Annotated in this window: 48 protein-coding genes, 4 tRNA genes and 1 pseudogene (2 of these 53 cut by a window edge); 25 read left to right on the forward strand and 28 right to left on the reverse strand. The window is 43.0% G+C overall.

Translation table 11 applies throughout. The features are described from left to right. Positions 1 to 481 carry the 3' portion of an NUDIX hydrolase gene (locus LKO26_RS08025; protein WP_227587340.1) on the forward strand. 128 nt of this gene lie to the left of the window's left edge, so 481 of the gene's 609 nt are visible here — the last part of the coding sequence; its start codon lies beyond the left edge, outside the window; the stop codon is at positions 479 to 481. An 8-nt stretch (positions 482 to 489) separates the two neighbouring features. Here LKO26_RS08025 and LKO26_RS08030 read toward each other — a convergent pair whose 3' ends face one another. Both LKO26_RS08030 and gldJ read right to left on the reverse strand, forming a co-directional pair. Further along, positions 490 to 1,767, reverse strand: a complete 1,278-nt coding sequence (locus LKO26_RS08030; protein WP_227587341.1) for a UDP-N-acetylmuramoyl-tripeptide--D-alanyl-D-alanine ligase — start codon at positions 1,765 to 1,767, stop codon at positions 490 to 492. 63 nt (positions 1,768 to 1,830) lie between these two features. After that, entirely contained in the window at positions 1,831 to 3,438 is a 1,608-nt protein-coding gene (gene gldJ, locus LKO26_RS08035; RefSeq protein WP_227587342.1) for a gliding motility lipoprotein GldJ, read from the reverse strand. A 166-nt stretch (positions 3,439 to 3,604) separates the two neighbouring features. Between gldJ and porU the strand changes: the two genes are divergently transcribed. From porU to LKO26_RS08050, 3 genes are all read left to right on the forward strand, one after another. Continuing rightward, entirely contained in the window at positions 3,605 to 7,480 is a 3,876-nt protein-coding gene (gene porU, locus LKO26_RS08040; protein ID WP_227587343.1) for a type IX secretion system sortase PorU, read from the forward strand. A 45-nt stretch (positions 7,481 to 7,525) separates the two neighbouring features. Further along, positions 7,526 to 8,695 (forward strand): type IX secretion system outer membrane channel protein PorV, encoded by a 1,170-nt coding sequence (gene porV, locus LKO26_RS08045; protein WP_227587344.1) that lies wholly within the window; start codon positions 7,526 to 7,528, stop codon positions 8,693 to 8,695. Positions 8,696 to 8,769: 74 nt separating this feature from the next. Then, positions 8,770 to 11,046, forward strand: coding sequence for an FUSC family protein (locus tag LKO26_RS08050; RefSeq protein WP_227587345.1), 2,277 nt, complete (start codon positions 8,770 to 8,772; stop codon positions 11,044 to 11,046). A gap of 55 nt (positions 11,047 to 11,101) precedes the next feature. On the opposite strand, the gene LKO26_RS08055 is transcribed toward LKO26_RS08050, so the two are convergent. Both LKO26_RS08055 and LKO26_RS08060 read right to left on the reverse strand, forming a co-directional pair. Further along, complete coding sequence (locus LKO26_RS08055; protein WP_227587346.1) at positions 11,102 to 11,761, reverse strand: 4'-phosphopantetheinyl transferase family protein; 660 nt, start codon at positions 11,759 to 11,761, stop codon at positions 11,102 to 11,104. A gap of 10 nt (positions 11,762 to 11,771) precedes the next feature. Next, positions 11,772 to 12,167: a helix-turn-helix domain-containing protein gene (locus LKO26_RS08060; RefSeq protein WP_227587347.1), complete on the reverse strand. Its 396-nt coding sequence runs from the start codon at positions 12,165 to 12,167 to the stop codon at positions 11,772 to 11,774. Between the two features lie 161 nt (positions 12,168 to 12,328). Here LKO26_RS08060 and LKO26_RS08065 point away from each other — a divergent pair, with 161 nt between their 5' ends. Continuing rightward, positions 12,329 to 14,305, forward strand: coding sequence for a hypothetical protein (locus tag LKO26_RS08065; RefSeq protein WP_227587348.1), 1,977 nt, complete (start codon positions 12,329 to 12,331; stop codon positions 14,303 to 14,305). Between the two features lie 409 nt (positions 14,306 to 14,714). Continuing rightward, positions 14,715 to 15,149: a hypothetical protein gene (locus LKO26_RS08070; RefSeq protein ID WP_227587349.1), complete on the forward strand. Its 435-nt coding sequence runs from the start codon at positions 14,715 to 14,717 to the stop codon at positions 15,147 to 15,149. Between the two features lie 79 nt (positions 15,150 to 15,228). On the opposite strand, the gene LKO26_RS08075 is transcribed toward LKO26_RS08070, so the two are convergent. Further along, positions 15,229 to 15,582: an integrase core domain-containing protein gene (locus tag LKO26_RS08075; protein ID WP_227587350.1), complete on the reverse strand. Its 354-nt coding sequence runs from the start codon at positions 15,580 to 15,582 to the stop codon at positions 15,229 to 15,231. 102 nt (positions 15,583 to 15,684) lie between these two features. Here LKO26_RS08075 and LKO26_RS12735 point away from each other — a divergent pair. From LKO26_RS12735 to LKO26_RS08110, 8 genes and pseudogenes are all read left to right on the forward strand, one after another. Further along, positions 15,685 to 15,834, forward strand: a pseudogene (locus LKO26_RS12735) (IS3 family transposase); the annotation flags it as partial. Positions 15,835 to 15,860: 26 nt separating this feature from the next. Then, positions 15,861 to 16,754: an IS3 family transposase gene (locus LKO26_RS08080; protein ID WP_317206376.1), complete on the forward strand. Its 894-nt coding sequence runs from the start codon at positions 15,861 to 15,863 to the stop codon at positions 16,752 to 16,754. Next, a complete protein-coding gene (locus tag LKO26_RS08085; protein WP_227587352.1) occupies positions 16,741 to 17,199 on the forward strand; it encodes a hypothetical protein in 459 nt (152 codons plus the stop codon). The genes LKO26_RS08080 and LKO26_RS08085 overlap by 14 nt, the downstream gene beginning before the upstream one ends. 33 nt (positions 17,200 to 17,232) lie before the next feature. Then, on the forward strand, positions 17,233 to 17,649 hold the full coding sequence (locus LKO26_RS08090) for a hypothetical protein (RefSeq protein ID WP_227587353.1): 417 nt from the start codon (positions 17,233 to 17,235) through the stop codon (positions 17,647 to 17,649). 210 nt (positions 17,650 to 17,859) lie between these two features. Next, positions 17,860 to 19,173: an adenosylhomocysteinase gene (gene ahcY / locus LKO26_RS08095; protein WP_227587354.1), complete on the forward strand. Its 1,314-nt coding sequence runs from the start codon at positions 17,860 to 17,862 to the stop codon at positions 19,171 to 19,173. A gap of 123 nt (positions 19,174 to 19,296) precedes the next feature. Further along, a complete protein-coding gene (locus tag LKO26_RS08100; protein ID WP_227587355.1) occupies positions 19,297 to 19,848 on the forward strand; it encodes a hypothetical protein in 552 nt (183 codons plus the stop codon). Positions 19,849 to 19,890: 42 nt separating this feature from the next. Then, entirely contained in the window at positions 19,891 to 21,222 is a 1,332-nt protein-coding gene (locus LKO26_RS08105) for a PDZ domain-containing protein (RefSeq protein WP_227587356.1), read from the forward strand. Between the two features lie 2 nt (positions 21,223 to 21,224). Continuing rightward, positions 21,225 to 21,743, forward strand: a complete 519-nt coding sequence (locus tag LKO26_RS08110; protein WP_227587357.1) for a hypothetical protein — start codon at positions 21,225 to 21,227, stop codon at positions 21,741 to 21,743. On the opposite strand, the gene LKO26_RS08115 is transcribed toward LKO26_RS08110, so the two are convergent. Then, positions 21,740 to 22,726: a L,D-transpeptidase gene (locus LKO26_RS08115; RefSeq protein WP_227587358.1), complete on the reverse strand. Its 987-nt coding sequence runs from the start codon at positions 22,724 to 22,726 to the stop codon at positions 21,740 to 21,742. The genes LKO26_RS08110 and LKO26_RS08115 overlap by 4 nt on opposite strands. A gap of 169 nt (positions 22,727 to 22,895) precedes the next feature. Here LKO26_RS08115 and LKO26_RS08120 point away from each other — a divergent pair, with 169 nt between their 5' ends. Beyond that, positions 22,896 to 23,912 carry an asparaginase gene (locus LKO26_RS08120; protein WP_227587359.1) on the forward strand — a complete coding sequence of 339 codons (1,017 nt, stop codon included), beginning with the start codon at positions 22,896 to 22,898 and terminating at the stop codon, positions 23,910 to 23,912. A 53-nt stretch (positions 23,913 to 23,965) separates the two neighbouring features. Here the strand turns inward: LKO26_RS08120 and LKO26_RS08125 are convergent. From LKO26_RS08125 to LKO26_RS08165, 9 genes are all read right to left on the reverse strand, one after another. After that, a tRNA-Ser gene (locus LKO26_RS08125) sits at positions 23,966 to 24,052 on the reverse strand. Positions 24,053 to 24,095: 43 nt separating this feature from the next. Beyond that, positions 24,096 to 25,130 carry an NAD(P)/FAD-dependent oxidoreductase gene (locus LKO26_RS08130; RefSeq protein ID WP_227587360.1) on the reverse strand — a complete coding sequence of 345 codons (1,035 nt, stop codon included), beginning with the start codon at positions 25,128 to 25,130 and terminating at the stop codon, positions 24,096 to 24,098. A 60-nt stretch (positions 25,131 to 25,190) separates the two neighbouring features. Further along, the gene (gldN, locus tag LKO26_RS08135; protein ID WP_227587361.1) at positions 25,191 to 26,126 is read right to left on the reverse strand and encodes a gliding motility protein GldN; all 936 of its coding nucleotides are present in this window, start codon (positions 26,124 to 26,126) and stop codon (positions 25,191 to 25,193) included. Positions 26,127 to 26,154: 28 nt separating this feature from the next. After that, positions 26,155 to 27,744 (reverse strand): gliding motility protein GldM, encoded by a 1,590-nt coding sequence (gldM, locus tag LKO26_RS08140; protein WP_227587362.1) that lies wholly within the window; start codon positions 27,742 to 27,744, stop codon positions 26,155 to 26,157. Between the two features lie 44 nt (positions 27,745 to 27,788). Continuing rightward, positions 27,789 to 28,493 carry a gliding motility protein GldL gene (gene gldL / locus LKO26_RS08145; RefSeq protein ID WP_227587363.1) on the reverse strand — a complete coding sequence of 235 codons (705 nt, stop codon included), beginning with the start codon at positions 28,491 to 28,493 and terminating at the stop codon, positions 27,789 to 27,791. 39 nt (positions 28,494 to 28,532) lie between these two features. Then, the gene (gene gldK, locus LKO26_RS08150) at positions 28,533 to 29,951 is read right to left on the reverse strand and encodes a gliding motility lipoprotein GldK (protein ID WP_227587364.1); all 1,419 of its coding nucleotides are present in this window, start codon (positions 29,949 to 29,951) and stop codon (positions 28,533 to 28,535) included. A 106-nt stretch (positions 29,952 to 30,057) separates the two neighbouring features. Then, complete coding sequence (gene glmS, locus LKO26_RS08155; RefSeq protein ID WP_227587365.1) at positions 30,058 to 31,908, reverse strand: glutamine--fructose-6-phosphate transaminase (isomerizing); 1,851 nt, start codon at positions 31,906 to 31,908, stop codon at positions 30,058 to 30,060. A 13-nt stretch (positions 31,909 to 31,921) separates the two neighbouring features. Then, positions 31,922 to 33,433, reverse strand: coding sequence for a DUF4270 family protein (locus tag LKO26_RS08160; RefSeq protein ID WP_227587366.1), 1,512 nt, complete (start codon positions 33,431 to 33,433; stop codon positions 31,922 to 31,924). Positions 33,434 to 33,446: 13 nt separating this feature from the next. After that, positions 33,447 to 34,217, reverse strand: coding sequence for a glycogen/starch synthase (locus LKO26_RS08165; RefSeq protein ID WP_227587367.1), 771 nt, complete (start codon positions 34,215 to 34,217; stop codon positions 33,447 to 33,449). A gap of 196 nt (positions 34,218 to 34,413) precedes the next feature. Between LKO26_RS08165 and panC the strand changes: the two genes are divergently transcribed. After that, complete coding sequence (panC, locus tag LKO26_RS08170; RefSeq protein WP_227587368.1) at positions 34,414 to 35,259, forward strand: pantoate--beta-alanine ligase; 846 nt, start codon at positions 34,414 to 34,416, stop codon at positions 35,257 to 35,259. Between the two features lie 100 nt (positions 35,260 to 35,359). Here panC and LKO26_RS08175 read toward each other — a convergent pair. The 3 genes from LKO26_RS08175 to LKO26_RS08185 form a co-directional block, all read right to left on the reverse strand. Then, positions 35,360 to 35,432: transfer RNA gene (locus LKO26_RS08175), tRNA-Lys, on the reverse strand. Between the two features lie 16 nt (positions 35,433 to 35,448). Further along, a tRNA-Leu gene (locus LKO26_RS08180) sits at positions 35,449 to 35,530 on the reverse strand. A 41-nt stretch (positions 35,531 to 35,571) separates the two neighbouring features. Next, positions 35,572 to 35,644: transfer RNA gene (locus LKO26_RS08185), tRNA-Lys, on the reverse strand. Between the two features lie 99 nt (positions 35,645 to 35,743). On the opposite strand from LKO26_RS08185, the gene LKO26_RS08190 reads away from it, so the two are divergent. After that, entirely contained in the window at positions 35,744 to 36,259 is a 516-nt protein-coding gene (locus tag LKO26_RS08190) for a shikimate kinase (protein ID WP_227587369.1), read from the forward strand. Here LKO26_RS08190 and LKO26_RS08195 read toward each other — a convergent pair. Next, the gene (locus LKO26_RS08195; RefSeq protein ID WP_227587370.1) at positions 36,256 to 36,690 is read right to left on the reverse strand and encodes an RNA-binding S4 domain-containing protein; all 435 of its coding nucleotides are present in this window, start codon (positions 36,688 to 36,690) and stop codon (positions 36,256 to 36,258) included. The two genes, LKO26_RS08190 and LKO26_RS08195, sit on opposite strands and share 4 nt — an antisense overlap. Positions 36,691 to 36,746: 56 nt before the next feature. Between LKO26_RS08195 and LKO26_RS08200 the strand changes: the two genes are divergently transcribed. Next, positions 36,747 to 37,472: a hypothetical protein gene (locus LKO26_RS08200; RefSeq protein ID WP_227587371.1), complete on the forward strand. Its 726-nt coding sequence runs from the start codon at positions 36,747 to 36,749 to the stop codon at positions 37,470 to 37,472. A gap of 117 nt (positions 37,473 to 37,589) precedes the next feature. On the opposite strand, the gene LKO26_RS08205 is transcribed toward LKO26_RS08200, so the two are convergent. The 4 genes from LKO26_RS08205 to LKO26_RS08220 form a co-directional block, all read right to left on the reverse strand. Then, complete coding sequence (locus LKO26_RS08205) at positions 37,590 to 39,101, reverse strand: FMN-binding glutamate synthase family protein (protein WP_227587372.1); 1,512 nt, start codon at positions 39,099 to 39,101, stop codon at positions 37,590 to 37,592. 141 nt (positions 39,102 to 39,242) lie between these two features. Then, a complete protein-coding gene (mtaB, locus tag LKO26_RS08210; RefSeq protein ID WP_227587373.1) occupies positions 39,243 to 40,586 on the reverse strand; it encodes a tRNA (N(6)-L-threonylcarbamoyladenosine(37)-C(2))-methylthiotransferase MtaB in 1,344 nt (447 codons plus the stop codon). Positions 40,587 to 40,674: 88 nt separating this feature from the next. Next, positions 40,675 to 41,271: a DUF1572 family protein gene (locus LKO26_RS08215; protein ID WP_227587374.1), complete on the reverse strand. Its 597-nt coding sequence runs from the start codon at positions 41,269 to 41,271 to the stop codon at positions 40,675 to 40,677. Between the two features lie 68 nt (positions 41,272 to 41,339). After that, a complete protein-coding gene (locus LKO26_RS08220) occupies positions 41,340 to 42,137 on the reverse strand; it encodes a hypothetical protein (protein WP_227587375.1) in 798 nt (265 codons plus the stop codon). Between the two features lie 252 nt (positions 42,138 to 42,389). Here LKO26_RS08220 and glgP point away from each other — a divergent pair, with 252 nt between their 5' ends. Next, positions 42,390 to 44,057: an alpha-glucan family phosphorylase gene (gene glgP, locus LKO26_RS08225; RefSeq protein ID WP_227587376.1), complete on the forward strand. Its 1,668-nt coding sequence runs from the start codon at positions 42,390 to 42,392 to the stop codon at positions 44,055 to 44,057. Between the two features lie 74 nt (positions 44,058 to 44,131). Here the strand turns inward: glgP and LKO26_RS08230 are convergent, their stop codons facing one another. Continuing rightward, the gene (locus tag LKO26_RS08230; RefSeq protein ID WP_227587377.1) at positions 44,132 to 44,593 is read right to left on the reverse strand and encodes a hypothetical protein; all 462 of its coding nucleotides are present in this window, start codon (positions 44,591 to 44,593) and stop codon (positions 44,132 to 44,134) included. A 122-nt stretch (positions 44,594 to 44,715) separates the two neighbouring features. Between LKO26_RS08230 and LKO26_RS08235 the strand changes: the two genes are divergently transcribed. From LKO26_RS08235 to recG, 6 genes are all read left to right on the forward strand, one after another. Then, the gene (locus LKO26_RS08235) at positions 44,716 to 46,842 is read left to right on the forward strand and encodes a S9 family peptidase (protein ID WP_227587378.1); all 2,127 of its coding nucleotides are present in this window, start codon (positions 44,716 to 44,718) and stop codon (positions 46,840 to 46,842) included. Between the two features lie 16 nt (positions 46,843 to 46,858). Then, positions 46,859 to 48,538, forward strand: coding sequence for a peptide MFS transporter (locus LKO26_RS08240; RefSeq protein ID WP_227587379.1), 1,680 nt, complete (start codon positions 46,859 to 46,861; stop codon positions 48,536 to 48,538). Between the two features lie 124 nt (positions 48,539 to 48,662). After that, positions 48,663 to 50,159: a peptide MFS transporter gene (locus LKO26_RS08245; RefSeq protein ID WP_227587380.1), complete on the forward strand. Its 1,497-nt coding sequence runs from the start codon at positions 48,663 to 48,665 to the stop codon at positions 50,157 to 50,159. An 82-nt stretch (positions 50,160 to 50,241) separates the two neighbouring features. Next, on the forward strand, positions 50,242 to 51,753 hold the full coding sequence (locus tag LKO26_RS08250) for a peptide MFS transporter (protein ID WP_227587381.1): 1,512 nt from the start codon (positions 50,242 to 50,244) through the stop codon (positions 51,751 to 51,753). 39 nt (positions 51,754 to 51,792) lie between these two features. Further along, positions 51,793 to 52,326: a thioredoxin family protein gene (locus tag LKO26_RS08255; protein ID WP_227587382.1), complete on the forward strand. Its 534-nt coding sequence runs from the start codon at positions 51,793 to 51,795 to the stop codon at positions 52,324 to 52,326. 103 nt (positions 52,327 to 52,429) lie between these two features. Beyond that, positions 52,430 to 54,514, forward strand: a complete 2,085-nt coding sequence (gene recG / locus LKO26_RS08260; RefSeq protein WP_227587383.1) for an ATP-dependent DNA helicase RecG — start codon at positions 52,430 to 52,432, stop codon at positions 54,512 to 54,514. Positions 54,515 to 54,563: 49 nt separating this feature from the next. On the opposite strand, the gene LKO26_RS08265 is transcribed toward recG, so the two are convergent. The 4 genes from LKO26_RS08265 to LKO26_RS08280 form a co-directional block, all read right to left on the reverse strand. Next, positions 54,564 to 54,797: a hypothetical protein gene (locus LKO26_RS08265; protein WP_227587384.1), complete on the reverse strand. Its 234-nt coding sequence runs from the start codon at positions 54,795 to 54,797 to the stop codon at positions 54,564 to 54,566. Between the two features lie 36 nt (positions 54,798 to 54,833). Beyond that, positions 54,834 to 55,019: a DUF5670 family protein gene (locus LKO26_RS08270; RefSeq protein ID WP_227587385.1), complete on the reverse strand. Its 186-nt coding sequence runs from the start codon at positions 55,017 to 55,019 to the stop codon at positions 54,834 to 54,836. 205 nt (positions 55,020 to 55,224) lie between these two features. After that, a complete protein-coding gene (locus LKO26_RS08275) occupies positions 55,225 to 57,435 on the reverse strand; it encodes an ATP-binding protein (protein ID WP_227587386.1) in 2,211 nt (736 codons plus the stop codon). A gap of 44 nt (positions 57,436 to 57,479) precedes the next feature. Beyond that, positions 57,480 to 57,671, reverse strand: partial view of a response regulator gene (locus tag LKO26_RS08280; RefSeq protein ID WP_227587387.1) — the end only. The gene runs 255 nt beyond the window's last position; only the last 192 of its 447 coding nucleotides appear in the window; its start codon lies off the right edge, out of view; the stop codon is at positions 57,480 to 57,482.

Below are 57,671 nucleotides of genomic sequence, written 5' to 3' on the forward strand. Positions count from 1 at the left end.
CTGCCCGGAACTGAATGTGTACTGCGAAAACCTGGAAGAGCTGTGGGAGGATTTTTCTCATATGTTTCGCGTCATAGAAGCGGCAGGCGGCATTGTAAGTAATGGCAATAAAGAAATTTTATTCATCAAGAGACTGAACCGCTGGGATCTGCCGAAGGGTAAAGTGGAAAAAGAAGAATCTCTGGAACAGGCTGCAGTACGGGAAGTAGAAGAAGAAACCGGACTGAAGGAACTGATTCTGGAAGAATTCGTGAACAATACCTTTCACATCTATACAGAACGCAACGGCGAACGCATTCTGAAAACGACCTATTGGTTCAAAATGAGTTATGTGGGCACCGGTACCGCTACCCCACAGCTGGAAGAAGGCATTACGGCAGTAGACTGGAAAAGCGATGCCCGCATTAAAACAGAAGTATTTCCGTCCACATTTCAGAACATCAAACTTATTCTGAACGAAGTCCGGGAACGGAACCCCTGATGCTCCATTCAGCTTTGAAATACATCCAGAATCCGCTCCAAAGCAATGCCCCGGGAGGCTTTCAGCAATATATTCTGACTCTGTAGTGGGTGTTCTGACAGGAAATCGCGCAGTTGCATCACATCATCAAAAGCCAGCACCGATTTTCCTGTCGCTTTGAAGTGTTTCCCTACCGTAATAACTGTATTAAAATTCATGTGCTCAGCTAAATCCAGGATTGCTACATGTTCTTTTTCGCTTTCTGGGCCCAGCTCCAGCATATCGCCCATAATCACCGTTTTGCTGCCGCCAAAAGTGCTGAAGTTCTTCAGTGATTCACTCATGGAACTCGGATTGGCATTGTAGGTATCCAATACCAGCGTAATGCCGTTTTTCACCACCACCTGTGAGCGCATATTGGTAGGCTTATAACTTTCGATGGCGGTTTTAATCTGACTGAAACCAACTCCGAAATGGAGTCCGATAGCGGCCGCTGCACTCAAATTGGAGAAATTATAACTTCCGGTCAGTTGACTCATGGCGGTCATCCCTTCATAGGTAAGACCTACAAAATGGTCTGTGTTAACCGCTTCAAAATGATAATCCGATGCAGCGGTACCGAAAGTGACAAGCGGTACATAGCCACTGGTTTTCTCTGCCTGAACGGGATCACTCTGATTGATGAAAATGGTTTTTTTATAAGCCATTAAATGCTGATACAGTTCAGATTTACCTGCGATGACTCCTTCAAAACCGCCGAATCCTTCCAGATGCGCTTTTCCAAAATTGGTCACATAGCCATAATCCGGCAGCGCCAGTGCGCACAGATGTTCAATTTCTTTCTGATGATTAGCGCCCATTTCCACAACAGCAATCTCATGTTCTTTCCGCACAGAGAGCAACGTGAGCGGTACACCTATATGATTATTCAGGTTACCTGTGGTACATTGAACATTGAACTTCTGAGACAGCACCGCATTGATGAGTTCCTTGGTAGTAGTTTTCCCATTGCTTCCGGTGAGGGCTATGACGGGAATATCGGTCTTTTTTCGGTGCAGTAATGCCAGATCCTGCAAAAACAGCAAGGTAGACGGGGTATAAAAAATATGATTGGCCAAATCTTCATACGCCTTCTGCTCTACGATGACCGCCAGAGCACCTGCCTCCCGTGCCGCAACAGCCAGCGTGGCAGCATTAAAATTCTCTCCGGAGAACGCAAAGAAAATATCGTTCGGAGCAATGTGACGGGAATCTATGGTAACCTTATTACACTGTAAAAAGTACGGATAAAACTGTTCTGCGTTCATGGGATCAAAAATAAAAAATCCTTCCGTTAAACGGAAGGATTCTATGATAATTATTTCACTTTATTATCTGCGCGTTCTGTTGTTGCCTGCATTTCTGGCATCCTGAGCTACACGGAATCCAATCCATCCGTAGCCACCACTTTCACGCTTATATCTTCTCTGACCCGGATCCAGCCAGTAAGCGGTATCCTGCCATGAGCCACCTTTCACCACCCGGATATCGTTTGATATTGCAGATGTTCTGAGTTGAGTGTCTTTTTCTACGATTACTCTGCCGTTTGCATCTACAAAGAAATTCTTTCTTGGTGCGTTATACATATTGAAGCTGGCAGCACTGTCTCCTTCTTCGCCACGGTAGTTCAGAGAAGACTGTCTGTCTCCGTCTCTGAAGTTACTGTAGTTGGCCACGGTTTCTCTCTGGTACTGTCCGGGCAGGTTTTTGTACAGCAATCTGCCGTCTGCCAGTGTATCGTACTGTATAGAACCATCATCTACTCTGGCATAGGTTCCGTCACCGTTTCTCAGAATTTTCTGAGGGGCGTTTCCTCTGTAGTAGTTGAAGTCATTGAAATCAGAATCAATAATCGGACGGTATACGTCTGCGGTCCATTCTGCTACGTTTCCGAACATTCCGTAAAGACCAAGGTCATTTGCAGGATATTTTTTCACATCGGCAGTTCTGGCAGAACCGTCATTTTCCCATCCCGGTACACCGGAGTAGTCACCCGTACCGTATTTGAAGTTCTCCAGGAACATTCCGGCGTTACGTCCTCTTTGTCCTCTGAGTCTTTCAATTTCCGGAGTTTTGCCCAGGATATTGTTATATTCTCTGTTTTTCTGAGTTCCCAGTGCGGCAAATTCCCATTCTACCTCTGTAGGAAGTCTGAATTTGGTCACCATATTGGCAGCAGGAGATCTGTTTGCCTGCAGCAATCTTTGGTTTGCCGTATTTCTCATCCCGGTAGTACGGGCAAGTCTCTGTTCGTTAATATAGGCCAGCATATCGGGATCATTCCCTTTGAATTTATCCATATTGAAAGCGGTACCGCCTACGTTATTGGATTCGTTGATGTAAAGATCTTTGGAGATGATTCCGGCATCCATTAATGCTTTTTCATTTGCACGGTCGGTCAGCCATTCGCAATATTTGCTGGCTTGTAACCAACTTACTCCTACCACCGGATAGTAATCAAATTCCGGAGATCTGAAATAAGTTTCAGCGAAATCATTTCTTGAAAGTTCGTTATCCCAAAGTAAGGTATCTGGCAGTGCGCCGTTGTATATCTCTCTATAGCTGGGATCGGATGGTGGAAATACGTATTTTAACCAGGTAAGGTATTCACGGTATTCATAATTGGTAATCTCAGTTTCTCCTAAGAAGAAGGAACTCACTTGCATTCTACGCGGTGAATTGTTCCAGTCATGCATCACATCATCCTTCACTAATCCCATTGTAAAAGTTCCGCCCTCTACATACACCATTCCCGGCCAGCCTTTTAATTTCTGCTGCTTTCCGGAGAAGAACCAACCTTTATTGTCATTTGGTTTCCATCCCGTTTTGCTCACAAAATTTTTAGTGCCGCCACCTTTTCCTGATCCACTACCGCCACAGCTGGTAAGTGCGAAAGCTGAACTTAATGCTATTAATGAAAACAACTTTAGTTTTTTCATAGTCAGTATAAATATTTATCAAAGTACAAAGAAATAATAATTTTATTAATTAATCAAGTAATGTTTTGATTTTTTTTAAACGATTGTAATTTTATTTTATTGTATCCTACCATTTCTTTAAAAATTTCAGTTAATTTGTATTCCTGAAATTTAATTCTATTTAGAAATGATACGAAACCTCTCCTTTCTCTTCTTGTTATGCTTTTCGGCTGTTATCTTCGGCCAAAAAATCACTCTGGACTGGGAAGGCCCGAAAGTCCGCGATCACGGCAACGTAAAACTGAATTTACCGTCCTTCAGCAATCCCGGTTTTTCATTTGACCAAAATAATATATTTATTCAAATAAAACAAAATGTTGGCGAAAAAGATATCAAAATTGGCAACTTGCAATGGGAAACCGTAAGCAACAAGGAGCTTTACGACCTTAATAAAGACCTATTGATCGCCCACGAGATCCGGGATGTGAGCTACCACCGTACAGAAAACGGACGCAGCGCCTTCATCCACGTCGCCCTTTTTAAAGCAGACAAAGGCAGAATCCTGAGACTGGCTTCGTTTGATGTAGAGTCCGCAGCTGCAAACACCCCGAACACTTCCGCACAAAAAGTGGGCACCACAGATAATCCGCTGGCTTCCGGCACCTTTTACAAAATTAAAGTAGACCAGTCCGGAGTCTTCAAGATTACCAAAGCATTTCTGCAGGCCAATGGTATGAACCCCGCCAACATTAACCCAAAAAACTTCAGAATCTACGGAAACGGTGGCATCATGCTGTCCGAATATAATCAAGATACGAAGTACGATGCCCTTCAGGAAAACGCCATTCAGGTGGTGGGCGAAGATGACGGCGTTTGGGATGATAATGACTATGCCCTGTTCTATGCGCAGGGGCCCAACGGCTACAACCTGCATGATCCCACAAACGGAAACGGCTTCAAAAGAACCGATATGCGTACCGACCGCAGCAATAATGTGAAGAATATTTATGAGGATTTTTCGTATTACTTCATCAACTTTGACAAAGGACCCGGCAAAAGAATACAGGATGAAGATGTACCGCTTACCGCCAATCCTATTACCCGCTATGACGACTATCAGGTCATCAATAACGATATGCGGAATCTGCTGAAACTCGGGAAAATATGGGTAGAAGAACCCGGTTTTATTGCTCCGAAGAGTTTCACCATCAACACAAAATCCCCGGCACAGGCCGGCGACCCCGTATTGTTCCGCACTCAAGTAGTGGCCTATAATTCTCAGGGAAACAGCATTTCATTTAACCTGAATAACCAGAACCAGGGCACCCAAACCGTACCTGCAGCCGGTCTGGAATATGTGCCGATGAGATTTCAGGGCACCCTGGCTCAGCCACAGGGCAACTCCTTTACATTCAACTTTGAACCCAATATTTCTGCCAATCCCAACGGATCTTTCTTTTTTGACTATCTGGAAATCCAGTACAAGGAAGCACTGACCTTTAACGGAACCCAAATGAACTTCCGGGACTTTTCTCTGGTCAGCGGCAGCGCACAGGCCTACAGCTTCAGTGTGGCCAATGCATCATCCCTGGAGCAAATCTGGGATGTGACCGACATTACCAATGCTACCAGAAAAGTGAACAGAGCTACCGGGGGCACCTTCAGTTTCGGTTATATTGCCGATGATCCCGATTTCAATAATGAATTTGTGGCCTTCCGCGCAGATGCAGCCTATCAGCCAGCGTACGTGGGGCCGGTAGAAAATCAGAATCTGCAGGCGCTTCAGAATATTGACTATCTCATCATTACTTCACCTCAGATGGCGGGACATGCCCAGCGGATGGCCAGTCACCACCAGTCCAAAAACAACTACACCACTGCCATCGTAGATGTCAATAAAATCTACAATGAATACAGCAGCGGCGGACAGGACCTTACGGCAATACGCCATTTCGTATCTCATCTGAATAATCCTGCAGGAGCACTGAAATATGTTTTGATTCTGGGGGATGCCACTTATGATTTCAAAAACAGAACTCCCAATAATTTTAATATTGTTCCGAGTTATCAGAGTGAGGAAAGCGGCAATTATGTCAGTTCCTATGTTACGGATGACTATATCGGGATGACCGCTCCACAAACTTCCACCTATCTTCCGGGGATTATTCCGGATGTTCCTGTAGGCCGCATACCGGCAGCCACCGTAGCAGAAGCCAAACTGATGGTGGATAAAACCCTGGCATATTACAATAACCTGCCGGGACAATCATCACCCTTCGGAATCTGGAGAATGAAACTGGATTTCGTGGCAGATGATGACAAGGACGGTGGTGTGCCGTTTCATACCATTATGAATGAGACCCTGGTTGATGTTTTTGAAACCGCTACAGACAAACCCGAATACAACGTGCGGAAATTATATCTGGATTCATTTCCGGCGGTCAATACTGCGGGCGGACAGCGATATCCGCAGGTAAACCAGGCCATTGCCAATGACATTGGAAACAGCCTGTATCTGTTCTATTTCGGGCACGGCGGAATCAATGGCTGGGCGCAGGAACGGGTGCTGAATGCAGAACTGGTACAGGGACTGAATAACTACTCTAATGTGTATAGCAGATTCCCGCTGGTTTCTACCATCACCTGTGAATTTACACTGTGGGATGAACCGAACACCTTTTCTACCGGTGAGCAAATGATGAAGCTGAACTCCGGAGGTGCGGCTACCATGATTACCTCCAGCCGGGCCATTGATGTGAACTACGGAATCCTGTTTACGGATGAATTCACGAAGAATATTTTTGAGCTGAACGGCGATACTTTTGACACGCTGGGCAATGCTTTTCTGGCGGCCAAGCTTAATTTCGGAGGAAACCCGAACCACCTGAAGGTCAACTACCTGGGAGATCCGGCCATGGTGCTAAGCAGACCCAAAAAACTCCTGGTAATAGACAATGTGGAAACACCGGTGCCGGGCCAAATACGGGCGCTGGACTTTGTAAAAATCACCGGACACATCAACAAACCCGACGGAACGGTAAATACCGCTTTTAACGGCCGGGTGGTCATCAACATTTATGACAAACGGGTCAATAAAAGTACCCTAAACAATGACGGCGGCCTGACTCCGATCCTTGACTACACCGAAGAAGGCAGCCCGATTGTGAAAGCGTCCGGAACGGTGGTAAACGGTATTTTCACCGTAGAATTCTATGTCCCAAATGACATTAATTATACCATGGGAACCGGCAGAATTCTGGCGTATGCTGATAATAATGTGGAAGATGTTTTCAATAATTCAGAGTACCAGATTGGCGGCATTAACCCGAACGGCATCAATGATAACGAACCCCCGAAGGTGAAACTGTACATGAACAATACCAATTTTGCAGACGGCGGCATTACCGATCAGAACCCCATGCTGCTGGCCTGTATTACAGATGATACCGGGATCAACTCTACCGGAGCAGGTGTAGGACATGATATTGTGACCTATCTGGACGGCGAAATCATCAATACTATAGTCCTGAATGACTTCTACAATTCCGGAGACGGAAACGGCTGTGTGAACCCCGGACTGGCAGATTACCAAAAAGGAAATGTGACCTATCCGTTCAGAAATCTGGCACCCGGAGAACATACTTTGACCTTCAAGGTGTGGGACATCAACAATAATTCTACTACCGAAACGTTAAGATTTGTAGTAAAAGATGAAGCAGATCAGAAACTGATCATTAACAGACCGCTGAACTGGCCGAATCCGTTTACCCATAAAACGTATATTCATTTTGAACATAACTGTGATGACATTCTGGATGTAAATGTGCAGATCTTCACCATTACCGGGAAGCTCGTCCGTACGCTGAGCCAGACGGTCATTGCAGAACCGTTCCTGCAGGGATACCGTACCCCGAGACAAGCCATAGAATGGGACGGCATGGATGATTTCGGAGATGCCGTAGGAAAAGGCACCTACATCTTCAAGATTTTTGCACGCAGCCAAAATCAGGAAAAATGCAAAGGTGGAGCCACAGCCGTAGAAAAAATGGTATTATTGCGTTAAAAACTTTAAAATTATTTATATATTTGGAAATTAAATAAAAACTATATGGATTTTACAAAAAGACTGCTTTTAGGATTAGGTTTAGGTGCAAGCATTACGGCTTTTGCACAGGATTTAAGTAAAATCAGGCCGGTACTTACCGGCGCGCCTTTCCTGAGAGTTGCACCGGACGCCCGTTCGGGAGGTATGGGAGATCAGGGTGTGGCTACCTCTGCTGATGTATTTTCACAGTTCTGGAACGCAGCAAAATATCCGTTCGCAAGAAACTTATCCGGACTAGGCATCAACTATACGCCTTATATGGGAAAACTAACCAATGATGTTTTCCTGCTTTATGGTTCTTACTACAAATTTGTGGGTCAGGAAGAGAGATCCACCATCGGAGCCAGTATCTATTACTTCAATATGGGATCTGTGGATCTTACCAGACTGGTAGATAACAATGCCATCGCTCATGAAGGAACCGCAAAACCCAATGAATTTGCCATTGACGTTTCCTATGCACTGAGACTTGCAGACACCTTCTCTGCTGCGGTAACCGGTCGTTTTATCCGTTCAGATTTATCCGGAGGGTTCAACACAGATACCACGCTGAAGGCGGCCAATTCTTTTGCACTGGACCTTTCCGCATACTACTCCACTCCACGTTTCTCCGGTATGGGAGGTATGGACAACAGAATCAATGCCGGTTTTGCTATTCAGAATCTGGGTCCCAAACTGGATTATACCGGTGATGAGGAATCCAGAACTTATCTGCCTACCATCGCCAGACTGGGTGCAGGTTATGATGTGTTCATTGATGATATGAACCGTGTGGGTCTGAGTGTGGAAGCATCCAAATTACTGGTGCCGGGTGCTGAAATTGTACGTGTAGATCCGCTTACTCAGCAACCGGTGTATGAAGTACCAAACGTAGGGGTCATGGAAGGCATCGGAAAATCCTTCAACAACCCGAAAAGTCTGATGTATTCCGGTGCGCTGGAATATGCCTATGACAATTCATTCTTTGTGCGTGGTGGTTATTTCCACGAAAGTGAAGAGCAGGGAGCCAGACAATTTGCAACTGCCGGTGTAGGCCTCAAGTACAACGCCTTCTCGCTGGATGTATCTTATCTGATCAATATGTCCAAACTGAATTCTGCACTGGACAACACGCTGAGATTTGGTCTTACATGGCACATAGGTGATGAGTCTATGAACGCCAACGATTATTAAACATAACGAAAACCGTATATTAAAAGACCTCTTTTCCGGGGTCTTTTTTTAGATTATAACCTTTACAAAACACCATGCCACGCTCAGTGAAAACCGTGAATTACACTTCAGAACTGAAAAAATTCGTCACCAGCCAATATATCTATTCGGGGGTACGGATTACTTTTGCCATTGTACTCCCGGGGATTATTCTGGCGTATTTCGGGCTGCTGAAAGACTATTTTCTCTTCCCGCTGGGCACCAGTTTTGTAGGACTTACCGATATGGCGGGGCCGTTCATACGGCGGCGCAATGCTTTGATTCTGGCCATTTTTTCCTTTGTGCTCGTCGCTGCGGCCGGCAGTCTTGCTGCTCCCTATACCGTGACGCCCTATATTCTGATCATCCTGTTCGGGATTTTCTTCTGCATGATCGGCGTTTACGGACAACGGCTGGCGGCTGTAGGAGGCCTTACCCTCGTCGTATTTTCGATTTTTGTGGATGCTTACCTGTCGTCCGGGAGTCTGGTGAAAGATTTGCTCATTTTTGCCGCCGGATGCGTCTGGTTTCTGATTGTTTTTCTGATTGTTTCCAAAATTCAGCCGTATAAGCTGGCCGGGCAGATGATTGGTGAAAATTATCTGCAACTGTCTGAATATTTACAGATTAAAGGCCGGTTTTATCAGCCGGGAGCACAGCTGGATACTTTATACCAGGAGGTAATTGCCAAGCAGGTCATCATTAAAAACCTGCAGGAAGAAACCCGTGAGGTGGTATTTAAAACCCGGACCATTGTAAACGAAAGCACCACTACCAGCAGGTTATTGATGCTGATGTTCCTCAATTCCATTGACTTTTACGAAAAGCTCATCACCAGTGACCAGGATTATCAGAAAATACAGGAACAATTTGCGGAAAATAGCATTTTAGCAAAAATCCACGACTTCCTCATTTTGCTTTCCGATGAGATTTCCAATATCGGAATTGCAATGCAAAGCGGCACCAAAACCGTTCCCCTGCGTGATTTCACCCATGAACTGGACCTGGTCTATGATGAATATTTTGAGCTCCGGAACCGCAGACTCACGCCAGACAACCTGGAGTATTTCATGTCCATGCGCCTCATTCTTTCGCGGATCAATGACGTGACACAGGATGTGAAAACCATTTACAAAGTATTTTCGCAGGATCTGAGCAATGCCAAAAGTCTCTCAATAGGGCTGGATCTGGATAAATTTGTGCCCAAACAGGAAAAACTCAATCTGCGTGTGCTCAGAATGAACCTCTCGCTGAAGTCCTCACACTTCCGGCATGCCATACGCATGACTCTGGCTCTGCTTACCGGCTACGGCATCTCGCAAATCGGGGTACTGAACATTGGCCATTCTTACTGGATTCTGATTACCATCATAGCCATTATGAGACCGGCATACAGCACTACCAAACACCGGAATCTGCTGCGACTGTACGGAACTGCAGCAGGAGCCATTGTGGGATACCTGCTGCTTACCTTTGTGGATCATCACACCATTTTACTCACCATTTTGTTTGCCGCAATGATTCTCTGCTTCTCACTTCTGCAGAAACAATATGCCTGGGCGGTGTTTTTCATGACGTTATACATTCTCATTACATTTAATTTTCTGAATCCCGGAAATGTCAATTTGATTTTTAAAGACCGGATTGTGGATACCGTGCTGGCAGGCGTCATTGCATTTCTGATTTCCTATTTTGTGCTTCCGGTGTGGGAACATACTCAGAATGTAAGTCTGATGGAGAAAACAGCAGCAGCCAATATTCATTATTTCGAAACGGTTATGGATAAACTGGAGCACAAACCGGTACAGGAAGAGTATTACCGCATGCGCCGGAAAGACAGCATCATCCATCTGGCCAATCTTTCCGATAATTTTCAGAAGATGCTTTCAGACCCCAAAAACCAGCGCAAAAAGATGGAAACCGTGCATCAGTTTGTCAATACTTCACACCTGATCACCGCCTACACCGCATCGCTGCACCAGTACACCACTTCCGGAAATCACTTCTCAGAAATAGATCTGAACGCCTGGAAACAGAAAATCACCGCAGAAATGCAGTGCACCATGAATCTGCTGCAAAACCATGACCCCAATGCGGATATACCGGGCATACAAATTCCGCTTCCCGAAGATAATCTGGTAGATGAATTAATGCTGAACCGCAAAAAGGAACTCACCGAGAAGGAAATCTATGATGTACGCGACCCCAACAAAATAACAAGGCTCACCGAACTCAACAACATCCGGGAAATCCTGGAACTGGTGTATGATGTAGCCCATGAGCAGCGCAAAGTCATTGAACATTACCGTGAAATCCGGAACGCAATGGGATAAACGGTGGAGATGTCGCCCTTCTAAATCCTGCATTTCTTATAAATGCATCTGGGGTCTAAAACACACTATTGGCCGAAATTTTATAATTGATCTGATGATTTTCTTCAATAATGGCGAAGTAAAAATCTTCAATTCTGGAAACCCGGGCAATGTAACGGTCCTCGAACTCATCATCAAAAACCCGACAACGGACGTTTGTAAGATGATCCAGCGAAAATTCTTCCACTTCATAGAATTTTTTCAGAGACCAGTATTTGCAGGGATGCAGTTTGTACAGGGCTTCCTTAATGACCCAGATGATGGTAAGGAAGTGTACTTCATGTTCATTTTCCGTCCAGGAGATTTCAGTATCGTGCAGGAATTTATGTTTGATGCGGACAATTTTGGGCATGATGCGCTCCAGATCAATCCCTACCCTCTTTTGTGATACAGCCAGTGCGGCAAACGGATACGAATGGGTGATGGAGATGAAGGCATCCTTCGGGAAAAGATACGGCTGACCAATGGTTTTGTAGAGGATTTTATGACCCGGTTTCAGCATTTTCAGCAGGCGGCGGATCATAAGGTACTCAATGAGTTTTTTAGGATGGTACTGCTCTACTTTTTTGTGGTTTTCGGGTTCTATGAGGTATTCATGATCGAACACATCTCCGTCCTCATATTTCCAAAAGAGAATACTGGCGTGCTCATCTGTAAAATCCTGATAAAAAGGCATGATGTGTAAACTACTTCTGAATCAGTTTTCGTAACTCTGCTATTTCATCATTCTTATCTATGATTTGCTTTTCAAGCCATTTTATTTTATCTTCATAAAGTTCTATCACCTTATCAGATAAATGATTGATGGTAATATGAGTATCTTGATGGGTATTGGTTTGAACAGCTGAAGCATTATCCTTATTTGTATTGATACTATTATCAGAATTCATAAAAAAATCTTCTAATTTCATCTCTAACTCTGTGCAAAGTTTTTCTATGTGATTTACCCACGAATTGGTTTCTCCTGATTCTATTCTGCTGTATGCAGAGCGCGAAATATGAAGTTTTTCTGCCCTTTCTTCCTGAGAAAGCCCCTTATTTTCCCGTAATCTTCGTATCCTTGTTCCAACTTGAGTATTCATTTTTTTGTTGTATTTTTACAAAAATACTATTTTATTTACAGTTCAAACACATCTATTGCTAAGATTAATGTGCAAAAAGAGGATATTGATTCCCGAAAACACAGCAATACTCTTTAGAATTTTTATTTAATATTGCTTTTGTAAATAAAAAATATACACAAATGAACAAAAATTATTATGCACAGTTGATTGCTGTTACAGTCCTGATGCTCTTCACATTCGTATCTTGTAGACAGGAAGCCTTGGTTTCGGATCACCAAACAAATGCAAAACAAGATGAATTCATCATCAATCTATTGACAGAAAGCGATTTTGAAAGGAAAAAATCATTGTTTAATAAGGTTAATGAATTGAAAGAAAAGAAGTTCAAAAATGATGATCTTTTCAAAAACACCACCATTCAAGATTCAATTCTGGAGGGCGCCATCATTGAAACCGACAAGATTATTGAAATAACAAATGGCGAAAAAGTAACCTATACATTTCCCGTATCAAGAACATTTCCCAACGATAAAGTAGAAAATCTTGTCCTAAAAAAGAATGCAGATAATACTTATTCAGGAGTTTTAATTCAATACACTTTAACTCCGCAAGAAAAGCAACAGATTTCCACAGGTCAATCTATAGATTTAACTTCAAAAGTAAAAGTTTTCGGAATAGACCAAATAAGTGTTGCAGCAAGAATACAAACAGATACGGTAGGATGTTTGGAAATTACTTGGGAGACTGGAACCTGTTCCGGAACAATGCATCATTCGTATGGAGATACCAGTTGCCCGCTAATTGGAGGGCCACATGAAGCACAACCGCCCTCAATTATTTCCATAGTTGACACCTGTGGTCCGGAAGATCAAACAACAGATATCACAGATGGATCTACCCCCTCAGGCGGTGGCAGCAGTGGTGGTGGCTCCACTTCTAACAACAATCCTACTAATCCATACAATACTTACATTTTCATGTCATTTGATGATCTGTATCTGATTTGTGAAACTAATGACACGCAATGTTTTCAGAATATCGCAGACAAACAAGTTACAGTTAATTTCTTTAGTTCCTTGGGTTTGCCGGGAATTACACTTGCCGGCTATACTCCAATTTTTGAATTGGTAAAAGGATATCTTATATCTGGTACACCATTAGATTTAGCCGAAAGAGTAACCTTGGTAGGGAACTGGATGAGACAACAAGATAATAGCACGGATGTAAAAAGATTATCAAACTTCAAAGTTGCTCATTGGGTTTTGCAAATTTTGATGGAAGACGATACAACAGATATTCAAAACTTTTTTAAGAGAGTTGATGCATTAGAATTGGCTTTAGAACAAAGCCCAAATTTGTTATTGGATATAGATTGCGGCCAGCTTCCATTTTGGCAGGACATCGCAACGCATCAAGTTCCTCAATCCGTCATCAATAAACTGCAAAATATTCCCAATCAAAATGGTTATTGGTCAGAATGGAATATTACTGATTTAGATGATGGAGCTGGAACTCGTGTTAATATGGATTTATTTCCTGTCAAGATTACATCACTTCCAAATAAACCCGGAACAAATCAAAAATACACTCCTGCGGAATTATTTGACTTCTTTAGAAAGAACATTAATCTTTTTGCAGATAAATTTATTCCAATAGAAGATAATTATTACAATATTCATGATACCGCCTTATGGAATTCTTCAAATCCTTTGGGTGCTTTAATTCATATAGAGATTACGCCTGACGATGGAACGGTTGTTTGTTCTGGATTTAGTACAAATGCCTGGATATTTTCAACTGTAAAGGCACCTTTAAGTTGGGCTTACGACGGAATACACCCTGTTTCAGGAAATAGAGCTTTTAGTTACTATACAGATCCAAATGATGGCTCAATAACAATTTACACTCGTGGTGTCGATCGATTATCTAACATATGGAATGATGATACAAAATTAATTAATTTTTTAATGGAATCATTTGGCTTTTCCAAAGCAGATCAATTGTGGAATGGCATGCAAACTAAACTTATGAGTTATGTCAATAATCATGGTGGCAGTTCCACAGTTATTCCTTCTGTAAAAAACAGACCAAACTATAATAAAATAAAAAAATATTTGAAAAATCAAATTCCAATAACTTCATTAGGTTGTAATTAAAATATTATGAGTACAAAGAAATTGTATAAAATTGTAATGATTGTTTTTCTTTCTGTATTACTTAAAAATATCCTTCAAATTTTATTTGGAACTTTATTTAAAACAGAAAATGAATTAAGCTTTTATAATTTAAGTGATGAAAATGTATACTCATTTAAGTTAATTCTTTTCTATATAATTTTATATGATTTTTTTCTCTTGTTCCCATTGTATGTAATAGCGTATTTTATCCTGCATTATATTGTTAAACTATTTAATAATAGAGTATGGATACACATCTTCTATATGCTGCTTATTTATGCATTCGGGATGTACATAAAAGAGCATGGTAACTTTTATATAGAATATGTTTTAATTTCAATAATGTTAGGTCTTTCAAATTGGTGGATGTTTAAAAAATGGATTAATTATGATAAGAATAATATTAAGATTTTATAGTTTTTGTTTGTATTTTGTTGCTTCATTTGCTTTCAGTCAACATAATAAAAATGACTGCCCAGAAGAACTATCTTATTTTGCATATAGTTTGCCTATGGATGGTATTGATTGGTTTGTTCCTATTAAATATCAGATTAACAAACCTTTCATCGATTTAAAGATTAAAAAGGAGAGTAAAGAAGAATTGTTTATCCGGTTTAAAATAATAGAAACACTAAAATGTGATTTTGAAGATATTAATAATTCGAATTTAAAATATACTGTTTTAATATACGATGAAGATACAGATACATTTGGAGAAAATCAATCCGAAATAGAGTTTAAATTTTCAAATGGTAAAGGAGTAATTTTTATTCGTCACCCAAGTTCTGTGGAAATTGTAAGTGAGGCGACCGTAATTCATTAATTTTTTATAGTAAATAAAGACTTTAGAAGGCACAAAAGGAAATTGTCTTAAACGCTAAAACTTGGACACTTTTTTCTACCTATTCATGAATTAAATTATCACAATTAACCCCTATTTTCTTTAGATATTTGAGTGGTGACAAATAACCCAATCCACCATGGATTCTTTCAAAGTTATAAAATTTTCTGAAACGATTCATTGTTGCTTTTAAATCTTTTAAATTTTCAAATTCAAATCTTTGACAAACAGCACTTTCCATGATGGAATGATAGCTTTCAATATGTGCATTTTGTTCCGGTGTGGCGGGCTTGGTAAACTCCTGACTTACCCCTTTTTCAACAAAATACTCTTGAACTATCGAATTGTAATCTTCCCCAAAAATCGAAACGAATATAAATATAGTTTTTAAATTTGGAAAGATGAAACAAAGCAAATTTACAGAGGTTCAGATTGTGAAGATTTTATCTGAGCAGAATCAGGAAAAAACGGTGAACGAGATTTGCCGTGATTATGGAATCAGCAGCCTACTTTCTATAAATGGAAAAGTAAATACGGCGGCATGGAGGCCCATCAATTGGCTCAACTCAAAGAATTAGAGAAGCAACTTTCTCAGTACAAAAAGATTGTTGCAGAACTCACTTTGGAAAACACCGTTTTGAAGGATGTTATCGAAAAAAAGCTTTAACGCCTTCCGAAAAGCGTGATTTAGTGGTGTATTCTAAAGAAGAGCACCAAGTGAGCATACGGAAGGCGTGTGGATATTTTGCGCTGAGTTATTCGGTCATGTATTACAAAAAGAGGATAAATTCACAAGACGATTTGATTCGGGAAGAATTAAGATCTTTAGCAGAAAACGAACAAACCTGGGGCTTTTGGCTGATGCGCCACCGCTTGAAGAACATGGGTTTTTGGTGGAACCATAAACGGATTTATCGCATCTACAAATCAATGAAACTCAACTTGCGAAGTAAACGTAAGAAACGACTTCCTGCAAGAGTTAAAGAGCCGCTTCTCAGACCCATTTATCCGAACGTCACCTGGAGCATGGACTTTATGCACAACACGTTGGAATGTGGTAAAAGCGTGAGAAGTCTAAACATTATTGACGATTTTAACAGAGAAATTTTGCAAGTGAGTATTGATACAAGTTTACCTTCGGCAAGAGTGATTTCAAGACTGGAAGAACTCATAGAATGGAGGGGGAAACCAGAGAAAATCCGAGTGGACAACGGACCGGAGTTCATTGCAGAAAAACTGAAAAACTGGTGCGCTTTTCACAAGATCGAGCTCCTTTTTATTCAGCCGGGAAAACCAACACAAAATTCACTCATCGAAAGATTTAACCGAACTTTTAGGACGGAATTTTTGGATGTCTATCTTTTTGAAAACCTCGTGCAGATGAGAAATTACGCTGAAATATGGATGTGGAAATACAACAATGAAAGACCGCATAGCGCACTGCAATACCTGACGCCAAGGGACTTTTTGTTGAAATATGGAAAAATCAGCCTCACTAATCCAGCAGATTTTCCCACATTCCAACAAAGTTTTTCTACAACACCAACAGAAATATTAACAAAAAACTCTACTTTTGAGTGTTACTAACCATGGGAAGATTACAACTGGAGAATTCCAAACTTGGGATGTAAAGGTTCATCATAATAATGAAATTATAGAAGATTATGTAATGTTTTATTTAGAAAATTCTGTAAAATCAGAGATAATTGATTTTGAAAGAAGTGTCTTTAATCATGGAAAATGTAGTGATTGGAATTTTATTGGTGAAAAAATAGAAATATCAAACTCAGAAAAATTTAATTTTTATAATCAAAAATTTATCGAAACAGATGATTTAATTAAACCACAATCTTTATTTTTGGATTTTTCTAAAATTGAGTTAGACCTTTTTAGAGTAAGTGATGTTCCTCTTATTTCAGGGCATTATTTTATTTCACAGAAAATGAAGGATAAAATAGAAGAAAAAAAATTTACAGGATTTTCATTTCAAGAAATAGAAGAAATGGATAAAAGAATCAAAACAAACTTTTGAAAAATGTGCTTATATTAACTTAAATATAGTTTTATGAAATTCAAATTTATCTTAATCACAATATTGCCATTTTTGCTTTTTTCCTGTACTACAATGAAGTCACAAAACAATATAGATATACTTTTTAAAAGATGGAAAATTGATCATGTAGAAATGGGTGGTCAAAAGATAGATCAAATTGCAGGTGAAAAAATTACGGAGGAAGGAGAGTTTGAATATGAATTTAGAAAAGATAATTCATATTCTGTTTTTTCTTTAGGAAAGATTGAGTCCAATGGAACTTGGGAATGGAACAATGATGAAAACTGTATTTATTTGAGAAATGAGTATGATGAAATTAATGGAAAAGTGGTTAGCATTGAGAAAAACAGTATCATATTAATTCCTACATCAGAAATTGGAAAATATCCTCATTTAGAAATAGTGAAATATTATTATGTTCCTAAATAAAAGGAAAAACAATAAATAGCAAATGTAAAGCAATATAATTTCATCTCATTTTCTATTTGAAAAACAAATATATGTATTCAATAATCAAGTTAGAATAGATTGTTTTTCCAAATGAGGATGCTGGCGTTTTCGTCTGTAAAGTCTTGATAAAAAGGCATATTTTGAGTTGCGGGAATTAGTTTGTAAATTTGCAAAAATATTTTTAATTAGATGGAAACAACAACACAATACGTTCCTTACAAAGTAAAGGACATCTCTCTTGCAGAATGGGGCCGCAAAGAAATTATGCTGGCAGAAGCAGAAATGCCGGGCCTGATGGCCATCCGAGAAGAATACGGACCCAGCCAGCCGCTGAAAGGCGCCAGAATTGCCGGATGCCTGCACATGACCATTCAGACTGCAGTGCTTATTGAGACCCTGGTTGCTTTGGGAGCTGACGTTACCTGGTCTTCCTGCAACATTTTCTCTACTCAGGATCATGCCGCAGCTGCCATTGCCGCCGCCGGAATCCCCGTGTATGCCTGGAAAGGCATGAATGAAGAAGAATTCGACTGGTGTATAGAGCAAACCTTATTTTTCGGTGAAGATAAAAAGCCTTTAAATATGATTCTGGACGATGGTGGTGACCTGACCAATATGGTTTTTGACCGCTACCCGGAACTGACCAAAGACATCAAAGGTCTTTCTGAAGAAACCACTACCGGTGTACACAGACTGTACGAAAGAATGCAGAACGGAACCCTGGTGATGCCGGCCATCAACGTTAATGACTCGGTTACCAAATCCAAGTTCGATAACAAATACGGATGTCGCGAATCTGCCGTAGATGCCGTGAGAAGAGCGACCGATGTGATGCTTGCCGGAAAACGCGTGGTTGTTTGTGGTTTCGGAGATGTGGGCAAAGGTACTGCCGCTTCTTTCCGTGGCGCAGGTTCCATAGTTACCGTAACCGAAATAGACCCGATCTGTGCACTGCAGGCAGCCATGGAAGGGTACGAAGTAAAAAAACTGGATACCGTGATTGAAAATGCCGATATCGTGATTACCACTACTGGGAACTTCAACATTGTAACGGGTGAGCACTTCAGGAAAATGAAAGATAAAACCATCGTTTGTAACATCGGTCACTTCGACAATGAAATTGATATGGCCTGGCTGAACAAAAACTATGGCAATACCAAGACTGAAATCAAACCTCAGGTGGATTTGTATAATGTAGATGGAAACGATATCATCGTGTTGGCAGAAGGTCGTTTGGTGAATCTGGGATGTGCCACTGGTCACCCGAGCTTTGTCATGTCCAATTCATTCTCTAACCAGACTCTGGCGCAGATTGAACTGTGGACCAACAGCGAAGCATACGAAAACAAAGTATATACACTGCCTAAGAAATTAGACGAAAAAGTGGCCATGCTGCACCTGAAAAAAATTGGTGTAGAACTGGAAACCCTGACTACTGAACAGGCCAAATATATTGGGGTCACCGTAGAAGGACCGTACAAACCGGAATACTACAGATACTAAACAAAATAAAAGCATATCGCTTACCAGTCCCCGGGATTTTTTCCGGGGATTTTTGTATGAATGAGATAATTAATAACTTTAACCGGAATTGTTCGCTCCTCAACTGCAAAAAAAACAAATGTCATGGTTAAAAAAATTTTACCCCTATTAATGCTGTGTCTGCTGTCTTCATGTACCATAACTGGCTTTACAGATGATTACAAAAAATTATATCCGGAGCAACAGCGTAGCATTGTTCCGCTGGAATCATTCGCCCATTCTGATCCGCAACATATTTATAAGATTAATGGTGTACAGTTGCGGGAAGAACTGAAGAAGCATCCGAAATCCATGGTGTATATCTTTACCAACGGCTGCCCATCCAAATACTGCCTGCCCATGTCCAGCTATGAAAAATATGCCCGCGAAAACGGCTACCGGCTATTTCTGGTCATGAGTGGCTACGGGAATCTGAAAGAAACCACCAAGCAGCGGTCTGAAGTATTTACAGCACCCCTCTACGCAATGGACTCTGACTATTACGGAAGCAAAATCAGAATGACCTACAATAAGCATTTTGAAAATGATCTGTTGGGACAGCCGCATAAAACCAAAAATGAGTGGCAAGGCAACCTGTACTTTTTTGAAAGAGATCAGTGGGTGAAAACAACTTTGGAACTGCCGGTACTTCCATGATTTTTTTTAAGGTAATCTGCAGCTTTTTCGTATCTTCATGGTATGAAATGGATTCTGCTGTTGCTGATGTTCTTTCCCTGGCTGACTACGGCACAGACAGAGGGATTTCATTTTCAAAACAGCAGCCGCAAAGAAGTCATTCCTTTTCAGCTCATTAACAATCTTATTCTTATTCCGGCTATTGTAAACGGGGCAGAACTTACTTTTTTGGTAGATACGGGCGTGGCCGAAACCCTGCTCTTCAGCCTGGAAGAAAAAGAAGTACAGTTGTATGAAGTAGAGAAGGTGAAGTTTTCCGGTTTGGGCGGAAGCCTTGAGATTGAGGGACTGAAATCCGTGAACAATATTGTACAGATAGGCCGTCATTATAAAGATTTCGGTCATACCATTTATGTCATTCTGAATGAAGATTTCAATTTTTCATCCCATGTAGGTGTTCCGGTGAATGGAATCATCGGCTATCATTTCTTTAAAAACCATCCGGTAAAAATTGATTACATCAACAAAAAAATAACGGTCTATCCTCCGGAGAAACCACCTGCCAGAGAACGCCGTATTTCTACCGCCATACCCATTTCACTGGAGCTGAATAAACCCTACCTGATGGCCGGCATAGAGCAAACAACTGACCGCAAAAAATCAAAACTGCTCATTGATCTGGGAAACAGTGACCCGCTGTGGCTTTTTCCGGGGCAGATTCCCGGATTCAACTATAGCACCCCACACATTGATGACTTTCTGGGCAGGGGTTTCAACGGTGACATCTATGGAAAAAGAAGCCGGATTCACAGGTTCTGGCTTGCTCACTTTAAGTTTGAAAAACCGCTGATGGCCATGCCCGATGAGGCTTCTATACAGCATCTGCGACTGGTGCCGGGCCGCAGAGGATCAGTGGGCAATGAAATCCTCCGAAGATTTGCACTTTTAATTGATTATCCTCAGGAAAAAATATATCTTCGTAAAAACAAAAACTATGATGATGCTTTTCACCTCAATATGAGCGGGCTGGACATTAAGCACGACGGCATGTTCTGGGATCAGGATCTGGTAAAAGTAAATAACCCCACGCCCCGCGAAGCGCAGAACGCTTCTACAGTAACCGTAAGCAATGAATTCCGCTACCGCTTTACACTCAAACCGGAATATTCCGTAGCCGGCACCAGAGCGGGATCACCGGCACATGAAGCCGGAGTGCGGAAAGGTGACAAAATTCAGCGCATTAACGGACACAAGGCAGCAGATTTAAAACTGGAAGATATCATGAGCCTGATGAAATCTGAAGAAAAAACCAAAATCACCCTGGAAGCAGAACGAAACGGCCAGCTTATGAAATTCATCTTCTACCTGGAAGATCCTGTACCCTATAAAGAATAATCATGAATACAGAAGAAAGCACACTGGATAAAATGCGGTCCAGGCCCCGGTTCAAAATGTACACCACCCTGACCCCGGAAGAGTACGAAGCCAATCTGAAAACTTTTCTCAAATCTCACCAGCACATTTTTGAAGGCAATATCAACCGGGAAATTGCCACCATCACCGTCATCACACCGGAGAACGAATACTGGAAACCCAATCTGGCGCTCCGTACCGAAACGGAGGACGGCAAGACGGCCATCCGCGGGGTATTTGGGCCCAGTTCTGCCGTATGGACGTTTTTTATGTTTCTGTATTTTCTCTTCGGCATCCTGTGGATGGTCTTCATCACCATGTGGTTTGTGGGCAAGCAACTGAATATTCCTGATTACGACTGGGCATTGCCCGCTTCTTTTGTTACCATTGCCCTGATGTTCCTCACCTACATCGGTTCCCGCTACGGACAAAGCCGTGCAAAAAAGCAGATGGATGAATTGCGGAAATTTGCCATTAAATCAACCCTTCCGTACGAACATTAGGATGACTTGTCCGCAGATGAAGCTGCAGCCCGTGCCGCTTCACGTTTGCTTCTCACCTCTTCAGAATTCTTTTGCTCCTTCAGGATTTCATCCAGATAGGGTACAAATATGCTGTTCATCTCCTCAATGGAAATATCATTGGCAGCAGGATCATGAAGTAGCTGCAGCCACGGTTTCGATTTAAAATCGGATTCCCCGAATACAATCACCGGCGTTCCCTTCGCATCCAGTTTCTGTCCGCCGCCGGACAACACCCACTGATCTGCCCAGTTGTACATCCAGAAGGCATCTTCTTCCAGCAGTCTGAGGCAGGAGTGCGAGGCATGGAATCCCGGCAGGTCATACTGATGCCAGCCAATTCCGGCGGTATTGTGTATATTAAAATTCCAGCGGAGTTTCCATTCCGAATTGGAAGTAGAGATGGCCAGTTCTTTTTTCCAGTTGGTAAACATAAGCCCCGTTTTGGTGGGCGTACCTTTCTTACCCATACTGGATGGTCCCCATTTCACAAGCGTTCCGTTTTCATACAAAGCATAGGCATGAATGGCGTACGAGAAAAATGCCATTTTCTTAACGGGTTTAAGGGAATCCAGCTGACGCGGAAAAGGCGCATATTTGAGGAAATCTTTCTCAATCTTTTGCGGAATGGCCAGCGTATCGGCCCGCCAGCTATTCTTCTGATCCAGACGGTTCAGTGCCAGAATAATATACTGTTCATCAGCATCATATTCCTTCCGGAAGAACGCCATTACCGAATCCTTTTTGTCCTTAGGAAAGACCAGCGCCGAAAATTGAATCCGCTCACGCGCCTTGCGAAGCGAATCTTCACGTTCCTGATCCCGTTTGCGCTGTTCTTCCTGCCTGGCCAGCTGGCCTGCATCATCCGGATGCTGTACCGGCTCCTCTTTACCACACCCCGCCATCATGGCGAATACTATTGCTACCATCACGGTATACACCAGCCTTCCGAAATTTACCCTCATAAAAAATTTTAAATATCCGCTCAATTTTAATACCAATCATCCACTTTACGAAATTATTGAAAATTGTTTGAAAATCATATAACACCACTACCGGAAAAGCACAAAGAGCTGCCCGGTCGTTGCCGGAAAACATTTCCGAATCCCCGTAAAAAAGAGTATTTTTACCCCCATGAAACGCAAAGTACTGTTAATTTACACCGGTGGCACCATCGGTATGGAGAAAAATTATGAAACCGGCGAACTAGTACCCTTTGATTTCTCCCATATTTTCAGCAAAATGCCTGAAATGAACCTTCTGGAGTGCGAAGTCAGCGTGCACCCTTTTTCGAAGCCGCTGGATTCTTCAGATGTAGGTCCGGAAGACTGGAAAAAAATTGCAGTGCTGATTCACCGGCATTATGACCAATACGATGGTTTCCTGATTCTGCATGGAACCGATACCATGTCTTATTCTGCATCGGCATTGAGTTTCATGCTGAAAGGGCTTCGCAAACCCGTGATTTTTACCGGTTCGCAGTTGCCCATAGGAGATCTGCGTACGGATGCCAAAGAAAATCTGCTCACCGGCCTGACCTACGCCAGTTGGTATGAAGGTGACGAGGCGGTCATTCAGGAAGTTGCCATTTACTTTGAATACAAACTGCTGCGCGGCAACCGGACCCTGAAATACTCAGCTGAATATTTTGATGCCTATCACAGTCCCAACTACCCGCTTCTGGGTCAATCCGGAGTTCATCTGAAAATTGAAACAGAAGATCTTTTCCGTCCGGAGCCCGATGAGGAATTCAGCATCGATACCCATATTTCCCGTGAAGTATTGTTCTGGCGTATTTTCCCGGGCATGACGCTGGAATATTTTTCGGAGATTCCTAAAATGAAAGTACTGATTCTGCAGGTTTTCGGGAGCGGAACCATATTTGGCACCGAAAAAACCGAGCAGGTACTGCGTAAAATCCGGGCCAACGGCACCGAAATCGTGGTGGTATCGCAGTGTATCTCGGGAGGCATCAGTTTTGGGAAATATGAAAACAGTAGTGTCTTTAACCGTGTGGGTGCCATCAGCGGCAAAGATCTGACGGCCGAAAGTGCAATCACCAAATGCATGCATCTGCTGGACAACCCCGGCTACAGCGGAACCTTCGCTGAAAACTTTGCCCTAAACCTCCGCGGCGAGGTGACGGAGTAAGAAATATCACCATACTACGAAAAAATCCCGGCCATTTACGACTGGGATTTTTGCAGAGAGGAAGGGATTCGAACCCTCGATACAGTTACCCGTATACTACCTTTCCAGGGTAGCTCCTTCAACCACTCGGACACCTCTCTAATTAGGTGTGCAAAAATAGTTTTATTTTTGATAAAAACAAAATTATTCGCTGCCGAATCTCGCAATATCTGTTTCTGAACGCAAACTTTCACCATATTCAATGTGCCGGAACAACTCCTCTGCAAAATAATTGCCATTCAGAAGGCCCCGGCCACCCAAACCATTCATCACAAACAGATTCCCGAAACGGAAATGTGCACCTAAAATAGGCCGCCGGTCCCGAACTGTAGGCCTGAATCCGTTCCGCACCTCTTCTACCGTATAATCACTGGCTAATTGACTCAGCCCCGATTCCAGTTCCGCAACCGCTTTCTCATCTACAGCAGCGCCTACACCATTGCGGTCGTAGGTTCCCCCATAATACCAATGCCCCTCATTCAATGGAAACAAAAAATGTTTTTTCTTCACCGTGCTCTTTGTAGATCCGGCCGGAAGTTTGACCAGAAGATGATGCCCTTTGTTCGGGGATACCGCAAGATCATGGAACCAGGGATTCTGTACCACGCCCATGCCTTCGCAAAAGACAACATGACGATACTTAAAATCCAGGTAAATGTTGTTTTCAGGCTCCAGCAGGTTGTAATCAAAAGCAGCACCGGCATCATGACCATTTGTATGCAGATAGCTGCTGAAATCATTAAAAAAAGCGGGTACATCTACCCTGCCCGACTGCAATACCTCACCACAGCCAAATGGGTTATGAATCTCATCAAAAAAAGTAAAATCTGTACTGAGAAACGGTCTCAGTTCATCTGTACCGGATTTCTTTAACCATAAATCACGCTCGGCTTCATCATGGAAAACACGAAATACGGGTTCGTATATCCAGTAGTTGCGGCCCGTATATGCAGACATCTCTTCCAGGGTTTTGTGCAAGGCGTCAATTTGCTCCTGTGCCAGCCAGAATGTGGTAAACTTTTTCAGGACTACAGGATTCACCACACCTGCAGAAACACCGGAAGCGCCAGTAATACCATCAGAAAAAAGCATGAATGACTTGCCTTCGCGGATTAAACGATGTGCCAAAAAATACGCAGCAAAACCGTCACCTACAATAATATAATCTATAATCTTCATCTTTCTAAAAGCAAAAAACCTGAGCAAATATACTCAGGTTTTTGTGATGATGTGTAAGAATTAGTAATTCCACATTTCGTTTTCCATCGCAAGAATCTGGCCTTTAATCCGGTTACTTTCCTCAATCTGCTCTTCAGCATTTCTCGGGATGTAATCTTTGATGGTTCCCTCTCCCAGACCGTTTGAAGACTTGTAAATGATCGAAGAAAATCTTCTGGCATTCAGTAAATCATCAAAGCTCAGGTCTGATGCGGTATTTTTCTTATTGTACACTTTATTGTTGGCCAATATTTGTCTGGCATCCGGATAGAAAATCCAGAACAGATCAATATAAGCGTCATCTCCGCCGATAGGCTGACCATCCGGACCAATCTGACCCGCTACAGCCGGATCCGGACCTAAAGCTGCAATACCCAGTGGTCTGTACTTCATTTGTCCGTCTCTCTTATCAATGAACCACATCCCCATAACTTTAATCATCTCAATTTTATCTGATGTAGTACGGATACGGTCGGTGTATCTTTCAATTTCCTCCGGAGTAGGATTTCTGCCGGAGTTATAGATTTCGATAAGGGCGTCATCTACTCTGGTAGATTCCAGTCTTTTCTGAATTCCTTCCGGACTCAATTTGGTCAGGAAATCCTCTTCTTCGTACACTTCCTGGATCTCACCGCTCAGGGCGCCATCCAGCAATACCTGATACAGGGATTTGGTCTGTGTACTGAAACCGGTTTCGGTATTATAGTAGAAAGGCTGGTTAATCTTATCATTCATGTCTATGATTTCCCAAACATAAACACTTTTTAAAATGTCCTTTTCATCAATATAACCATAAGATAAAGGCTCAATAATATTGCTTACCGCGCTGTCTCCCACAATCCGCATGTTATCATCGCGCAGCTGGCGAAATTCTTCAGGCGATTTAGCATTAAGGATAGTCTGGGAGAAAACAAGTCCCGAAACCAATACTAAACAACTGCAAATATATTTTTTCATGTTAATGAAGTTTTATATAATTTTTAAATTATTGAATGTTAATAACCACCGGTGAAATATTCTTAAGTCTCTGGTTGCCCAGTCCGCTGGCCGTAGCTTCAATGTCGAAGATCCAGGCAGCATCACCGGAACGAAGTGTTCTGGTCATACCTTCTACAGACTCCAGCCTGTTACCGGTAATATAAGTGGCTGCACGTCCGGCTACCTTAAACTTGAATCCTGTTACCGTAAACGATACCGGGAAATCGAAATCCGGAATAGTTGCCGTAACCAGCTGTTTAGAGATAGATGTTGCAGGCATACTTACCACCGGTCTGTCACGGATCTGTCCTTGCGGAGCAGGCACTCCTTTGATTCTGAAATCAAAAGTCTGCGAAGAGTTTCCTCTTGGTCCGGAACCAGACAGGGTCAATTTAATGCTGTTTCCTGTAGTTGGCGTTACAATCCACTTACCGGCTCCAGCACTCTTCACGTTTGCACCCGGTGCAGACAGTGAAAGTTTAGAGTTGTCCACTCCCAGAATCGCTCCTGAAATAGGGTTCTCCAGTCCACGGTATAATACATTCATTTTATCTGCTGAAATAGTAGCTCCGGTTTCATACTGAACTTCTTTCTGACCTGCAATTACATTATAAGTATGGGTGTATGGAATGCTTACCGGCTCTCCGTTTGCCATATCTACGGTAATGGTACCACTAATGGATTTTTCACCAAGACCGCTTGTATTAAGACTTACAATACCTTTTCCGTTTTCTGTACGGCTTACACCGGAAATCTTAATCTTATCACTGTTGGAATAAGACGCCAGATATACGGTAGCTTCTGTAGCAGTACCCTGTACTACATCTACAGGTGCTTTCACAATCGCATCATACTGGTTAAACTTAATGCTCGCATCTACTTTTTCCTGAAGCATCAGTGCCAACGCATCCGACTGGACGTTTCTGGCATCGTTCTGAATAATTTCCAGATTGGAGATGGCTGCAATCAATGGCTGATGATAAAATTTGGATTGTAGCCAGTTTTTATCTTCCAGTACATTGGTCTTCGAATACTCGGTTTTCAAAGCGTCATTTGCTCTGTCTACCAAAGATTTCAAATTTTCATTATTTCCAAAAGTGGTCGTGATATAATTTCTTACATCATCCATCTTTGATTTCAAAGCCTCAGCATTTTTGGATGCTTTGGTTTCGTCACCATCTGTAAAAAAGTATTGAGTAACCGCCACATTATTATTCAATGCCGTGTAGGTATCACTGATGTCTACAGGTTTCTTGGTTTTGGGATCGATCAGAAAGAATTCTGAATCTGTTTCCAATTTTCCCTTCACATCATCTACGTGACTTACCAGATCATCTATTTTGCCTTTCAGCACTTTGTATTGTTCCCACGGCTGCGCGTAGGTATCGGGTACGGTAGCCGCTTTCGCTTCCAGTGTTACCTCAAAGATATCCGTATTCTTGGCCTCTGTCAGTAATCTTGTAGCCTTCAGCGACTGCGTGGAATCGTAGTACGATCTGATGATTTCTGCATCAATGTTTAACGCCATCATTGCGATGAACACTAAATACATGAGGTTAATCATCTTCTGACGTGGAGTCTGTTTTCCTTGTGCCATTTCTTCTCTCTTTTTTTTCTTGTTAAGTTAAAAATGTACAGGAATTAAGACTTCATTGCCGTAAGCATACCTCCGTAAACTCTGTTCAGGTTGTTTAGATTAGAAGTTAAACCTTGTAGTTCTTCGTTAAACTTAGAAGATTGTTCTGCAGATTTTTCCAGATCAGCCACATACTTTTTGCTGAATTCAGATTGTTTCTGACCTTGCTCCAGTTGCATGGCATACAATTGGTTCATGCTTTCCATATGTGAAGCAGCTTTGTTCAGTTGTTCATTATACTTATGAGTAGATGCAGATACGTCTACAGTCTGATTAATCTGATCTACAGAGCTGGAGAATTTATCGATACCTGCTCTCAATCTTTCAAAAAGACCTACATCCAGCTTGGCATCTTCCAGCATTTTATCCAGTTTACCGGAAAGAGAGTTTTCCATTTCCAGCATAAATCCTTGTGAGCTGGCATCACCAACATTGGCGTGAAGCGGGTTTGGCTTAGCATGCTTATCCAGAAGTTCCGGATATACATTTTCCCATGCATAGTTCTCTTCGTTCTTTGGAGGGTCGAAGGCGAAAATACAGAAGATAAATGCTTCAGTAATAAGACCTACGGTTAGAGCCACGTTACCGGTAATAAAGCCTAAGTTAATATGGGTAATTTTCAACCACGCTCCCAGAATTACAATTGCAGCACCGAAGGAGTAGATAAAGTTGTAAATACCTTCTTTTGTTGAGAAAACTCTTCCTATCATTGTTTATAGATTTAAAATATTAAAATTTGGGTTAAATTATTAGTTTCTTCTTTTTGGTTTTACGGCAGCTTCCGGAATATCCTGTACCGTTCTGAAACCGATGTAACTTCTGGCAGAGTCTTTTCTTTCCCAATCTCTGGCACCCACCATCAGCATATAACCGATATCTTTCCACGAACCACCACGTACAGATTTTCTGGTATCCGGAGTTCCTTTAGTAGTAGGATTCAGTGAGTTAGAGAATCCATAAGATGAATTACTGAAATCTGAAACCGTCCATTCTGAAACGTTTCCGGCCATATCATATAGTCCATAACCGTTCTTTCTGAATTTTTTTACCGGTGCTGTATAGGTATAGGTTCCTAATTTTTCATCTTCAATATAGCTTCCTCTTTTTGGTTTAAAATTGGCCAGGTAGCAAGCTCTGTCGTCGGTCAGGTAAGGACCTCCCCAAGGATAAGTAGCGTTTTCCAGACCACCTCTTGCTGCATATTCCCATTCCTGTTCTGTAGGAAGACGGAATCTCATAGGGACTTGTTTTTTTCTTCTCAGGCTTTCATTGTAATCAGATTTCAGTTTGGATCTGAAGTCACAATAAGCTCTTGCCTGATCCCAGGTCACCCCTACTACAGGATAATCCTTGTAGGCATTGTGCCAGAAATATTGTTCAAACAACGGTTCATTATAAGAATAGTGGAAATCTTTTACCCAAACGGTGGTATCCGGATAGATGGCAAGGCTTTCTCTCTTCAGGAAATTTGCTCCTCTTTCGTTTGCTGCGATGGCAGAGTTATGATCTTCCCATACGTAAGAATACTGCAGTTTTGAGGCATCAATAATTCTTTGGTTAGCTCCTCTCTGAGATGCAGGCAGATACATAGACTCCAGTACTTCTGCATATTCTACATCCGGGTAGTTATTGGTATTCCAGTGCAATGGAATAGACCAGTCCAGTTTTCTGCTGGCATCGTAACCATCGCCACGACCACCCTGAGACTCCTGCCATTCCTGATACGGTGACATTTCTTCATCTTCCTGATATGCCATATAAGCATAATCACCAATACTCTGACCTCTTCCTGTTCCGTCTCCACCTTCACCGGCAGCTTCTGCCAATAATGTTCTGGCCACAGAATCTCTCACATAGTTAATGAATACGCGGTATTCTGCATTGGTGGTTTCAGTTTCATCCATAAAGAAAGAAGAAACAGTTACGGTTTTCAGCGGAGATCTTTCCGGCATATTGGTCATATCCTGATCTGCCAGACCTACTACGAAAGATCCGGATGGGATGGCTACCATACCGTAAGGTCTTTCTGCTACAAAACTTCTTGATTTCTCTCTTGGTATCAATTCTCCTTTTGTTCCGGGCTTTCCGACAGAGCTACTGCCTCCTGAACAAGATACCGTTACAGACACAACTGACGCTGATAATAATAAAAGAAATATCCTTTTCATGTTAATTTTTATAATTAAGCCGTAAATATATAATTTTTTTAAGAAACTTTTAAGATTATTTTTGAAAAACGAAAAAAATATTGAAATATTTTGTTCGCTCCCCTTTTTATTCCACGGTTACTGACTTGGCAAGGTTCCTCGGCTGATCCACATTTGCTCCTCTGTACACCGCAATGTAATAGGCCAGCAACTGTAGTGGTAAAGCCGCAATGATGGGTGAAAAACATTCGGAAGTTTCCGGAATTTCTATGACATAATCAGACATAGAGCTTACCTGAACATCTCCTTTGTTTACCACAGCAATCACTTTTCCTTTTCTTGCCTTGATTTCCTGAACATTGCTTACAATTTTGTCATAATGCCCTTTTTTCGGTGCGATAATCACAATAGGCATGTTTTCATCAATCAAAGCAATGGGCCCGTGTTTCATCTCTGCAGCAGGGTAACCTTCTGCATGGATGTATGAAATCTCTTTCAGTTTCAGGGCGCCTTCCAGTGCGGACGGGTAATTATAACCTCTTCCCAAATATAAGAAATTTTGACTATTCACAAAGTCTTTTGAAATTTCTTTTACAATTTCGTGTGTATTTTCCAGTGTTTCTTCAATCTTATTCGGCAGAGCATCCAGTTCACTGATCAAACTCATAAATTCTGCATTGCCCAAAGTACCGTTATGTTTGCCCAGTTTCAGTGCAATCATAGACAATACCGTAAGCTGTGCCGTAAAGGCCTTGGTAGAGGCCACACCAATCTCCGGACCGGCATGGGTATAGGATCCCGCATCGGTAATCCGGGCTATGGATGAATCTACCACATTACATATACCATATATAAAGGCTCCTCTTTCTTTGGCCAGTTTCAGAGCCGCCATAGTATCTGCCGTCTCACCGGACTGGGAAATCGCAATGACTACATCTTTTTCAGAAATAATCGGGTTTCTGTATCTGAATTCTGATGCATATTCTACTTCTACATTGATTCTGGCAAATTCTTCAATCAGATATTCGCCAATGAGTCCTGCATGCCAGGAGGTTCCGCAGGCAATAATGATGATGCGCCCGGCATTGTTGAACCGCTCCAGGTGATCAAAAATACCGGCCATCTTAATAATCCCGGTGTCCACCAGCAAACGTCCGCGCATGGTATCATGAACCGATTTCGGCTGCTCAAAGATTTCCTTCAGCATGAAATGCTCATAACCGCCTTTTTCAATCTGCTCCAGACTGAACTTCAGTTCCTGAATGGCAGGTTCTATTCTGGCATTATCGGCAATAGATCTGATGTCTACGCCGTGCTCCATAGAGATGGTGGCCATATGCCCTTCTTCCAGATAGATGGCTTCTTTGGTAAATTCTACAAATGGTGACGCATCAGAAGCAATGAAAAATTCATTTTCTCCCAGACCAATGGCCAGCGGAGAACCCAGACGGCCTACCACCAGAAGTCCGGGGAAATCATCATGCATTACCGTAATGGCATAGGCACCATAGACTTCATTCAGTGCGTAGCGTACTGCAGAAGGAAAATCCGTTTCGGGATTCAGATCCATAAAATATTGTATCAGGTTTACCAGAACTTCAGTATCTGTTTCAGACTGAAAGGTAAATCCTTTTTCGGTAAGCATGATTTTAATGGTATCATAATTTTCAATAATACCATTATGAACCAGAGCAATCTTTCCGTTATTGGAAAGGTGCGGATGCGAATTCCGGTCACTGGGCACCCCATGAGTGGCCCACCGGGTGTGTCCCATTCCTACGGTGGCTTTTCCTTTCATTTCTTCTGAAACCGCTACCAGGTCATCCACCTTCCCTTTGGTTTTGGCCATACTGAAAGCTCCTTGGCCATCCAGTACGATTCCTGCACTGTCATATCCTCTGTATTCTAACCTTCTCAACCCGTTAATCACCACCGAGTAGGCATCCTGAAATCCTGTATATCCAACAATTCCGCACATAATATATAGTGTATTATTTTGTTCCGTAACTAATTCTTAATTGTATTCTTTTATTGTTTGCAGCATCACTGCCCACCAGCACCACACGGTTTGGTGCAAAGGCCCGGCTGTCATACTGGTATCCCATGAGCTGGGAAGTGGTTTCACTGTATCTGAATCCGCCGATATGCGCCACAAAATCCTGATTCGGCGCCTCTGTTTCCACCACATCTTTCAATGATTTGGTAATGGTGAAATCGTAATAGGCAGGATTCTTGGTAAGGTCAAAAGCAGATACCAGACTGAAATTGGCCACTGCAGCAAGTACACTCATATCCGGCAGGTAACCGGTAGCATCTTTCTGCAGAAACACAAAAGTAGAAGGTTTATCATAACTGTTATTCCATACAGCTTCATCTGTGTACACTCTGATTTTGGCTCCTATGATTCCGATTTTGTCATTCTTAAATTTTTCCTTCAGCAGGGCAATTTCACTGTCCGGGATACGGATCCCGAAGCTAGGTCCGCCCATTCCCTGCGCATACAATTTCGCATCACCGGTGGTGGTGTTTATATTGCTCATAGCCACTGCTGCCGGAGTATCGGTTCTGTTATAAGTATATTGTCCGAAGCGGGCATTCAGATCACCCATGGGTAATTTAAACGTTGCCGGTGTACGGGTAATGGTTCCGTTCTCATCCTTATCATATTTATAATACATCACAATTTCTGTAGCAGAAGGCGTGAAACGGAAGATATAGCCGTCATTTTCATCTACTGCAATACGAACTCCACGAAAATAACGGATAAAGTTGGCTGCATCATTCAGGTCTGCAGATCCTTCCTGGTCTATAATTTTCTGCTGAAAGAACGCATTGGAAAGCGGAATTCTAAGGCTGGCATCATGGCTGTACAGGCTGTTGTTATCAGAATCTCTGGTAATTGCTGTAGAACTGATTTTACCATTAAAAACATAAGAACCCAGCTCGGTGCTGTACCCTACCGTTTTGTCAGAATAGGTTTTATCTGTAGAGGCACCCAGAAACTCGGTCACCTCGTGCACACGGATGGTCAGATCCTGATCTTCCTTACCGTATTTCAGGACCGGGTAAGTGGTCACCACTTTTTTGGCCGGGACATCTCCTACCGGGTAAATATAATCTTCATCTGTAACCACATCAGATTCTGAAGCATCATAGAGCGGCTTCATCACCAGTACCACAGAATCTATTTCAGGATTATCGCCAAATTCCGGGTCATAATTTGCCAGACGGACCTGCGACACATAAGCTGCTTTCTGCATACCGAAAACCCCTTCTGAAAACGCACCCAGCGCACCCACTGAAATCTCTGAGGCATCTGTACGGATGGTGTCATTATTGTCAATGTTATACGCAATCACGTCCACAGAATCCACATTCAGTTCAGATCCGGTAAAAAACTGCTCACCCAGATTATCTGTTTCGGGTTCACAGTTAAATAAAAAAACACTTCCGAAAACAATTACAGAAGCGATTTTGGTACATCTTTTAATATTAGCTGTCATTCAATATCTTTATTTAGTATAGTTTTTCAATGGATTCAGAATCCAGATATTCAGATTTTTCTGCAGCAGCGCCGGCGAAAGCAGTATTGAGGTCACCATCCAGGAACTCATCACCTTTTACAACCACGTCCACATATTTCAGACTCTCTGTCACCACATCTCTGAAGGCGGGATTTTCTTTGTGTGCCAGATCTTCAATATGATCAAACCGGAGCTTGTCATTCATATCTTTTTCCAGCAAAAGATTATCTTCATTATACAACGAAATAATCAGTTTGGTATTTTTGAAGTAATAGTCATTTTTATAGAACGTTTTCAGATAGATGGGAATCATGGCAGACATCCAGCCATTAAGGTGAATCACATCCGGCACCCAGTTCAGTTTTTTTATGGTTTCTATCACTCCTCTGGCGAAGAAAATGGCGCGTTCTCCATTGTCATCATACGCATTTCCGTCATCGTCTGTGTAATATGATTTTCTTTTGAAGTATTCTTCATTATCAATGAAATATACCTGAAGACGCTCTCCGGGCAGTGATGCTACTTTAATAATGAGGGGTTGATCCAGGTCATTGATAATGATGTTCATTCCTGAAAGGCGGATCACCTCATGAAGCTGGAACTTCCGCTCACTGATGATCCCAAAACGTGGCATAAAAACTCTGACATCATTTCCTGCTCCGTGCATGGTCAGAGCCATTTTGCTTACCATTGACGCCATACTGCTTTCCTCCTGATACGGGAACATTTCTGTCGTAATGTACAATATTTTCTGATTCGGCATAATTCTTCTGTACTCGTCTCTGATTTAGTCAGGACGCATTATTCTGCAAATTTACAAAATTTTGACCGAATCCACTTTAATTAACACATTTTAATACACTTCAGCAGGACATTTACAGAGAATTGCCTTAAATTTTCTCGCCCCCGATAAACTTCTTGCAATTATTTTTTAAATTTACTTCTCAAAAAAATAAACAATGGAAATTCTGAACAGCAGAAACAGCCTGGAGGCCTATGTGGAACGAAACAGGGAAATGGGCAAAATCATAGGCTTTGCACCCACTATGGGTGCACTTCACGCCGGGCATATCTCCCTCTACGAAGCCGCCAGTCATGACAATGATCTGATTATCTCTTCTATCTTTATAAACCCCACCCAGTTCAACAATGCAGAAGATCTGCTGAAATACCCCAAAACACTGGATCAGGATCTGCAGAAACTGAAGGATTCGGGATATGTGTCTGCCGTATATCTGCCCTCCGAAAAAGATCTTTATCCCAACGGAACCGCCAGTAAATCCTACGACTTCGGAGGGCTGGACCGCGAAATGGAAGGCGCATCGCGGCCGGGACACTTTGATGGCGTAGGCACAGTGGTGGAAGAATTGCTGCGACAGGTACAGCCGGACCATGCGTATTTCGGGGAAAAAGATTTTCAGCAACTGGCCATCATCCGCAATCTGGTGAAGCAAACCGGGATCCCGGTGAAAATTCATGCAGTCCCCACCATGCGCGAACCGGGCGGACTGGCCATGAGTTCCAGAAACCTGAGACTGACCCCTACCCAGCGGAAAGAAGCTGAAATCATACACCAGACCTTACTGCGGGCTAATGAATGGTTCCGGGTACTGACGGTGACAGAAATTAACGAGCGGGTAAAAGAAATTTTTGAAAATACCCGTCTGAAACTGGAATACTTCCGCATTGCAGATGAGGATACCCTGAAAGAAACAGATTTCTTTTACAAAGACCGGAACTACCGTGCTTTTATTGTAGCCCATGCCGGGAGTGTACGTCTGATAGACAATATGCATCTGGACTGAGCAGGTACAAAAAATCAGAAGCCCTCCGGATGGAAGGCTTCTGAACACCAAATCACAAAATATTATAATATGAAAAAAAACTTACCTTTCAGTAAATTCGTGACCCGGCTGGGATTCGAACCCAGGACCCATACATTAAAAGTGTATTGCTCTACCAGCTGAGCTACCGAGTCGGCCAATTTGGTGAAGTGCCTGCGACTGGACTCGAACCAGCACATCCTTAGGAAACCACCCCCTCAAGATGGCGTGTCTACCATTTCACCACGCAGGCAAAAAAAAACCGTAGTTAAAAATACGGGATTTTATTTGGAGTGACCCGGCTGGGATTCGAACCCAGGACCCATACATTAAAAGTGTATTGCTCTACCAGCTGAGCTACCGAGTCGGCCACTTCATCACAGTTATCCTGTTCAAAAAGTGGTGCAAAGATAGGGCTTTTTTTAATTTCTCAAAATTTTTTTACACATTTGTACAAATAAAAAATATGATGATTTCGCTGCTGGGATACATGGGATCTGGTAAGACCCATATTTCCAAACTCTTAAGTGAAAAGTTAGATGTGGATTTTTTTGAGACAGATTTTCTGATCGCTCAAAAAAACAAACTCAGTATTCCCGAAATATTTGAGAAAAAAGGTGAATTGTACTTCCGGAAACAGGAGCGCGAAGTGCTGGAAGAACTTCTGGCCACTCACCATAAAGGCGTCATCAGCCTGGGTGGCGGCACGCCTTGCTACTACAACAATATGGAACTCATCAACCATAATTCTGTGAGCATTCATCTGCGCACCACCATTCCGGTGCTCACAGAACGCCTGCTTCGGCAGAAAAACAAACGCCCGCTCATTTCCAGATTGGCAGATAAAGAAGTTCCGGAATTCATTGCCAAGCATCTTTTTGAAAGAAATGAATTCTACAACCGTGCACGCCATACGGTAGATACCACCGCCAAAACCCCCGAGGCCATCATCAGCGAAATTCTGGACTTGCTGGAGTATTAATCCTCACCATCATCATCCAAACCGGCAAAGAAATCATCCCATTCCGTATTTTCGGTATCTGACGGCTCTTCTGCAGTAAAATCATCAATACTTCTGCGGTCTTTTTTGGTTGGCCGGCCCTCTCCTTTGCTGCGGTAATAATTTTGTTCACTGCGTCTGAGTTTCAGCAGTTCGTACTCCTGCGCATCGGTCATGTCTTTAATATGGAGCGGAACAAGCTTGGCACCTATCCGGCTTTTGGGAATCTGAATGACTTTAATTTTGTAATTAATCTGATTTTTTCTGATTTTAATGACATCACCTTCGCGCACTTCCTTGGCAGATTTCACCGGATTCTCCCCTATGGACACCCGGTTTTTCTTGATTTCTTCGGCAGCTATATTTCTGGTTTTGTAAAAGCGGATACTCCACAAAAATTTATCAATTCTCATATTTTTGTTTACTTTTGCGTAAAATAAATTTTCAGCAATTTAATTATTAATTTAAAATGAGAAAAATATTCTTATACAGTACGGCCGCTTTTCTGGCTTTATCTTCCTGCCGGGAAGAGGAAAGCGTGATAGAAATAAAAGAGCCGGAAACGCTGGAATTGCAAAACTCGTATGACGACCAGGCAATTCAGAAGTACATGGCTGCCCATTACCTGGACACGCTTGGGAATATAAAACCCTTCAGCGATACAGATCCTGCAGATGACAATTATCTGTCCCTGCTGCAACTGAATCCTGTAACACTGCCCTCCGGAGTGATTTACATTATGAGAGACGGGGCCCAACCCAACCCGGGAACACCGATAGGTGAAACAGACATTATCCGTTTAATGACCAATGTAACTACTCAGGTAGCCGCAGACGTAGATGGCGAAGTAAAATTCACCTCAACCTTTACATTTAAAAATACCATCAGTGGTTCAGGAAATCCCGATGTGGATCCCCTGTATTACTATGCACCACAATCCGTGCTTGATGCCGGCACTACCGATGCGTCCAAGCAAAGAAGTTTTTATGAAATAGAGGGCTTCCGGGAGGCACTGCAATATTTTGAAGCCTATGACATTCCGGATTCCGAAAATTATACGCTTCAGGGGGTCATTATTGTTCCGTCTCGTGCTGCATTTGCCAGAGATGCCCACGCCAACTACACCGGCTACTCCATGAGAAACCGTACGTTAGTGTTCAACTTCCAGGTATATAAAACTACTCCAAGGCCGTAAAACAGCCTGCGCCCGGACTCACCGCAAGATATTTTGGCGGGGAGTGGGAATAATACAGATTTAAAAAAAAACAGGTTCCAAATCCGGAACCTGTTTCTTTATATATTTCATTTTGACTTAATGATGTTGTTTCACATTTCCAAGAATATCAGGGAAATACACATCAGAAAGATGCTCAAACTCATCTCCGCGCATAAACATACTGGCATCTACCTCTTCATAGGTACTTCTGCCCGCTGCGGCAATCAGTTCATTGCAGGTATGCAGTGTATTTTTGTGGAAATGGTATACTCTTTCAGATTTATCGGTTACATCCAAACCTTTAATCAGCATTTTATCCTGTGTGGCCACACCGGTAGGACATGCATTGGTGTTGCAACGCAATGCCTGAATGCAACCCAGCGCAAACATGAAACCACGAGCATTGTTACACATATCAGCACCCATGGCTATAGCGCGCAAAATGTCCAGACTGGTCAGTACCTTACCGCTAGCAATTACTTTCAGCTTATCTCTCAGGTTATAGTTATTCAGGGAACGGTTTACAAAGATAAGGGCAGGTTCCAGCGGCATTCCCACCCCATCAGAAAATTCCGGCGGAGCGGCTCCGGTACCTCCTTCGGCACCATCTATGGTAATAAAGTCCGGATAGATCTTCAGCACATTCATCTGTGCACAGATATCTTCAAACTCTTTCGTATCTCCGATACACAGTTTAAAGCCAATCGGTTTTCCTCCGGAAAGTTCACGCAACTGCTGAACGAATTTCAACAATCCTGCTGCATCAGAAAATGCAGAGTGTCCCGGTGGCGATATGATGGTCATACCGGCAGTGACGTGGCGTATTTTAGCAATCTCCGGTGTATTTTTTACTCCCGGAAGCACCCCGCCGTGACCCGGCTTCGCTCCCTGAGAGAGTTTAATCTCAATCATCTTTACATTTTCAATTCTGGACTTTTCGGCAAATAATTCAGGAGAAAATTTACCCTGTTCATCCCGACAACCGAAATATCCGGTTCCGATCTGCCAGCACAGGTCGCCACCCTGCATGTGGTATGGAGAGATCCCCCCCTCGCCGGTGTTATGATAAAACCTGCCTTTCTTTGCCCCTCTGTTCAGGGAAATCTGCGCCCGGTCACTCAGAGACCCGAAACTCATGGCAGAAATATTAAACAGGGACGCACTGTATGGCTGGCTGCACTGGTGGTTTCCTACCATCACACGCGGAAGTTCTTCATTAGGCGATTTGGCATAAATGGAATGCTTAATCCCCTCATATTTTCTGTGATTTACCTCCAGCTGTGTACCAAAAGCCACGGTATCACTTATATTTTTTGCCCGGCGGTAAACCGCAGACCTTTCATTTCTCGGGAACGGCTTTCCGTCTGTTTCCCGCTCTATGAAATACTGTTGCATTTCCGGAGAAATACTTTCAAAGAAATAGCGGAAATATCCTAAAACCGGAAAGTTTCGTAAAATAGCGTGTTTGCTTTGGGTAATATTGTAAATCCCCACACCGTACAGACAAATCAGCACCACCGGAATCCAGTAATACCCACCAATCAGTATGGATACGATGATGGTAGCCACTATAAGACCTGCACCCCAGTATAAAAACTTATCTCTCATTTTAAATGAATTAATTAAATGCTTAATAAAATATTATGGTTGAAATTTAAGAAATTTTCATGAACATTAAAAGTTCCTTCCAATAAATGATTTCTGAACTCATGCCCTGATTCAAGTTTGATGAATCTGCAGTTTCTTTGCTTATATGGTTCGCACCAGAAACTGCTCAAAGGAGGGCGAGACCGAAACCGTACCGTCTTCCTGGGTATTCTGTAAAGTCACCTGTTCTATCTGATTAACAAATGCGGGATCAAAAGGCTTTTTCACCCGGACATAGTTTTCTGTAAAGCCGTACATCATGCCGTCTTTTTCTTCATGCTCCCACAGTACGGGCAACGTTTTTCCCAGCTGGGATCTGTAAAATGCTTCTTTCTTTTTTTCTGAAAGAATTCTGAGCATCTTATTTCTTTTCTTTCTTTCTGCCGGCGGCACCACACCGGGCATGGCTGCTGCCTCTGTATTTTCACGTTCGGAATAGGTGAATACGTGCAGATATGAGATTGGAAGTTCATTCAGAAAATGATAGGTTTCCAGAAATTTCTCTTCAGTTTCACCGGGAAATCCTACAATGACATCTACCCCAATACAGGCATCGGGCATTACCTCCCGGATTTTGGCAATACGGTTACGGTAAAGTCCTGTAAGATACCGGCGCTTCATTTTCTTTAATAAATCATCACTACCCGACTGCAGCGGAATATGAAAATGCGGAACAAAACTTTTGCTGCCCGCCACCAGTTCTATGCTTTCGTCTTTCAGCAGATTGGGTTCTATAGACGAAATACGAATGCGCTCTATTCCTTCTACGGTATTGAGTTCTGAAATCAGCTCCAGAAAGGTGTGATCATGCTTTTTATTCCCGAATTCCCCTTTTCCGTAATCTCCTATATTGACACCGGTCAATACAATTTCCTTAATTCCCCGGGCCGCTATTTCCCGGGCATTCTGCACCACATTCTCAATGGTATCTGAGCGGGAAATCCCCCGGGCCAGCGGTATGGTACAGTAGGTACATTTGTAATCACAACCGTCCTGTACTTTGAGAAATGCACGCGTACGGTCGCCGATGGAATAACTGCCGATAAAAAAATCTGTTTCTTCTATCTCGCAGGAATGAACCCGGCCACGGTCTTCTGCTTTCTGTAAATCATTGATATAACTGAGGATATTGAATTTTTCTTTGGCACCCAACACCAGATCCACGCCTTCTATGGCAGAGATTTCCTCTGGTTTCAGCTGCGCATAGCAACCTACAATGACCATCAGTCCTTCCGGATTTGCTTTCATGGCGCGTTTCACATGAAATTTACATTCACGGTCGGCATTTTCGGTTACCGAACAGGTATTGATCACATATACGTCTGCTTTTTCGTCAAAATTAACTTTGGCGAAACCGGCATCGGTAAGCTGTCTTGCAATCGTAGAAGTCTCTGCAAAATTGAGTTTACATCCCAGCGTATGATAGGCAGCGGTTTTTTGGTGCATTGCTTTCTTCTCCTTTCAAATTAGAAAGTGCAAAGGTAATAAATTCTACACTTCTAAAAATACAATTTCGGGTACAGTTTTTTATGAATTATGAATCCGTTCTATATTCATCCCGAACCTCATCATCTTCGGCAAAACAAACCGGTGAAGAATGTTGTGGCAATGGATCTGTATCATGGCGCCGGAACATTTTTTCATTATAAGATCCGGACTCGTTCCGCGGAATAGAAAGGGATTTCCAGGAAGATTCCTTTTTCAGTTTCGCAATAAAAACCATTTGGCCCACGTGGTAGGCATAGTGGGCAATCTGCCGCAGCACTGCATCGGCCACCGTATGCGGCTCGCCACGAATTTCAATCCGCTGACACAGTTGTTCATCTGTGACGGCGTCCAGTGCCTCAAACAATACACCCCAGCCTTTTTCCCAGGCTTGGACCACTTCGTCTTTTGTGGTAAGATGTACTTCAAATTCATGATCCCGGTTGCGCCACGACTTCTCTCCGTCTTCGGTCTGAAACCGGGTCCAGCGCGAAACCATGTTTCCGGAAAGATGCTGTACAATCACCGCAATGCTGTTGCTTCCCGGATCATTCTGCCAAAAAACATCTTCTTCCGAAAGCTGCTCAAAGGTTTTATCACCCAGGCTTTTATAATATTGATAATATTTGATGAAAAGTTCTGTCATGCCCTGCCGTTTATCTCTCAAAGATACAAAACCGGCAGCAAATGACGCAGGATGAAATACCGGGATGGTTATTTAATATGGGTCATATTGCCACACAGATTTTCCAGATGGAGAATTTTATGAAACGGCGAACGCACCTTATGTAAACGCTCGGGATCCTGAATGAAAGTGTAGCGGGAGGCCAGTGAATTCATATCTGAAACAATGACCAGCCAGCATTCATCTACATCTGAATCGTAGTACGGAAATTTTTCATTTTTTTTGTGGATAAGATCAATGATTTTTCCGGCGTTCAGCGCATCAAACAGGCCTAGATTAAAATCGTGTGTAATGAATACATTTCTGCGATGGCCAGATTTGCGGATTTTCCTGATGAATCCGGATGCTTTCTGCTTCCTGATGCAGTTCCGGATGTTCTGAATTACCTCTTCCTGATTGGTCAGTAAATCGATTTTGGCCAGATTCCTAAATTCCAAAAAATAAACCCCGCGATATTTTGCCGTATTTTCTTCTTCCAGAATCCTTTCAGCCTGCCTGAAAATTTTATTCAGCTGGCTTTCAATTTTCTTTACTTCCAGATGATTAATGACTTCGGTAAGTTCGATTCCGATGGTCTTGCCATCTATTTTTGCAATAAAGTCTGGACTTTCACAGGTCAGGTTTTTAAAGATCACTTCAGGGAAATGGTGCAGAAAAGAGTTAAGAAGCAGAATTTCAGCCTTTTTGCGGTACTTCTCCCGGTGGTGCAGTCCGCTGCCGTCTATTTCCCGGTGATAACGCTCTATCGGCTTCTTTTTAAGATGCTGGTTCAGGTAATACAATGAGAGATTCTTGCCTAAATCTTCCTCCGAAAATACTTTTTTCATGACCTAATGTTTTTGAAATCAATATTTTATGAGCTAAATGTACACATTTTTTCCTTACCGGAAGCCATTTTCCGGAAAAATTAAGATACTGTTCACACTGAAAATCAACCTAATGCACAAAATCCCGTAAGCACTGTATTTTGTTATGATTCTTATGCAGCGCATTAGAAAAGCGTAAAATTTAATACACAGAATCAACCTGCGCATTTAAAATTTTTACCTTTGCAAATCACTAAATTGGAGAAAAATTAAATGGATTTTAAAAATTACACCATACCGTATAGCATCAACCCTGAATACCGCACCAGAACGGCTTATTTTTCTATGGAATTTGCCATAGACCAGGCTTTAAAAATATACTCCGGCGGGCTGGGTTTTCTGGCCGGCTCACACATGCGCAGTGCCTACAATCTGAAGCAGGATTTGGTAGGCATCGGGATTTTGTGGAAATTCGGTTATTATGACCAGGCCAGGAATCATGATCAGACGCTGCAGCCCACCTGGATACGGAAAATATACTCGTACCTGCAGGATACGGGCATCCGGTTTCAGATTGAGATACATGCCGCTCCGGTTTGGGTGAAGGTCTACTACCTGGATCCGGAAACCTTCGGGACTGCGCCTGTGTTTCTGTTGTCTACAGATGTTCCGGAAAACGACCATCTTTCCAAAACCATTTGCCACAAATTATATGATGCGAATGAGGCGACTAAACTGGCGCAGTATATCCTTTTGGGTAAAGGCGGTGCCAAATTGCTGGATCTTATGAACCTGGAGCGAGACATTTACCACCTGAATGAAGCCCACGCACTGCCCGCAGCGTTCTACCTCCTGAAAAAATACGGTGGTGATCTGCAAAAGCTTAAAGAAAAACTGGTATTTACCACCCATACACCGGAAGAGGCGGGAAATGAAAAACACCGTCTGGACCTGTGTCACGAAATGTCCTATTTCTCCGGATTGGAACCGGAAGAAATCAAACGAATTGAAAACGGACCCGAACCGGCATTGTTCAATCACTCTCTTTGTGCGCTGAAGATGGCTAAAATTGCCAACGGCGTTTCACAGCTGCACGGCCATGTATCGCGTGCCATGTGGGAAAAATATGACGGGATATGCAGCATTACTTCCATCACCAATGCGCAGGAATTTAAATACTGGTCAGATACACCGCTCTATGAGGCGCGGGATCATGAAGACAGCCTCACTTTTGATGCCCGCAAAAAATCGCTGAAGGCAAAATTATTTGAAACCGTGGCAGATCAGGCCGGTGATTTATTCAGTCCGGATGTTTTCACCATCGTATGGGCCAGAAGATTTGCGGGGTACAAACGTGCTGATTTATTATTGCACGACAAGGAAAGATTTGAAAGACTGCTGAACAATCCGAAATATCCTGTGCAGATTATCTGGGCCGGAAAACCCTACCCGATGGACTATTCTGCTATTGCCACCTTTAACTCGCTGGTAGAAGAAAGTAAATATTTCAAAAATATGGCCGTACTTACCGGTTATGAACTGGCTCTGAGCAAATTACTGAAGCAGGGATCGGACTTGTGGCTGAATAACCCAAGGGTGCCCCGGGAAGCCTCCGGAACTTCCGGAATGACCGCCGCTATGAATGGCTCCGTAAATCTTTCTACAGACGACGGCTGGATTCCCGAGTTTGCCAGACACGGAGAAAATTCATTTGTGGTTCCAAAAGCGGATTATGCCAATATGAGCGTATATGAGCAGGACAATTACGATTTGAACACATTATATGAGATTCTGGAGAACGAAATTCTGCCGATGTATTATGACCGTCCGGCTGAATGGCGCAGCGTGCAGCAAAATGCGATGACCGATGTACAAACGCAGTTCAACAGTGACCGTATGGCAGACGAGTATTATACAAAAATCTACAATTACGAAGTCTGAATCCATTGAAGACTTCACAAAAAAAACGGGCGATGATGATTTCATCGCCCGTTCTGTTTGGCTTCTGTGCTCTTTTATTTCAGCACACCAATTTCATAGACTTTCGTCTGTTTCAGGTATTTACTTCGTTCGCGGGAAGTAACGGATTCAAAATGATTATTTTTCAACACAATAATCGGATCTTCTGCAGTTTCGAACTCAGCATCTGTAATGTACTTTTCCTCAGGACTGTACTTCAGCATATCATGCTTGATTTTTTGCAGTTCATCTGCATATTGTTTAAAAGCAGGATCCCCGGAATGGATGAACTTGTATTCCGGACCAGCATCTGCCAGATAATGAAGTTTTTTATCCATCAATCCACCGGCATTGGTGAGCACCGGATTATCATTGCCATCTAAAAAACCCACTTCTACCAGCAAACCGCCATTTTCGGCGACATACTGTTCAGCATCACTATATTTGGCAAAGCCTACCAATAACTTTTTGTGATCTACATCGTAGGATTTCAGTTTTTCTGATTTGTAAGATTCCATAGTTTAATATTTAAGAGTTAGTGCAGGATAAAATCAACAATTAGTTTGCCATTGTCTATTTACCGGCGGGGATTCATGCTAATTTAATAAAATTACTATCTTTGGAAACTGATCAAAAAAGCATGAAAAAATTCTTTTTATCCCTTGCTGTTCTCGGTGCCGGATACCTGTTTGCGCAGGAAATAACACTGAACAAAATTTACTCCGGATATTACCGTGCCAAGGGCATAGCCGGAATTGCGTCCCTGAAAAACGGTGAAAGCTACGCGGTAATAGAAGCCGGCGGAATTGCCCGGTATTCTTATAAAACCTCACAGAAAGAAGGCCATATTGCAGAAGGCAGTTTCGAATCTTACCAGTTGAGCAATGACGAATCCAAAATCCTTTTGCAAAAAGAAAGTGAACCGGTTTACAGACATTCGTTTCTGGGCAAATTTGAGGTAAAAGACTTAAAATCAGGTCACACCATGTCACTCAATGACGGCAATTATGTCCAGGAACCCGCCTTCTCCCCGGACGGCAGTAAAGTAGCGTTTATAGCAGAGAATGACCTTTATTATCAGGATTTAAATTCAGGAACCATCACCCGGATTACCACAGACGGCAAGAAAAACAATATTCTGAACGGCCTGGCAGACTGGGTGTACGAAGAGGAATTCGGCCATGCCAGACAGTATGAATGGACCCGTAATTCTGATGCGATTGTATTTGTAAAATCAGATGAAAGCGACGTGCCGGAAATGTATATTCCTGTATATGCCAACCAACTTTATCCTTCTGAAATGCGTTTCAAATACCCGAAGGCCGGAGAGAAAAACTCGGTGGTATCGGCACATCTGTACCGCCTGGACACCGGCAAGGTAGGCGCTATAGACTTGTCCTCATTTAAGCATTATTATATCCCTAATGTCATTCAGACGGCGAAAAATGATGAAATCATTCTCATTACTTCCGAAAGAATTCAGAATGCATCTGATGTGCTGAAGGTCAATACCCGCACCGGTACCGTGACCAGACTCTTCACCGAAACCGACGAAAAATGGATTGATACCGACAATGTGACCATGGAATTCCTTGAGGACAACTCATTCATCTGGGCCTCAGAAAGAGACGGGCACCGCCATCTGTACTGGTATGATGCCTCCGGAAAACTGAAAAGACAAATTACAAAAGGCAACTGGGAAGTGACCGATTACTACGGTTACAATCCCAAAACCAAAGAAGTGCTGATCCAGACTACAGAAAAAGGAAGCATTAATAAAGTGGTGTCCAAGGTGAACATCCGCAACAGTAAATCTGCCCTGCTTTCCGGCGCCGAAGGGAATAACCGAGCCAACTTCAGCAAGAACTACGAATATTTCATAGAAACCTCCTCTACTGCCGCCAGACCTTTTACGTATGTACTGAAAGACGGCAACGGAAAAACAGTGAAGGAATTGCAGAATAACAATGAACAACTGCAGAAACTGCAGGCAGATCAGATGGTGGTCAAAGAATTTTTTACCATCCCGAATGAAGCAGGCGACCAGATGAATGCCTGGATTATGAAGCCAAAAGACTTTGACCCAAACAAAAAATACCCTCTGTTTATGTACCAGTATTCTGGGCCGGGCTCTCAGCAGGTATCCAATTCGTGGGATGCCGGAAACGGATTATGGTTTAATCATCTGGTTCAGCAAGGCTATATTGTGGCTTGTGTAGACGGACGCGGAACTGGTTATAAAGGCACCGCATTCAAAAAAGTCACCTATATGCAACTGGGAAAATATGAAATAGAAGACCAGATTGCAGCAGCAAAATGGTTCGGTAATCAAAGCTATATAGATGCCTCAAGAATCGGAATTTTCGGATGGAGTTTCGGCGGATATATGGCCAGTCTGGCACTTACAAAAGGTGCAGATGTTTTCAAAACAGGAATTGCAGTAGCTCCTGTAACCAACTGGCGCTATTATGACACGGTGTACACAGAGCGGTTTATGCGTACTCCGCAGGAAAACCCCTCCGGTTACGATGACAATTCCCCTACTACGCACGCCAAACTGCTGAAAGGCAAATTTCTGATGATTCATGGATCTGCAGATGACAATGTTCATTATCAGAACGTGATAGAGTTTGCCGAAGCACTCATTCAAAACAAAAAACAGTTCCAGTTCATGACCTATCCGGATAAGAACCATGGCATTTACGGCGGCAACACCAGACCGCAACTGTATCAGTATATGACTGATTTCTTACTTGAGAATTTATAAAAAACAAACAAATACTATGGCTACAAGCAACAACAAACACCCAAAAGGGCTGCCCTTTCTGTTTTTCACGGAAATGTGGGAGCGATTCGGTTATTATCTGATTTTAGGAATCTTCGTGCTGTACATGATTGACCCTACAGATACCGGCGGTATGAATTTTTTACCCAAAGACGCCTATGACATCTTCGGAACCTTTATCGCACTTACCTACCTCACCCCTTTTCTGGGCGGTTTTCTGGCAGACCGGGTTTTGGGATATGTAAAAGCCATTTATATAGGTGGCGTTTTAATGGCCGCAGGCTACATTGGTGTCGGACTTTTTCAGCAGCTGCCCTTGTTTTACCTGTCATTAGGACTGGTCATTCTGGGTAATGGTTTCTTTAAGCCCAGCATTTCCACTTTACTCGGAAACCTCTACAGCGAGGAACCGTATAAAGCCAATAAAGACGCCGGCTACAATATTTTCTATATGGGAATCAACATCGGGGCACTGATCTGTAATTTCGTGGCGGCATATATGCGCAACGAATACGGCTGGGGACCTGCATTTATCACAGCCGGTGTAGGAATGCTGATAGGTTTGGTGGTATTCACCATCGGGATGAAGCATCTGCGTGCGGCCAATGTCATGAAACCGGTACAGGAAGGTGACACCAAACTTTCCACGGTTTTGCTGCAAGTATTTCTCCCCGCCATCATTGCCGGACTCATCGGATGGTTCCTGCCGGGAATGATTCTGGGCGATACCATCTTCGGAAAACAAACTGATGATGCTTTCCTCTTTGCGTGTATTCCGGTGGTCTATTTCTATGTCAGCCTGTATTTCAAAGCAAACAGTGAAGATAAAAGACCAATCGGAGCATTGTTGGCAATCTTCGCGGTATGTCTGATGTTCTGGGCCATCTTCAAACAAAACGGAACCGCACTCACCAATTGGGCAGAAAACTATACAGACCGTACCGCACCGGCATTTCTGGAAGAACCACTGAAGGCATTCTCACTGGTAGAAACCAAAGAATACACCGACCAGGAAGTCCCTACTTACGATAACCAGTTTGTGGCGCTGAAGACCGAGGCCGGTGATCCGGTACGTGAAACAGGGAAGGATATTTATTTCCGGAATATCAGCGAGGAACAGCGCACTACACTGGAAACATCTCCGGACAAGAGTGTTTATCTGTTTAACACAGAATTGTTCCAGTCGGTCAATCCGTTTTGGGTCATTGTGCTCACCCCGGTGGTGGTGGGGATCTTCATGTTCCTGAGAAGACGCGGTAAAGAGCCGTCCACCCCTTCCAAAATTGTCATCGGCTTATTTATTTCTGCCCTGTCCTGTCTGGTAATGGTAGGCGCCGTTGCGGCCGGCGGAAACGGCCTGGAAAAAGTATCCTCCTGGTGGCTGATTGCAGCCTACGGGGTCATTACCGTAGGAGAACTTTGTCTTTCGCCGATGGGACTGTCACTGGTTTCCAAACTGTCACCGCCAAGAATTACCGCGCTCATGATGGGCGGATTTTTCCTTTCTACTTCCATCGGGAATAAACTGTCGGGCGTACTGGCCAGTATGTGGTACAGTTATGATGATAAAGCCAATTTCTTCTGGGTAAACTTCGGCTTGCTTCTGGTGGCGACACTCATAGGGTTATCCATATTGAAACAACTCAATAAAGTGATGAAAGAAAAAGGCGTGAACTAATTTTTCCAGATATTTACGATTCAAAATCGCAGCCCGGCGCTGCGATTTTTTTAATGCTTAAACTTGCCCGATAGCCAAAAAAAAGTATATTTGTGGGTCTTAACAATAATTAACATTAAACAATATGGATACAGCAAAGCCTACACAAGGGCATCCTAAGGGACTTTATTCCCTGTTTTTCACAGAAATGTGGGAGCGCTTCTCTTACTACGGAATGCGGGCATTATTAACCATTTTTCTTACGGCAGAATTAGCTACCGGCGGTTTCGGACTGGACCGTGCAGAATCTCTTTCCGTGTACGGAGTGTTTACCGCACTGGTATATCTGACTCCAATTCTGGGTGGATGGTTTGCCGATAAAATTCTGGGACAACGAAAATCCATCCTTATCGGTGGACTGGTCATGGCCATCGGTCAGTTTATGCTGGCAGCAAGTGCTTCTGTAGATTTGCTGGGCGATCTGGAATCCAGAAAGAATTTCTTTTATCTGGGATTAGGCGTTCTGATTTTGGGTAATGGATTCTTTAAACCCAATATTTCCACCATTGTAGGAGACCTGTATGATAATGATGACCCCAGAAAAGATGGCGCTTTTACCATTTTTTACATGGGAATCAATATTGGAGCATTCCTCTCCCCGTTTGTAGCCGGAACTTTAGGTGAAAAAGTAGGCTGGCCTTACGGTTATCTGGCAGCAGGTATCGGTATGCTGATCGGTGTACTCTGGTTCTACGGGCGAAGAGAAACACTGGAAGATAAAGGGTTGCCACCGGGATACACCGAAAAAGGAATTACAAAATTATTACCGAAAGACTGGCGGGATGTTTTCCTGTACACCATTGCCAATGTAGCATTTGTGTTTTTGGTGATGTTCATCTGGAACAATACTTCAGACCTCATTCATACCATTATGATCTGGGTACTGGGAATTGCCGGTGCTTTGTTCATAGGACTTTCCATCTTCAAAGGAACCAATGGCTCTACCGAGTGGACGCGCGTATTTGTAATCCTGATTCTGGCGTTCTTTAATATCGTTTTCTGGGCCGGTTTCGAGCAGGCTGGTGGTACTTTTAACCTTTTTGCACAGGAAAATACCAACCGTGTAGTGGGCGGATTTGAGGTTCCGACCACCTGGTTCCAGAATATCAATCCGATTGCCATTGTTACTTTGGCACCTCTGTTCTCTCTGCTGTGGATTAAACTGGCGGCCAAAAGAATGAACCCAAGAACACCGGTAAAATTTGCAATGGCCATGTTCATTGGTGCGATCGCATTCTTCATTATGACCCAGGCACAAAACAGTGCAGACACCGGAGCGCTGGTAAGCCCCATGTGGCTGGTAGTCGTGTATGTATTATTGACGGTGGGCGAACTGATGCTTTCACCGATTGGATTGTCAATGGTGACCAAACTGTCTCCGGGAAAAATCACTTCCATTATGATGGGCGTGTGGATGGCGAGTTTCGCATTGGGTAATTACCTGGCGGCCACGCTGGAGCAGATTCTGACTACGTATAACTTCGATCTGTATCCCTTTATCACCTATCTGATGTTGGCTTCAGGGGTTTGCCTGCTGGCACTTTCTCCGCTGCTCAATAAATTCATGAAAGGAATTCATTAACATTTCTTAAAAAATGAAATAGTTAAAAACCATCGTTCTGCGGTGGTTTTTTTTGTACTTTCGTTCTTCTAAAATAAAAAAAATGACTCAGACCTTAGAACAAATCCAGAATTTCAAAGGTAAATACCCAAAACAAATCTGGTCCCTCTTTTTCTCCGAAATGTGGGAACGTTTCTGTTTCTATGGCATGCGCGGTATGCTGGTGTTCTTCATGATTTCACAGCTGAACCTGCAGGAAGAACAAGCCAATCTGCAGTACGGTGCCACGCAGGCATTTGTATATGCCTTCACCTTTGTAGGCGGTTTATTCGCAGACAAAATCCTGGGATTCCGCAAATCACTGTTCTGGGGAGGTTTGCTGATGATTGCCGGGAGTTTGATTCTGGCTACCGATCCACACAAATTTTTCTTTCTGGGCATCGCCTTTACGGTAGTGGGAACCGGGTTCTTCAAACCAAATATTTCCTCTATGGTAGGACAACTGTACAAACCTAATGATTCCCGTGCAGATGCAGGATTTTCGCTTTTTTACGCCGGCATTAACCTGGGTGCCCTGTTGGGAGGCTACCTGTGTATTGCCATCGGAAAAGGGGAACTGCTGGCCGGCGTTATTCCGGAAGAATTGCGCTGGAATATCGCTTTCGGGCTGGCTGCAGTGGTGATGTGCATCAGTCTCATCAATTTTGTGCTCACCCAGAAAAGTCTGGGAACCATAGGGCTTCAACCGGGACATCCGCTGGCCGAGGTGCAGACTGCAGCCATTACGAAATGGAAAGAATACGGCGTGTACTTCTTGTCATTGCTTTTTATCCCGGTGATCATGATAATGGTGGCAAAAACAGAATACACAGACTATTTTATGTACACCATAGGTCCCCTCACCCTGATTTATCTCTTTTATGAAATGTCCAGAGTTACGGCTGCAGAAAGAAAAAAATTGTGGGCAGCATTGATTTTCATCCTGTTTTCCATTCTGTTCTGGGGGATTTATGAGCAAAGCGGAGGTTCACTGAGTATTTTTGCCGCTAAGAATCTCAATAATGACTTATTGGGTCTGGATCCGAACGGCGTCAATAACTCGGGAGGCGCTTTCTTTATCATCTTCCTGGCTCCGCTACTGGGACTGTTGTGGATCTGGCTGAGCAAGCGGAAAATGGAACCCAATACCATCATAAAATTTGGTCTGGGCTTTATTTTTCTGGGTCTGGGCTTTTATACCTTGTTTGCGACTAAATTTTTCGCAGGGCCAGACGGGGTCACTTCATTGCGCTTTTTCACCATTGCATTGCTCATCATTACCTTCGGAGAGCTGTGTCTCTCGCCCATCGGATTGTCTATTATGACCAAACTCTCTACCAAAAATCTGCAGGGAATGATGATGGGACTGTGGTTCCTGGCGTCAGCGTACGGACAATACGTAGCGGGAATTATTGGTGCCAATATGGCTACTGCCAAATCGGGCACCTCTAATCTGGACGCACTCATTACCTATGCCGAAGGCTACAAACAACTGTCGGTATATGCCATCGTAGCCGGGATTATTCTCATCATCATTTCCCCTCTTCTAAAGAAACTGATGCAGGAAGTAAGATAATATGTTTAACTTCGCAACCCATTCATTATCCAACTTTTTATGAAAAAGATTCTTCTATTCCTCTCCGTACTGTTGTGTACTGCCGGTTTTGCGCAGGTAAAATGGTACACGCTGGAGGAAGCGTTACGGTTACAGAAACAAAATCCAAAAAAAATATTGATTGATTTTTATGCAGACTGGTGCGGTCCGTGTAAAGTGATGGAGAAAAAAACCTACAATCACCCGGAAATAGCCCCATTTCTGAATGAAAAGTATTATCCTGTAAAATTTGATGCAGAAGGAAACAGCACCGTGGAAATCTACGGTAGAACATTCAGGAATCCGGATTTTGCCAATAAAAGAAAGCGCAATGCCATGCATCAGTTTACCCAGTACCTGAATGTAGTAGCAGTACCCAGCATTGTATTTCTGGATGAGCAAAGCAATCCCATTACCATACTGCAGGGAGCGCTTACTGCCCCGGAACTGGAGCCTTACCTCTATTTTTTTGAAGGCGACCAGCACAAAAAAGTAAAAACCCGAGAGGATTGGGAAAACTATCAGAAAAAATTCAAATCAAAAATTAAAGATTAAAATTCTACCTACCAGAAGACTTCCGGCACTTGGAAGTCTTTTTATTTTTCCCGAAATTCGCTGAACCTTTTTTGCGGATTTTTATCCGAAGAAACTATTTACCGTGGATCTGGACACCCCCATAGAATTCCTGAAGGGCATAGGCCCCGAGCGTTCAAAACTCATCAAGAATGTTTTGGACAGCAGCACTGTGGAAGATTTTCTGAACTTCTTCCCCATCCGGTATCTGGACAAAAGTAAAATTTACAAAATCAGCAACCTGAAGGAAGACCTGCCGGATGTTCAATTGCTGGGAAGCATCATTGACCTCAAAGAAATTGGTGAAGGCCGTGCCAAAAGGCTTTCTGCAAAATTCCAGGATGAAACCGGCACCATGGATCTGGTCTGGTTTAAGTACAGCAAGTGGCTGAAAGAACAGATTCCACTCAATCAGAAAGTATATATTTTCGGGAAAGTTACGTTGTTTAACCGGCAGTTTTCCATGACGCATCCGGAGATTGAGCTGGAAGAACATAAAGACCGCTCCGCAAGACTTATTCCGGTATATCCCGGTTCAGAAAAGCTGTCCAAACGCGGTCTGAACCAGAAATTTTTCCAGAAAATACTGAGAGCCATATGCGCACAGATACCGCAACTGATTGCAGAAAACCTTCCGGCTTATCTCATGGATCAGGAACGGCTTATCTCCCGACAACAGGCTTACCTCAACATCCATTTCCCGGCAGATGTGGCCCATTATGAAATGGCAGACCGGCGGATAAAATATGAGGAGGCGTTTTACTTTCAGCTGGCTCATGCACTGAAGAAACAGCATCACCACACCCATGCTGTGGGACATCCCTTCGAAATTGTAGGCGATTTTTTCACAGATTTTTATCAGCATCACCTGCCTTTTGAACTGACCGGCGCCCAGAAGAGAGTCATCAAAGAAATCCGTACAGACATGCGCCGGCCTGTACAGATGAACCGGTTGCTGCAGGGAGATGTAGGTTCCGGCAAAACCATGGTAGCCCTTTTGGCCATGCTGATTGCCATCGACAATGGTTTTCAGAGTTGTATGATGGCGCCTACGGAAATACTGGCCCAGCAACATTTCAATTCCATACAGGATTTACTAAAAAACACCCCTGTTCAGGTAAAACTGCTCACCGGTTCCACCAAAACGGCAGAAAGAAAGATAATCCATGAACAGCTTCAGAACGGTGAACTCAGCATTCTGGTAGGCACCCACGCAGTGCTGGAGGATGTGGTTCAGTTTAAAAATCTGGGACTGGCCATCATAGATGAGCAACACCGGTTTGGTGTAGCACAGCGCGCCAGATTATGGGCAAAAAACAGAATTCCGCCGCATATTCTGATTATGACCGCCACGCCTATACCCCGCACGCTGGCCATGAGTTTTTACAGTGATCTGGATGTTTCCGTAATAGACGAGATGCCCTTAGGCAGAAAACCCATCATCACAGCTCACCGCCGGGAGAAAGACCGCCTCACGGTATTCCGGTTTGCCAAAGAAGAAATAGACAAAGGCCGCCAGGTGTATTTCGTGTATCCGCTCATTGAAGAATCTGAAACCCTGGATTATAAAAATTTAACCGAAAATTACGCTCATATTGCAGATTTTTTTGAAGGATATAATGTCACCATGCTGCACGGCAAGATGAAACCGGCAGAAAAAGATGAAGCCATGCAGTATTTTGCATCGGGAAAAGCCCATGTGATGGTGGCCACCACCGTGATAGAAGTTGGGGTGAATGTGCCGAATGCCTCGGTGATGATTATAGAAAGTGCCGAACGTTTCGGCTTGTCACAGCTGCACCAGTTGCGAGGACGGGTGGGCAGAGGTGCTGAACAAAGCTACTGCATCCTGCTGACCTCGGACAAGCTCTCTGCAGACAGCCGCACCCGGATTAAAACCATGACCGAAACCAACGACGGTTTTAAAATTTCTGAAGTAGATATGCAACTGCGCGGACCCGGAGATATTCTGGGCACTCAGCAAAGCGGCTTGCTGGATTTTAAAAGGCTGGATCTGGTACAGGACGGAAAACTGATACGCGCCACTAAAGACACCGCCGAAAACCTGCTGCAGAAAGATCCTTTTCTGAATCATGAAGACCACCGCATTCTGAAGAAATACTATATGGAAAACTACAGAGGCAAGAACCGCTGGAGCAAGATATCATAAAAAAGAGGCCGCAATGACTGCAGCCCCCGTATAAATAAGTGATTTGGTCTTATTTACGGTTCCCACCGCGGGCAAGCAAGGCAATGATTACAATAAGAACCAGCGCTCCGATAACCCACACCAGCGGATTAGACATCCAGTCGCCTCCCATGGTATCGGTTCCTTTGTCTACGTCCACATCGATTTTCAGATCAGGGTTACTCTCCTGTGCGTAGGTCATTACAGACAAGAAAAACATGTACAGTGCGGCCTGCATTCTGGTTAAAAAATTAAATTTTGTCATGATAGGGTGTTTTAAGGTTAAGTGCTTATTCAGGTGTTATCTTGTATAATCCTTGGTCAGTTTCAGCAGCAATACCAGCACAGCAAAGAGGAAGGTCAAATGAAAAAATCCGTCTATATTAAATATCATAAATCCAATCATCCAACCAAAAAATAACGCTGCAGCCAGTATATACAATACATTGTCTCTCATTTCTAGAATCTTGTTCAATGCAAATTTCATGTATTCGTACTTTTTTCTAGTTATAAGATTAGATTTTATGTTTACAGAGTTTTCAGATGATTCCCGGCACACAAATGGCCAAGAAAGTATCTGAGCGCTGCAAACATAAAATCCTGATCAGATGGTAAAGATGAGGGAATTATGGCTTAAAGTTCTTATAAAATTATGTCGTGAACTTATAATATTCCGCTACAGAAGGCAGCGATTAGCCGGCCGGCAGGTAGACGGTGAACACAGCGCCCTGGCCGGGAACACCTTTGGCAAAAATAAATCCACTGTGGTTCTCCACCACTTTTCTGCAGATGGCAAGGCCGATACCTGTTCCCTCATATTCCAGCTTGCCGTGCAGGCGGCTGAAGAGGGTAAAAATACGCTCGGTATATTGCTGCTCAAAGCCGATTCCGTTATCGGTAAATACCATTTTGTGAAACCAAAGTTCCTTTTGCGGTGCCAGCAGCGGTTCATCATCAGAAAGTACAGTGGACACTTCAATAATGATTCTGGGCGGAATATCTTCCCGGGAATATTTGATAGAATTACCTATGAGGTTGATGAATAACTGCTGAATCTGAAACGGAATCACATTCATGACCGGCATGGAATCTGCCTGAATCATTGCTTTTTTCTCTTCTATGGGATCATGCAACTCATCCAGCGCGTTCAGCAGCAACTGATTAAGGTCTGCCTGCTCAAAAACCTGTTCGGCACTGGTGGTGCGGGAAAACTGCAACAAATCTTTGATCAGGCTCCGCATCCTTCCGGATGAAAACTGAATGCGCTCCAGATACTGCTTTCCGGCATCAGAGAGATGCTCGTAATCTTTGTCTACGAGTCGGGAAATAAAGGTCTGAATCTTACGCAGCGGCTCTTGAAGATCGTGGCTGGCAAAATAATTGAAGGCCTGCAGTTCGGCATTTTTAGCTTCCAGAATCCGGTTTTGCTCCTCAATGGCTGTTTTTGCCAGGACTTCATCTGTAGCATCCTGAAGGATGAAAAGGTAATAATCTTCCCCGTTATTGCTCTGGATAATTTTGCAGTTTACATCTATATAGAGCAGTTTATTGTCTGTATTTCTGAAAATACGGAACGTAAATGGCGAAATATCCTGCAACTCTGCGATGGCTGTAATTTTGTCCAGCACGATCTGTAAATCCTGCGGATGAACCGTTTTTTCAAATGAGGTGGGATGGTGCTCAAAGTTGTTCGGATCAAAGCCAAACAGACGAATCAGATTATCCGAAAACACAAACCGCTCCTCATGCATAATCCACTGCAGGGTACCGAAAAGGCCTATTTTTTCTGCTTCTTCAAATGTTTTATTGGCCAGATTCAGCGTCCGGTTTTTGTCGGTAATCAGAGTGTTTACTTCTTCCAGTTTTATCTGATTCTCAATCTCGGAAGTTACATCCATGGTAATGCCCAGAATCCTCAGGTTTTCATCTGGTGAATGTACAGTTTTGCCCACCACATGGAAATAGCGTATGCTTTGATCTTCCTTTAGAATCCGGTACCTGAAAGGAGCCAGACTGCCGGTCTGAATCATTTTCAGGAATTTCCCTTTCACAAACTCCAGATCTTCGGGATGCACATTTTTAAAAAACGCCTGTTCGCCGAGTTCCGGTTCGGGTTTCTCAAATCCGAGAAGCCGGTACTGGTTATCAGAAAAATGATACTGTCTGGTTTCCAGATCGAGCATCCAGATGCCGTATACTCCTACTTTCTCGGCCAGTTGTGCTGTATCCAGTGCAACTTTCAGATCATTATTGATTTTCTTCTGAATGCGCACATCTTTGTTTATGCGGTAAAAAATAAAGACGAACAGCCCCAGCGAAAACAGAGATATGATGTAAATATAAACGGGGGTAGATTTCTGGCTGAACAAATAAAGTGCTTTGCGCTCATCCAGCAGTTTCTTTTCCGCACTCAGCATCTCATCCATTTTATCATGAATACTGTCCATTACATTTCTGCCGGCCAGCAGTGAATGCTTCATACTATCGGCATCATCAAATGAAAAATTGGCTTCCAGGCTATTGTTTACAATATTGTATTTATAATGCACCATCATTTCCAGTGCATCCAGATGAGCGAGCTGGTCCGGGCGGTCATGCAGCAAATTATTGAGTTCTGCCAGCAGGTAGGAGGTTTCGTCCATTTTGGCCTTAATCCGCGGGCGGGAATTGCCCATGTCATTCAGAATGATATTCCGTCTTTCGGTTTCTATATCCTTCAGATTGGAGTAGAGTTTCTCCAGTTTCAGGGATACCTCGTAAGACACTGTCACCTCGCCGGAATTTTCGGTCTGTCGTTCCAGGTGTTTATAGGTAATGGCCATCAGGAAAAACATGATGGCCATCGTTACTATAAAAATGACGTTGATGAGGAATGACGCTTTGTCCCGGAAAATTGTATTCATTCTGCAGAGCCTGTTTCAGTTAAATCAGCTGAATCTTCCGGGAACTAAATCCGCAGGAGAAAATTATCCTTATTGAGTCCGGAAGTCTGGTACTGCCAGTTGATGGTGACCACATCTGACAATACTTTCTTCAGGGTAGTAAAATCACTGGGCTTTTTAATGTAAATATTGGCTCCGTTTACGAAAGTTTCTTCTATATGTTCTTCTGAGGAAGAGGTAGAATAAATGGCTATAGC

The sequence above is a fragment of the Chryseobacterium sp. MFBS3-17 genome (genome assembly GCF_020687745.1).
Classification (GTDB): domain Bacteria; phylum Bacteroidota; class Bacteroidia; order Flavobacteriales; family Weeksellaceae; genus Marnyiella.

What these genes read in the sequence shown, in the direction of transcription:
- LKO26_RS08030 (WP_227587341.1), bottom strand. Translation starts at nt 1,767, where the DNA reads ATGAACGCAGAACAGTTTTATCCGTACTTTTTACAGTGTAATAAGGTT.
- gldJ (WP_227587342.1), bottom strand. Translation starts at nt 3,438, where the DNA reads ATGAAAAAACTAAAGTTGTTTTCATTAATAGCATTAAGTTCAGCTTTC.
- porU (WP_227587343.1), top strand. Translation starts at nt 3,605, where the DNA reads ATGATACGAAACCTCTCCTTTCTCTTCTTGTTATGCTTTTCGGCTGTT.
- porV (WP_227587344.1), top strand. Translation starts at nt 7,526, where the DNA reads ATGGATTTTACAAAAAGACTGCTTTTAGGATTAGGTTTAGGTGCAAGC.
- LKO26_RS08050 (WP_227587345.1), top strand. Translation starts at nt 8,770, where the DNA reads ATGCCACGCTCAGTGAAAACCGTGAATTACACTTCAGAACTGAAAAAA.
- LKO26_RS08055 (WP_227587346.1), bottom strand. Translation starts at nt 11,761, where the DNA reads ATGCCTTTTTATCAGGATTTTACAGATGAGCACGCCAGTATTCTCTTT.
- LKO26_RS08060 (WP_227587347.1), bottom strand. Translation starts at nt 12,167, where the DNA reads ATGAATACTCAAGTTGGAACAAGGATACGAAGATTACGGGAAAATAAG.
- LKO26_RS08065 (WP_227587348.1), top strand. Translation starts at nt 12,329, where the DNA reads ATGAACAAAAATTATTATGCACAGTTGATTGCTGTTACAGTCCTGATG.
- LKO26_RS08070 (WP_227587349.1), top strand. Translation starts at nt 14,715, where the DNA reads ATGATAAGAATAATATTAAGATTTTATAGTTTTTGTTTGTATTTTGTT.
- LKO26_RS08090 (WP_227587353.1), top strand. Translation starts at nt 17,233, where the DNA reads ATGAAATTCAAATTTATCTTAATCACAATATTGCCATTTTTGCTTTTT.
- ahcY (WP_227587354.1), top strand. Translation starts at nt 17,860, where the DNA reads ATGGAAACAACAACACAATACGTTCCTTACAAAGTAAAGGACATCTCT.
- LKO26_RS08100 (WP_227587355.1), top strand. Translation starts at nt 19,297, where the DNA reads ATGGTTAAAAAAATTTTACCCCTATTAATGCTGTGTCTGCTGTCTTCA.
- LKO26_RS08105 (WP_227587356.1), top strand. Translation starts at nt 19,891, where the DNA reads ATGAAATGGATTCTGCTGTTGCTGATGTTCTTTCCCTGGCTGACTACG.
- LKO26_RS08110 (WP_227587357.1), top strand. Translation starts at nt 21,225, where the DNA reads ATGAATACAGAAGAAAGCACACTGGATAAAATGCGGTCCAGGCCCCGG.
- LKO26_RS08115 (WP_227587358.1), bottom strand. Translation starts at nt 22,726, where the DNA reads ATGAGGGTAAATTTCGGAAGGCTGGTGTATACCGTGATGGTAGCAATA.
- LKO26_RS08120 (WP_227587359.1), top strand. Translation starts at nt 22,896, where the DNA reads ATGAAACGCAAAGTACTGTTAATTTACACCGGTGGCACCATCGGTATG.
- LKO26_RS08130 (WP_227587360.1), bottom strand. Translation starts at nt 25,130, where the DNA reads ATGAAGATTATAGATTATATTATTGTAGGTGACGGTTTTGCTGCGTAT.
- gldN (WP_227587361.1), bottom strand. Translation starts at nt 26,126, where the DNA reads ATGAAAAAATATATTTGCAGTTGTTTAGTATTGGTTTCGGGACTTGTT.
- gldM (WP_227587362.1), bottom strand. Translation starts at nt 27,744, where the DNA reads ATGGCACAAGGAAAACAGACTCCACGTCAGAAGATGATTAACCTCATG.
- gldL (WP_227587363.1), bottom strand. Translation starts at nt 28,493, where the DNA reads ATGATAGGAAGAGTTTTCTCAACAAAAGAAGGTATTTACAACTTTATC.
- gldK (WP_227587364.1), bottom strand. Translation starts at nt 29,951, where the DNA reads ATGAAAAGGATATTTCTTTTATTATTATCAGCGTCAGTTGTGTCTGTA.
- glmS (WP_227587365.1), bottom strand. Translation starts at nt 31,908, where the DNA reads ATGTGCGGAATTGTTGGATATACAGGATTTCAGGATGCCTACTCGGTG.
- LKO26_RS08160 (WP_227587366.1), bottom strand. Translation starts at nt 33,433, where the DNA reads ATGACAGCTAATATTAAAAGATGTACCAAAATCGCTTCTGTAATTGTT.
- LKO26_RS08165 (WP_227587367.1), bottom strand. Translation starts at nt 34,217, where the DNA reads ATGCCGAATCAGAAAATATTGTACATTACGACAGAAATGTTCCCGTAT.
- panC (WP_227587368.1), top strand. Translation starts at nt 34,414, where the DNA reads ATGGAAATTCTGAACAGCAGAAACAGCCTGGAGGCCTATGTGGAACGA.
- LKO26_RS08190 (WP_227587369.1), top strand. Translation starts at nt 35,744, where the DNA reads ATGATGATTTCGCTGCTGGGATACATGGGATCTGGTAAGACCCATATT.
- LKO26_RS08195 (WP_227587370.1), bottom strand. Translation starts at nt 36,690, where the DNA reads ATGAGAATTGATAAATTTTTGTGGAGTATCCGCTTTTACAAAACCAGA.
- LKO26_RS08200 (WP_227587371.1), top strand. Translation starts at nt 36,747, where the DNA reads ATGAGAAAAATATTCTTATACAGTACGGCCGCTTTTCTGGCTTTATCT.
- LKO26_RS08205 (WP_227587372.1), bottom strand. Translation starts at nt 39,101, where the DNA reads ATGAGAGATAAGTTTTTATACTGGGGTGCAGGTCTTATAGTGGCTACC.
- mtaB (WP_227587373.1), bottom strand. Translation starts at nt 40,586, where the DNA reads ATGCACCAAAAAACCGCTGCCTATCATACGCTGGGATGTAAACTCAAT.
- LKO26_RS08215 (WP_227587374.1), bottom strand. Translation starts at nt 41,271, where the DNA reads ATGACAGAACTTTTCATCAAATATTATCAATATTATAAAAGCCTGGGT.
- LKO26_RS08220 (WP_227587375.1), bottom strand. Translation starts at nt 42,137, where the DNA reads ATGAAAAAAGTATTTTCGGAGGAAGATTTAGGCAAGAATCTCTCATTG.
- glgP (WP_227587376.1), top strand. Translation starts at nt 42,390, where the DNA reads ATGGATTTTAAAAATTACACCATACCGTATAGCATCAACCCTGAATAC.
- LKO26_RS08230 (WP_227587377.1), bottom strand. Translation starts at nt 44,593, where the DNA reads ATGGAATCTTACAAATCAGAAAAACTGAAATCCTACGATGTAGATCAC.
- LKO26_RS08235 (WP_227587378.1), top strand. Translation starts at nt 44,716, where the DNA reads ATGAAAAAATTCTTTTTATCCCTTGCTGTTCTCGGTGCCGGATACCTG.
- LKO26_RS08240 (WP_227587379.1), top strand. Translation starts at nt 46,859, where the DNA reads ATGGCTACAAGCAACAACAAACACCCAAAAGGGCTGCCCTTTCTGTTT.
- LKO26_RS08245 (WP_227587380.1), top strand. Translation starts at nt 48,663, where the DNA reads ATGGATACAGCAAAGCCTACACAAGGGCATCCTAAGGGACTTTATTCC.
- LKO26_RS08250 (WP_227587381.1), top strand. Translation starts at nt 50,242, where the DNA reads ATGACTCAGACCTTAGAACAAATCCAGAATTTCAAAGGTAAATACCCA.
- LKO26_RS08255 (WP_227587382.1), top strand. Translation starts at nt 51,793, where the DNA reads ATGAAAAAGATTCTTCTATTCCTCTCCGTACTGTTGTGTACTGCCGGT.
- LKO26_RS08265 (WP_227587384.1), bottom strand. Translation starts at nt 54,797, where the DNA reads ATGACAAAATTTAATTTTTTAACCAGAATGCAGGCCGCACTGTACATG.
- LKO26_RS08270 (WP_227587385.1), bottom strand. Translation starts at nt 55,019, where the DNA reads ATGAAATTTGCATTGAACAAGATTCTAGAAATGAGAGACAATGTATTG.
- LKO26_RS08275 (WP_227587386.1), bottom strand. Translation starts at nt 57,435, where the DNA reads ATGAATACAATTTTCCGGGACAAAGCGTCATTCCTCATCAACGTCATT.